This is a genomic window from Enterobacter sp. 237C8, from assembly GCF_034106865.1.
In the GTDB taxonomy this organism is placed as follows: Bacteria; Pseudomonadota; Gammaproteobacteria; order Enterobacterales; family Enterobacteriaceae; genus Enterobacter; species Enterobacter asburiae_B.
Window position 1 is genome coordinate 57,030 of the sequence record NZ_JAWNDF010000012.1, and the last position, 43,894, is coordinate 100,923.

Consider the following 43,894-nt stretch of genomic DNA (forward strand, 5'->3'; position numbering starts at 1 on the left):
GCAGACCACGCAGACTACGACCACCGCAGCGGGTAGCGCCGCCGACCAGGGCGTACCGGCCAGTGGCCAGGGGAAACAGATTACGGTTAAGACCGATGTGCTTGAGCTGACAATCAACACCCGTGGTGGTGATGTTGAGCAGGCGCTGCTGTTGACCTACCCGAAAGAGCTGAAGTCTAACGAACCGTTCCAGTTACTGGAAACCACGCCTGAGTTTATCTACCAGGCGCAGAGCGGCCTGACCGGTCGTGATGGCCCGGATAACCCGGCTAACGGTGCGCGTCCACTGTATAACGTCGAGAGCGACACCTTTGTACTGGCTGATGGTCAGAACGAACTCGCGATCCCGATGACGTACACCGACGCCGCAGGCAACACCTTCACCAAAACCTTCACCCTGAAACGCGGTGAATATGCGGTGAACGTGGGCTACAGCGTACAGAACGCCAGTGCGAAACCGCTGGAGCTGTCGACCTTTGGCCAGCTGAAGCAGTCCATCAATCTGCCGTCTCACCGTGACACCGGAAGCAGCAACTTTGCGCTGCATACCTTCCGTGGCGCGGCGTACTCCACGCCAGACGCGAAGTATGAGAAATACAAATTCGACACCATTGCGGATAACGAAAACCTGAACGTTAGTTCCAAAGGCGGTTGGGTGGCGATGCTGCAACAGTATTTCGCAACGGCCTGGATCCCAAACAACGACGGTACGAATAACTTCTATACCGCGAACCTGGGTAACGGTCTTGCTGCCATCGGCTACAAATCTCAGCCGGTTCTGGTTCAGCCGGGTCAAACCGGTAAGATGGCAAGCACCCTGTGGGTCGGCCCGGAAATTCAGGACAAAATGGCCGCTGTTGCGCCGCACCTGGATCTGACCGTTGATTACGGCTGGTTGTGGTTCATCTCTCAGCCGCTGTTTAAGCTGCTGAAGTTCATCCACAGCTTCCTGGGTAACTGGGGCTTCTCCATCATCGTTATCACCTTCATCGTTCGTGGCATCATGTACCCGCTGACTAAAGCGCAGTACACCTCCATGGCGAAGATGCGTATGCTGCAGCCGAAGATTGCGGCGATGCGTGAGCGTCTGGGCGATGACAAACAGCGTCAGAGCCAGGAAATGATGGCCCTGTATAAAGCAGAGAAAGTAAACCCACTGGGTGGTTGCTTCCCGCTGCTGATTCAGATGCCAATCTTCCTTGCGCTGTACTACATGCTGATGGGTTCCGTTGAGCTGCGCCACGCGCCGTTCGCACTGTGGATCCATGACCTGTCCGCACAGGACCCGTACTACATCCTGCCGATCCTGATGGGCGTGACGATGTTCTTCATCCAGAAGATGTCGCCGACCACCGTGACCGACCCGATGCAGCAGAAGATCATGACCTTTATGCCGGTCATCTTCACCGTGTTCTTCCTGTGGTTCCCGTCAGGTCTGGTGCTGTACTATATCGTCAGCAACCTGGTGACCATCATCCAGCAGCAGCTGATTTACCGTGGTCTGGAAAAACGTGGCCTGCATAGCCGCGAAAAGAAAAAGTCCTGATTCGGTAAGTTAACGCTAAAATAAGGGCGGTCGATTGACCGCCTTTTTTATTTGTATTGAACGAGACCAACCATGAGCCATAACGACACTATCGTCGCCCAGGCAACCCCACCGGGACGCGGTGGTGTAGGCATTCTGCGTATCTCCGGCCTGAAGGCGCGCGAGGTGGCCGAAGCGGTGCTGGGTAAACTGCCAAAGCCGCGCTACGCTGATTACCTGCCGTTCAAAGATACCGACGGCACGCCGCTGGACCAGGGCATTGCGCTGTGGTTCCCTGGCCCGAACTCCTTTACCGGCGAAGACGTGCTGGAGCTGCAGGGCCACGGCGGCCCGGTTATCCTCGACCTGCTGTTAAAACGTATCCTGACCCTGCCTGGCCTGCGCATTGCGAAGCCGGGCGAGTTCTCCGAGCGTGCCTTCCTCAACGACAAGCTCGACCTGGCGCAGGCAGAAGCGATTGCAGACCTGATCGACGCCAGTTCTGAACAGGCGGCCCGCTCCGCCCTGAACTCGCTGCAGGGGGCATTCTCCGCCCGCGTAAATCACCTTGTGGAAGCACTTACTCACCTGCGGATCTACGTGGAAGCGGCTATCGACTTCCCGGATGAGGAGATCGACTTCCTCTCTGACGGTAAAATCGAAGCGCAGCTCAATCAGGTAATGAACGATCTCGACGCCGTTCGCGCCGAAGCGCGTCAGGGCAGTCTGCTGCGTGAAGGGATGAAGGTCGTTATTGCCGGACGTCCTAACGCCGGGAAATCGAGCCTGCTGAACGCCCTGGCGGGCCGTGAAGCGGCGATCGTCACCGACATTGCCGGCACCACCCGCGACGTGCTCCGCGAGCATATCCACATCGACGGGATGCCGCTGCATATCATTGATACCGCCGGCCTGCGCGATGCCAGCGATGAAGTTGAGCGCATCGGTATCGAACGCGCCTGGCAGGAGATCGAACAGGCTGACCGCGTGCTGTTTATGGTGGACGGCACCACGACCGACGCCGTTGACCCGGCAGAGATCTGGCCAGACTTTATCGCCCGTCTGCCGGCGAAACTGCCCATCACCGTGGTGCGTAACAAAGCGGACGTCACCGGCGAAACGCTGGGCATCAGCGATGTGAACGGTCACTCACTGATTCGCCTGTCGGCGCGTACCGGTGAAGGCGTTGACGACCTGCGCAACCATCTCAAGCAGAGCATGGGCTTTGATACCAGCATGGAAGGCGGCTTCCTCGCGCGTCGTCGTCACCTGCAGGCGCTGGAAGAGGCGGCAAACCACCTTGTTCAGGGTAAAGCGCAGCTGATCGGCGCGTGGGCGGGCGAACTGCTGGCGGAAGAGCTGCGTCTGGCGCAGCAGAATCTGAGTGAGATCACCGGGGAGTTTACGTCGGACGATCTGCTGGGACGAATTTTCTCGAGCTTCTGTATCGGTAAGTAAGGCCCGCTCATTGATGGTGATTTCCTCCTGGGAAATCACCATTGTCCAAATGGCAACTCGCCTAATCTCTTTTCACCCCCTATCCTGCATGCTTGCATCTATGGGGGGTTTATGGCGCGTTTTCTGTTTTGTAGTTTCGCATTAGTTCTGCTTTATCCGTCCGGCATTGATATGTATCTGGTGGGATTGCCGCACATCGCCAGCGATCTGGGCGCCAGCGAAGCGCAGCTGCACATCGCGTTTTCGGCCTATCTTGCGGGGATGGCGTCGTCGATGGTCTTCGCCGGGAAGATCGCGGATAAGGCAGGCCGTCAGCCCGTCGCGATAACCGGCGCCATCATTTTTGCCCTGGCCTCTCTTCTCTGCTCACAGGCGCAAAACAGCACCTTGTTCCTGGCCGGACGGTTTATTCAGGGCATTGGAGCCGGTGGCTGCTACGTCGTCGCGTTTGCCATTTTGCGCGACACCTTAAGCGCCCAGCGTCGCGCCAAAGTGCTTTCGATGCTGAACGGTATTACCTGCATCATCCCGGTGCTGGCCCCGGTCGTGGGATATCTGATCATGCTGAAATTCCCGTGGCAGAGCCTGTTCTGGACCATGGCGGCGATGGGCGCGCTGGTGTTTGTCCTGTCCATCGCCGTGCTGAAAGAGACCCACCCGGGCTCGCAGAATACCAGTCATACCGCAGCCATTCACCCAGCCGAGAAGCTGCTTAACCGCTTTTTTCTCAGTCGTCTGGCCGTGACCACGTTAAGCGTGGCGGTGATCCTGACCTATGTAAACGTTTCCCCGGTTTTACTGATGGAAACCATGGGCTTCGATCGGGGTGAGTATTCAACGGTGATGGCATTAACCGCCATGGTCAGTATGGCAGTCTCGTTCTCGACTCCCTTTGCGCTAAATGTTTTCAGCCAGCGCACGTTGATGCTGACCTCACAGGTTTTATTCCTCACGGCTGGCGCGATCCTGGCAACCACCAGCTCGCATGCGGTGATGCTGGCCGGCATTACCCTCATTTGCGCCGGGTTCTCGGTTGGCTTTGGCGTGGCGATGAGTCAGGCGCTTGGCCCCTTCTCGCTGCGGGCAGGCGTGGCAAGCTCGGTGCTGGGGATTGCTCAGGTCTGCGGCTCGTCGCTGTGGATTTGGCTGGCGGCGGTCATTGGGCTTAACGCGCTGAATATGCTGATCGGGGTTCTGATTGGCTGTAGCATACTGTGCATCACCTTACTTATGGTCATCCAGCCCGCGGCGCATTATGAAGAAGCCCATCAGCAGTCTCGATCTTAATCTCCTGCTTTGCCTGCAGCTTTTGCTGCAGGAGCGCAGCGTCACCAAAGCGGCGAAGCGGATGAACGTGACGCCGTCTGCGGTGAGTAAATCGCTGGCCAAGCTGCGTGACTGGTTTGACGACCCGCTGTTTGTCAAAACGCCGTTGGGGCTGCTGCCGACCCCGCTGACGGTAAGCCTCGAGCAGGATTTGGCTGACTGGATGCAAATCGGCAACCAGATCCTCGATAAATTCCACCATGATTCCCCGGGCGGGCTAACGTTCGTGCTGGCCGCCGAAACGCCGTTGATGCTGATCCGCTTTAACGCCCTGCTGGAGCAGGTGAACCAGCGCTATCCGCAGGCTACGGTGAAGATGCGTCACTGGGATTACGACTCGCTGGACGCCATTACGCGTGGAGAGGTGGATCTGGGATTCACCGGACGCGAAACGCACCCGCGCTCGCGTGAATTGCTGAAGCTAATGCCGTGGTTCATCGACTATGAGATCCTGTTCAGCGACCGTCCGTGCGTGTATCTGCGTGAGGATCACCCCGCGCTACAGGACGAATGGAACCTCGAGACCTTCCTGCGCTACCCGCACATCAGCATCTTCTGGGAACGCAGCGAAACCTGGGCACTGGACGAAGTGCTAAAGGAGATGGGTCGGGAGAGAAACATTGCCATGAGCGTGCCGGGTTTTGAGCAGTCGATGTTTATGGCGGCGCAGCCCGGCCATAACTATATCGCCACGGCTCCGCACTACTGCCATCACTACAATCAACTCCACCAGCGGAAGCTGATCGCGCTGCCCATTCCCATTGACGAAGCGCAGGCTGAAAAGCTTACCGTTCCCTTCACGCTGATCTGGCATAAACGAAACAGCCATAATCCGAAAATCCTCTGGCTGCGGGAAACCATCAAGGCGCTGTACGGTGCCAGCGATCCAATTTTTGCCTAAGAAAATGTAAAGTTCGGTCCTGAGGCTTCTCTTACTCCCATTTACTGATTAAAACAGGAGTCAAGTTAAGCGATAATCATGTAACCGTTTAACCGATTACGACCATTATCAAGGAGCGAAAAATGGCTACGCACTTTGCAAGAGGGATACTTACGGAAGGACGTCTCGTATCGGCAAGAATTTCTTCAGCCTGTCACAGTGAAGCACTCACTCTCCCGGAACACCGCAGAACGCGGTTTTTAGCTTCCCGGGCGCTTCTCGCAGAACTGCTGTTTATGCTGTACGGCACCAGCGAGCTGCCGGACATCATTACCCAACCCGAAGGTCGCCCGGTCTTTGCCGACCCGGATCTCCCTCGTTTTTCGATTGCCTACGCGGGCAATATCATTGGCGTCGCGCTGGCCACCGAAGGGGATTGTGGGCTGGATATGGAACTTCAGCGCGCGACGCGCAGCTTCCATGGCGGTAATGCGCATGAAGACTATCCGCTCTCCAGCAATGAGAGGCTGTGGGTACGCAACCAGAACGATCCTGTCGAAGCCCGAGCCCAGCTCATTACCCTGCGCCAGAGCATCCGCAAGCTCTGTGGATGCGCCTCAGACGACGCCAGCCTGCTGCAGCTGCTGCCAGGCTCCGGACGTCTGCGTGCCGCCCAGGCCACGCTGGTAGAGGCGCTCAGTGACGCAGAGGATGTGCTCATTTGGTCCATTGCGGTTACCCCCGCCATCGAACGCATGAAAATCTGGGAATTTGACAGCCAACAGGGATGGCGTAGCCTTCCTGATGTGCCCGAGCGTGCCAACGAGCCCGCCGCACGCCTGATGCGTTTAACCAGTTTACCGGCAGAAAAAGCATTCACCCTTAGCTGATCCAATCAGGGTCATCATGATGAAACAGGAGTAATCATGTCTGATACGTTGAAAGTAGTTACGTTACTGGGAAGCCTGCGCAAAGGTTCATTTAACGGGATGGTTGCCCGCACGCTGCCACAGCTGGCACCGGCAGGAATGGAAATTAGCGCCCTGCCGTCTATTGGCGATATTCCGCTCTATGACGCTGACGTACAGCAGGAAGAGGGTTTCCCGCAAAGCGTTGAGGCGCTGGCAGAGCAGATCCGCCAGGCCGACGGCGTGGTCATCGTGACGCCAGAGTACAACTATTCGGTTCCGGGTGGTCTGAAGAATGCCATCGACTGGCTGTCCCGCTTACCTGAGCAGCCGCTGGCAGGCAAGCCGGTGCTGATCCAGACCAGCTCAATGGGCGCGATTGGCGGCGCGCGCTGCCAGTATCATCTGCGCCAGATCCTGGTGTTCCTGGATGCGATGGTCATGAACAAGCCGGAATTTATGGGTGGTGTGATTCAGAACAAGGTCGACCCACAAACGGGTGAAGTGGTGGATCAGAGCACGCGCGATCATCTGTCTGGCCAGCTGACGGCGTTTGGGGATTATATTAAGCGGGTGAAGGCGTAAGCTTATTGCAGCCTGATGCCCTCACCCTGGCCCTCTCCCACGGGGAGAGGGAACAAACATTAAAGCCCTTTTCGAAGAAAAGGGCTTGCTGTTTATTTGGCGTCAATAAACACAATCTTCAGCACAAACAGCAGCGCCACAACGATGACGCACGGGCTGAGGTCGCGGAAGCGGCCGGTACCGATCTTCATTACGCAGTAAGAGATAAAGCCCAGCGCGATACCTTCGGTAATCGAGAAGCTGAACGGCATCATCACGGCGGTAATAAACGCCGGCACCGCTTCGGTTAAATCATCCCACTTCACGCGTGACAGGCTGGAGGTCATCAGCACACCCACATAGATCAGCGCGCCGGCTGCCGCATACGGAGGAACCATACCCGCCAGCGGAGAGAGGAAGATCACCAGCAGGAACAGAATACCCACAACCACCGCCGTCAGGCCGGTACGGCCGCCCACGGACACGCCGGAAGACGATTCAATGTACGCGGTAACGGACGAGGTTCCGATAAAAGCACCGGTCACAGAGGAGACGCTGTCCACAAACAGCGCTTGCTTCATGCGCGGGAATTTGCCTTTCTCATCCGCCAGACCCGCTTTGTCGGTCACGCCAATCAGCGTGCCGGAGGAGTCAAACAGGTTGACCAGCATGAAGGAGAAAATCACGCCAGCCAGGCCCAGGTTCAGGGAACCCGCCAGATCGACGTGACCAATCACGGTAGAGACGCTCGGTGGCGCGGAGACGATACCGTTATAGTGAACGTCGCCCAGCATCCAGCCCAGCAGGGTGGTGACAACGATGGACACCAGCACCGCCGCGTGAATATTACGGGAAGCCAGGATCGCGATGATAAAGAAGCCCAGCACGCCCAGCAGCACGTTATGAGAGGTCAGGTGACCGATGCTCACCAGCGTATCCGGGTTCGCCACGATAACGCCGGCGTTTTTCAGCCCCATCATACCGATGAACAGACCGATACCGCTGGTGATGCCCACGCGCAGGCTCACAGGAATGTTCGCAATCATCCAGTAACGCACGCGGAAAATGGTCAGCAGCAGCAGGCCAACCGCGCCCCAGAAGATGGCGCCCATGCCAACCTGCCACGGCAGACCCATAGCCTGAACCACCACGAACGCGAAGAACGCATTCAGGCCCATTGCCGGTGCCAGCGCAACAGGCAGGTTAGCGAACACACCCATCAGGATGCTGCCAAGAGCCGCGATCAGACAGGTTGTCACGAAGACGGCGCTGGTATCCATGCCAGCGACGCCCAGAATTTGAGGGTTCACAAAAACGATATAGACCATCGTCAGGAAGGTGGTGAAACCAGCGATCACTTCGGTGCGTGCCGTTGTGCCGTGCTCGCGCAGTTTAAAAACGCGCTCAAGCAGACCCTGACCAGATGTCTGGGTAGTGTGTTGTTGACTCATCATCAATTCCGAACAAGGAGGGAAAATTCGTCGCTATCCTATACCAAAATGCGACAATAGTGGCGGTTACGTGATACTTTTTTCATTGATTTTGCTTATACGGCAACGATTGCGTGCCGGCGAACTGCCGTACGTAAACGTTAAACTTGTTAAAAGGGAAAGGCATGTCCGGAATTGAAGCGGTATTTTTCGACTGCGACGGTACGCTGGTCGACAGTGAGGTCATTTGTTCCCGCGCGTATGTCACCATGTTCCAGGAATTTGGCATTACGCTGGAACTCGAAGAGGTGTTTAAACGCTTTAAGGGCGTAAAGCTCTACGAGATCATCGACATCATTAACGAAGAACACGGTGTGGATCTGGCGAAAGCCGATCTGGAACCGGTGTACCGCGCCGAGGTCGCACGCCTGTTCGACTCCGAGCTGGAGGTTATCTCCGGGGCTAACGCGTTGCTGGATGCGATGACGGTGCCGGTCTGCGTCGTCTCTAACGGCCCGGTCAGCAAAATGCAGCACTCGCTGGGCAAGCTTGAGATGTTGCACCATTTCCCGGAAAAACTGTTCAGCGGCTACGATATCCAGCGCTGGAAGCCAGACCCGGCGCTGATGTTCCATGCGGCAAAAGCGATGAACGTCAACGTAGAGAACTGTATTCTGGTGGATGACTCGTCTGCGGGCGCGCAGTCGGGGATTGATGCGGGGATGGAGGTGTTTTACTTCTGCGCCGACCCGCACAACAAGCCGATCGATCATCCCAATGTCACGACCTTTACCGATCTGGCGCAGCTGCCAGCGCTGTGGAAGGCGCGCGGGTGGGATATTACTCGCTGAGTTTTCCCCTCACCCCGACCCTCTCCCCTGGGGAGAGGGAGAAAACCGAATTGTCCCCTCTCCCTGTGGGAGAGGGTTAGGGTGAGGGTAAAATCACTCTTTCGGATCTTTACCCGCCAGCAGCTTGTCCAGCTCGTCGCCGCCCACGTGACGGAAGTCCTGACCTTTCACGAAGTAGAAGATGTATTCGCAAATGTTCTGGCAGCGGTCGCCGATACGCTCAATAGAGCGCGCGCAGAACAGGGCGGTCAGTACGCTTGGGATCGTACGTGAATCTTCCATCATGTAGGTCATCAGCTGACGCACGATGCCTTCATACTCCTGGTCGACCTTCTTGTCTTCACGGTAGATACGCACCGCTTCGTCCAGGTCCATACGCGCAAAGGCATCCAGCACATCGTGCAGCATCTGCACGGTGTGGCGGCCCAGCGACTCCAGGCTCACCAGCAGCGGCTGGTGCTGTTGAGAGAACTTCTCCAGCGCGGTGCGGCAGATTTTATCCGCAACGTCACCAATACGCTCCAGCTCGGCGATGGTTTTGATGATCGCCATCACCAGACGCAGGTCGCTCGCCGTCGGCTGACGTTTCGCGATAATGCGCACGCAGGCCTCGTCGATAGCGACTTCCATCATGTTGACGTTTTTGTCGCCTTCAATGACGCGCTTCGCCAGCTCGCTGTCCTGGTTGTGCATTGCCGTAATCGCATCAGAAAGCTGCTGCTCGACCATGCCGCCCATGGTCATTACCTGGGTGCGAATGCTTTCCAGCTCTGCGTTGAACTGGCCGGAAATGTGTTTATTAAGATTGAGGTTGTCCATGGTTTCTCCACATGCACTAAGGCAAATCAACCGTAGCGGCCAGTAATATAATCTTCGGTTTGTTTCTTCGCGGGCCTGGTGAACAGCGCGTCCGTATCGCTGAACTCAATCAACTCGCCCAGGTACATAAACGCCGTGTGATCGGAACAACGTGCAGCCTGCTGCATGTTATGGGTCACGATAACCACGGTGTAATCCTGCTTCAGCTCGGTGATCAGCTCTTCAATACGGCCGGTTGAGATCGGGTCCAGCGCTGAACACGGCTCATCCAGCAGCAACACTTCCGGGCGAATAGCAATACCGCGCGCAATGCACAGACGCTGCTGCTGACCACCGGAGAGAGAGTAACCGCTCTGGTGTAACTTATCTTTGGTTTCGTTCCATAATGCGGCCTTGGTCAAAGCCCACTGCACGCGCTCGTCCATATCGGCACGGGAGAGTTTTTCAAACAGACGCACGCCAAACGCGATGTTGTCGTAAATGGACATCGGGAAAGGCGTTGGTTTCTGGAACACCATCCCCACTTTGGCGCGCAGCAGGGCGATATCCTGCGCCTGGGTCAGAATGTTTTCACCGTCCAGGATGATTTCACCCTCAGCGCGCTGCTCCGGATAGAGCGAATACATTTTGTTAAAGGTGCGCAGCAGCGTGGATTTCCCACAGCCGGACGGACCAATAAATGCCGTGACCTGGTTCTTCGCGATATCCAGGTTGATGTTCTTCAGGGCATGGAATTTGCCGTAGTAGAAGTTCAAATCACGAACCTGAATCTTACCCGGGGCAGTATCAACCATACTCATTGACTCATTTCCTCATTCGGCGCCGCGAGCTGCCGCGCCGTAAAAAATTAACCGTGTTTCTTCTTCGCGAAAATGACGCGCGCCAGAATGTTCAGCAACAGTACGCAAAGGGTAATGATCAGCACTCCGGCCCAGGCCAGCTGCTGCCATTCCGCGAATGGGCTCATCGCAAATTTAAAGATCGTCACCGGCAGGTTGGCGATCGGCTGCATCATGTCCGTGCTCCAGAACTGGTTGGAGAGAGACGTAAACAGCAGCGGCGCCGTTTCACCCGCGATACGCGCAACCGCCAGCAGGATACCGGTCATGATCCCGGAAACAGACGCCTTCAGCGTAATTGCAGAGATCATCTTCCATTTCGGCGTACCCAGCGCATAAGCCGCTTCGCGCAGGCTGTCCGGCACCAGTTTCAGCATGTTCTCGGTGGTACGAATAACAATCGGCACCTGCAGCAGCGCCAGGGCAATCACACCCGCCCAGCCCGAGAAGTGTTCCATCTGCGCCACCACCACGGTGTAAACAAACAGACCCACGACGATAGAAGGTGCAGACAGCAGAATGTCGTTGATGAAGCGAATGACTTCGGCCAGCCAGGATTTACGACCGTATTCAGCCAGGTAGATACCCGCCATGATGCCCAGCGGCGTGCCGAAGACCGTCGCCCAGAGGATCAGCAAGCCGCTGCCCGCCAGGGCATTCGCCAGGCCACCACCCGCCGTGTTCGGCGGTGGCGTCATTTCGGTGAAAAGCGACAGTGACATCCCGTCAATCCCGCGAACGACAGTCGAGAAGAGGATCCAGACCAGCCAGAACAGGCCGAACGCCATTGTCGCCATAGAGAGCGACAGGGCAATACGGTTTTTCATGCGGCGTCTGGCCTGCATTTTGCGGCGGGATTCCGCCAGTTCAGCGGTAGCTTGCATTTCGAGAGTTGCCATTAGCGTGCCCCCTCATTTTTAGCGAGGCGCATAATCATCAGCTTGGAAATCGCCAGAACAATAAAGGTGATAACAAACAGAATCAGACCCAGCTCCATCAGCGCCGCCACGTGCAGCCCCGATTCCGCTTCCGCAAATTCATTCGCCAGCGCCGAGGTAATACTGTTACCCGGCATGTAGAGCGACGCGCTGTCGAGCTGGTAGGTGTTACCGATGATAAAGGTGACCGCCATGGTTTCACCCAGCGCACGACCCAGGCCCAGCATCACGCCCCCGATCACCCCATTTTTGGTGAACGGAAGGACAATGCGCCAGATAACTTCCCAGGTGGTGCAGCCGATGCCGTAGGCCGACTCTTTCATCATCACCGGCGTTTGTTCGAAGACATCGCGCATAACCGCCGCAATGTACGGAATAATCATGATGGCGAGGATCACACCTGCCGCCAGAATGCCGATACCGAAAGCCGGGCCAGAGAACAGGGCCCCCACAAACGGAATGGCGGAAAGCACGTTACCGACCGGTTCCTGGAAATACGTTGCGAACAGCGGAGCAAAGATGAACAGGCCCCACATGCCGTAAACGATACTTGGAATAGCCGCCAGCAGTTCGATGGCAATACCCAGCGGGCGTCGCAGCCAGCCCGGTGCCAGCTCCGTCAGGAACAGGGCAATACCAAAGCTCACCGGAACCGCAATCAGCAGGGCGATGAACGAGGTCACCAGCGTGCCGTAAATCGGTACCAGGGCACCGTAGATATCGTTCGGCGCGTCCCACTCTTTGGTCCACAGGAAGGAAAAACCGAATTTCTGGATGCTCGGCCATGAGGAGAAAATCAGAGACACGATAATGCCGCCCAGCAGCAATAGCACAATCAGCGCAGCCAGTTTCACCAGCGCGCTGAAAATCATGTCACCTTTTTTACCCGGAGGGTTAAATGCAGGCTTGGTTGCAGCCATAAATTACTCTTCTGTTTGAGACGTTTTTACGAATATGCCCGGTGGCGCTGACGCTTACCGGGCCTACAGCTTAAACCGTAGGGCGGGTAAGCGCAGCGCCACCCGCCATCTTCGTTAAATATATCCTGTTAGTACAGCGCTTTACCGCTGCTGTCTTTCACGTTGGTTTTCCATGCAGCGCGAATCTGCTCAACCACGTTGTCCGGCAGGGTGGCGTAATCCAGGGCGTTAGCCTGTTTGCCGCCGTTTTTGTACGCCCAGTCGAAGAACTTCAGCACTTCGGCGCCCTGCTCAGGTTTCTTCTGCTCTTTGTGAACCAGGATGAAGGTGGTAGAGGTGATTGGCCATGCACCTTCGCCTTTCTGGTTAGTCAGATCCTGCGCGAAGGATTTGCTCCAGTCAGCGCCTTTCGCCGCGTTAGCAAAGTTCTCTTCGGTTGGGCTAACCGGTTTGCCGTCGGCTGAAACCAGTTTGGTGTAGGACAGGTTGTTCTGCTTAGCGTACGCATACTCTACGTAACCAATTGAGCCAGGCAGACGCTGTACGAACGCGGCGATACCGTCGTTACCCTTACCGCCCAGACCGGTTGGCCAGTTAACGGTAGAGCCGGAGCCGACTTTAGATTTCCACTCTTCGTTCACTTTTGCCAGGTAGCTGGTGAACACGAAAGAGGTACCGGAACCATCCGCGCGGCGAACCACGGCGATGTTCTGAGAAGGCAGCTTCAGGCCTGGGTTGAGTTTAGCGATCGCTTCGTCATCCCATTTTTTGATTTTGCCCAGGTAGATGTCACCCAGCGTTTTGCCGTCCAGCACCAGCTCACCCGACTTCACGCCCGGCAGGTTGATGGCCAGAACCACACCGCCGATCACGGTAGGGAACTGGAACAGGCCTTCCTGAGCCAGCTTGTCATCAGACAGCGGAGCGTCTGATGCGCCGAAATCAACAGTGTTCGCGGTAATTTGTTTAACGCCACCGGAGGAGCCGATACCCTGATAGTTAACCTTGTTACCGGTTTCTTTCTGGTAGGTATCCGCCCATTTGGCATACACCGGCGCAGGGAAGGTTGCACCAGCGCCAGTCAGGCTTGCTTCTGCAAATACAGAGAACGCGCTCAGAGATAAGGTCGCGGCGACAACAGTTGCGACAGTGGTACGCATAACTTTCATAATGTCTCCTGCAAGATTTTCGTAAATCGTTGTTTAGTGGCTACGATGAGCAAAATAGGACAAACAGGTGACAGATAAATGTACGAATTATGACAGTTTTATGACAGCGTAAATTTCACTTAAAAATCAGCAAAAGAAAGCATATTTTTCATCGCGTTAGCCGCTTTTATGACAAGACGTTTTCTGAAATATTTTCTTTATGTGACACTGAAAAAAGTAGCTGAAGATGACAAATTGTCATTATTAAAAACGAGAAAGGATTGATTAAAAACAAGCCGGGCAGGATAAAAAAAGCTCCACCCGAAGGTGGAGCCTGAAGGGATTATTCTACGGTAACCGATTTCGCCAGGTTACGCGGCTGGTCAACGTCGGTGCCTTTGATCAGCGCAACGTGATAGGCCAGAAGCTGCAGCGGAACGGTGTAGAAGATTGGTGCAATCACCTCTTCCACATGCGGCATCTCGATGATATGCATGTTGTCGTTGCTGACAAAACCGGCATCTTTGTCGGCGAAGACGTACAGAACACCGCCGCGGGCGCGCACTTCTTCGATATTAGACTTCAGTTTTTCCAGCAGTTCGTTGTTTGGTGCCACAACGATGACCGGCATATCCGCGTCAATCAGCGCCAGCGGGCCGTGCTTCAGCTCGCCAGCCGCATAGGCTTCAGCGTGAATGTAGGAGATCTCTTTCAGCTTCAGCGCGCCTTCCAGCGCAATCGGATACTGATCGCCACGACCCAGGAACAGGGCGTGATGTTTGTCAGAGAAATCTTCCGCCAGCGCTTCAATGCGTTTGTCCTGAGACAGCATCTGCTCAATACGGCTCGGCAGCGCCTGCAGGCCGTGAACGATGTCGTGCTCAACGGACGCATCTTCACCTTTCAGACGCGCAAGCTTCGCCACCAGCATCAGCAGAACGGTCAGCTGAGTGGTAAACGCTTTGGTGGAGGCCACACCGATTTCTGTGCCCGCTTTGGTCATCAGCGCCAGATCGGACTCACGCACCAGCGATGAGCCAGGAACGTTACAGATAGCCAGAGAGCCCAGGTAACCCAGCTCTTTAGACAGACGCAGAGCTGCCAGCGTATCCGCCGTTTCGCCGGACTGGGAAAGGGTGATCATCAGGCTGTTACGACGCACCGCGGATTTGCGATAGCGGAATTCAGACGCGATTTCCACATCGCACGGCACGCCCGCCAGGGATTCAAACCAGTAGCGAGAAACCATACCGGAGTTGTAGGAGGTGCCGCAGGCCACGATCTGAATATGCTCGACCTTGCCGAGCAGTTCGTTCGCGTTTGCGCCCAGCTCGCTCAGATCCACTTCACCGTGGCTGATGCGCCCGGTCAGCGTATTTTTGATGGCGTTTGGCTGCTCGTAAATCTCTTTCTGCATGTAGTGACGGTAAGCGCCTTTGTCGCCCGCGTCGTACTGCAGATTTGATTCAATCTCCTGACGTTTCACCTGCTCGCCTTTGGTATCAAAGACAGTCACGCTGCGACGGGTCACTTCCGCGATATCACCCTCTTCGAGGAAGATAAAGCGACGGGTAACCGGCAGGAGCGCCAGCTGGTCAGAAGCGATGAAGTTTTCTCCCATGCCCAGACCGATAACCATCGGGCTACCGGAACGCGCTGCCAGCAATGTGGACGGATCGCGGGAATCCATGATCACCGTACCGTACGCACCGCGCAGCTGAGGGATAGCACGCAGCACCGCATCACGCAGTGTACCGCCCTGCTCCAGCTCCCAGTGCACCAGGTGAGCAATCACTTCGGTGTCAGTTTCAGAGACGAAGGTGTAGCCGCGCGCTTTCAGTTCTTCGCGCAGCGGTTCGTGGTTTTCGATAATGCCGTTGTGCACGACCACGATGTGTTCAGACACATGCGGGTGCGCGTTACCTTCAGACGGTTCGCCGTGCGTCGCCCAGCGGGTGTGCGCAATACCGGTACCACCGTGCAGCGGATGTTCTTCCGCGGCCTGGGCCAGCATCTGCACTTTACCGAGACGACGCAGACGGGTCATATGACCTTCTGCATCGACGACAGCCAGACCGGCAGAGTCGTAACCACGGTATTCCAGACGACGTAAACCTTCGAGAAGGATTTCAGCAATATCACGCTGCGCAACTGCGCCAACAATTCCACACATAATTTTAGATTCCGAATTTAGGCATTATGCCTGCGTTGTCGCTGACCTGTATTTTCCCTGCGTCTTTCACGCTGCGGCTGCGTTGGCTTCTCGTACTCGCCACGGTCACTTACTTAAATAAGCTCCCATGGACTCATACGCTTGCCGCCTTGCCACAACGCGAAATCCTTTGGGTAACGCCCTTTCCGGGCACCCCGAGCCTTGTAGAGAGTGGGGTTATTTTTATGGGTACTGCTTGTGGGGGGAGGATTATATTATCCCCTCACCCCGGCCCTCTCCCCAAAGGGGCGAGGGAGAAAAACACCGCACCGAACGATCCCCTCTCCCCTATGGGGAGAGGGTTAGGGTGAGGGGTAAATCCGTTACTTTTTCTTCACCGGGCGTTTCCAGCCCTGCTTGCTGACCTGCGGCACGCGGCTTAACACCAGCTCGTTCTCGGCCACATCGCGCGTAACGGTTGTTCCGGCGGCGATAGTCACCCCGTTACCCACGGTAACAGGCGCCACAAGCTGCGTATCGGAGCCAACGAACACGTCGTCACCGATGATGGTTTTATACTTATTCGCGCCGTCATAGTTACAGGTAATAGTCCCTGCACCAATATTCACGTTATTGCCAATTTCCGCGTCGCCCAGATAGGTCAGATGACCGGCTTTCGAGCCTTTACCCAGACGCGCTTTTTTCATTTCCACGAAGTTACCCACGTGAGCGCCTTCCAGCAGCTCAGCGCCCGGGCGCAGACGCGCAAACGGGCCGATGGTACAGGCCGCATCCAGACGGGCATCTTCCACCACGCTGTACGGGCTGATTTCGCAGTCGTCGCCGATGACGCTGTTTTTAATTACGCAGCCGGCGCCAATTTTGACGCGATTGCCCAGCGTGACGTGACCTTCGAGGATAACGTTCGTATCAATTTCAACGTCACGACCGTGAGATAACGAACCACGCAGATCGAAACGCGCCGGATCGCGCAGCATCACGCCCGCCAGCAGCAGTTTTTCGGCCTGCTCGGACTGATAAACGCGCTCCAGGCGGGAAAGCTGAAGACGGTTATTCACCCCTTCGGTTTCACTGATGCGCGCCGGATGAACCGCCGCAATCTCACGTCCTTCCTGGTACGCCATCGCAATGATGTCGGTGATGTAGAATTCACCCTGCGCGTTGTTGTTGTTGAGCTGAGACAGCCAGCGCTTCATGTCCGCGCCATTGGCAATCAGAATACCGGTGTTGATCTCCTGAATCTGGCGCTGTTCGTCGCTGGCATCTTTATGCTCAACAATACCCGTGACGTTGCCGTTTTCACGGGTGATGCGGCCATAACCGCTTGGATCGTCCAGCACGACGGTCAACAAACCGATACCGCCCTGCGGTTTGGCTTCACGCAGGCGAGTCAGGGTTTCAACGGAGATCAGCGGGACATCGCCGTAGAGCATCAAAATGTCTTCGTCATCCGCAAAGAAAGGCGCAGCCTGCTGCATCGCATGGCCTGTGCCCAGCTGTTCGGCCTGAAGCACCCAGTTGAGCTTGTCATCGCTCAGCGTCTTTTTAAGCAGATCGCCGCCGTGGCCGTAGACCAGGTGGACCTGACCGGCACCCAGTTCGTTCGCTGCATCAATGACATGCTGCACCATTGGCTTTCCTGCAAGCGTGTGGAGCACCTTAGGCAGATCGGAATACATGCGGGTCCCTTTGCCAGCGGCAAGGATCACCACGCTCATCGCACTGTTTGACATACGCATCCTGACGGTAGTTTGAGTGTGAAGTAAAAACGTTTGATGCTTAAAATTCTACATCTTTTTCATCATGAATTAAGGCCGAAAAAAAAAGCCAGCCTGGTATCCAGACTGGCTTTTGTGCTTTTCAAGCCGGTGTTACATCGCTTTTTTGGTCAACTCGATAACGCGCAGTTTCGCGATCGCTTTGGCCAGCTCCGCAGACGCCTGAGCGTAATCCACGTCACCATGAGAGCTGCTAATGTGCTCTTCAGCCTTACGCTTCGATTCCAGGGCTCGCGCTTCGTCGAGATCCTGTCCACGGATAGCGGTATCGGCCAGAACGGTCACACTGCCAGGCTGCACTTCAAGAATGCCGCCGGAGAGATAGATAAACTCTTCGTGACCGAACTGTTTAACGATGCGGATCATACCAGGCTTAATGGCGGTGAGCAGCGGTGCGTGACCCGGGAAAATACCCAGTTCACCTTCACTACCCGTTACCTGGATTTTCTCGACCAGACCAGAGAACATTTGTTGCTCTGCGCTGACGACGTCCAGGTGGTAAGTCATTGCCATATCACCCTCCGATTAAGGCGTTAAAGTTTTTTGGCTTTTTCCACGGCTTCGTCGATGGAACCAACCATGTAGAACGCCTGCTCCGGCAGGTGATCGTATTCGCCTTCCATGATGCCTTTAAAGCCACGGATGGTGTCTTTCAGGGAAACGTATTTACCCGGAGAACCGGTGAATACTTCCGCAACGAAGAACGGCTGGGACAGGAAGCGCTGGATCTTACGCGCACGTGCTACCACCAGTTTGTCTTCTTCAGACAGTTCATCCATACCCAGGATGGCGATGATGTCTTTCAGTTCCTGGTAACGCTGCAGCAGGGACTGTACGCCACGCGCGGTGTCGTAGTGTTCCTGACCAACAACCAGTGGATCCAGCTGACGGCTGGTGGAGTCCAGCGGGTCAACGGCCGGGTAGATACCCAGAGACGCGATCTGACGGCTCAGTACCACGGTTGCATCTAAGTGCGCAAAGGTGGTTGCTGGAGATGGGTCAGTCAAGTCATCCGCAGGTACGTATACCGCCTGAACGGAGGTGATAGAACCGGTTTTGGTAGAGGTGATACGTTCCTGAAGAACACCCATCTCTTCCGCCAGCGTAGGCTGATAACCTACCGCTGAAGGCATACGACCCAGCAGTGCAGATACTTCCGTACCGGCCAGGGTGTAACGATAGATGTTATCAACGAACAGCAGAACGTCACGGCCTTCATCACGGAACTTCTCAGCCATCGTCAGACCGGTCAGCGCAACGCGCAGACGGTTTCCAGGTGGCTCGTTCATCTGGCCGTAAACCAGGGATACTTTGTCCAGAACGTTGGAGTCGGTCATTTCGTGGTAGAAGTCGTTACCCTCACGAGTACGTTCACCTACGCCCGCAAACACGGAGTAACCGGAGTGCTCGATCGCGATGTTACGGATCAGCTCCATCATGTTTACGGTTTTACCAACACCCGCACCACCGAACAGACCGACTTTACCGCCCTTCGCGAACGGACACATCAGGTCGATAACTTTGATACCGGTTTCCAGCAGTTCCTGAGAGCTTGACAGCTCTTCGTAGGAAGGTGCTGCGCGGTGGATAGCCCAACGCTCTTCTTCACCGATGTCGCCTTTCATGTCGATTGGCTGACCCAATACGTTCATGATACGACCCAGTGTTGCTTTACCTACCGGGACTTCGATCGGGTGCTCAAGGTCTTTTACTTCCAGACCACGACGCAGACCGTCGGAAGAACCCATAGCGATGGTACGCACGATACCGCCGCCGAGCTGCTGCTGAACTTCCAGCACCAGGCTCTCGTTACCATTCTGTACCTCAAGCGCGTCGTACACGCGTGGTACGGCGTCCTGAGGGAACTCGACGTCCACCACGGCGCCGATTACCTGGACAATCTTTCCAGTAGCCATCTTGAATCCTCTACGTAATTCGTAAACCTGGTTAAACCGCGGCGGCCCCCGAGACGATCTCGGTGAGTTCCTGAGTAATGCTGGCCTGACGAGCTTTGTTGTAAACCAACTGCAGCTCTTTAATCAGGCTGCCGCCATTATCGGTCGCGGCTTTCATCGCCACCATTCGTGCGGCCTGCTCGCTGGCCAGGTTTTCTACAACGCCCTGATAAACCTGAGATTCAACGTAACGACGCAGCAGGGTATCCAGCAGCGGTTTCGGATCGGGTTCATACAGGTAATCCCAGGCTTTTTGCTTCAGCTCGTCATCTTCTGATGCCGGTAATGGCAGCATCTGAGTGAGCGTTGGAACCTGAGACATGGTGTTAATGAATTTGTTGCTGACAACGTACAGTCTGTCCAGACGGCCTTCATCATAGGCCTGCAACATCACTTTAACCGGGCCGATCAGTTCGGACAGGGACGGGTTATCACCCATACCTGTCACCTGAGCGACAATATTGCCACCAACGGAGTTAAAGAAAGAGACGCCTTTAGAGCCGATCATTGCGATATCGCACTGAACGCCTTTTTCAGACCATGCTTTCATATCCGCCAGCAGTTTTTTGAACAGGTTAATGTTCAAGCCGCCACACAGACCACGGTCGGTCGACACCACCAGGTAGCCCACGCGCTTAACGTCGCGTTCTTCCAGGTAAGGGTGCTTATATTCCAGATTACCGTTCGCAAGGTGACCAATCACTTTGCGCATGGTTTCTGCATAAGGACGGCTGGCCGCCATGCGATCCTGCGATTTACGCATTTTGGAAGCGGCGACCATCTCCATCGCTTTAGTGATCTTTTGCGTGTTCTGGACGCTTGCGATCTTACTACGTATCTCTTTTGCGCCGGCCATGAGCTTCTCCTCAATGCCAGGCGGCTTGTCCTGAGACAAGCCGCCGGACGATTACCAGGATTGGGTTGCTTTGAAGGAATCGAGGATAGCTTTCAGCTTGCCTTCGATTTCGTCGTTATAGCCACCGGTCTGGTTGATCTCTTGCATCAGCGGAGCGTGATCACGGTCGACGTAAGCCAGCAGAGCGGCTTCGAAGCTACCGATTTTCGCCAGTTCCACATCTTCGAGGTAACCGCGTTCAGCCGCGAACAGTACCAGGCCCTGCTGAGCAACAGACATTGGTGCGTACTGTTTCTGCTTCAGCAGCTCGGTCACTTTCTGACCGTGGCTCAGCTGTTTACGGGTTGCTTCGTCCAGATCGGATGCGAACTGAGAGAACGCAGCCAGTTCACGATACTGTGCCAGCGCGGTACGGATACCACCGGACAGTTTCTTGATGATCTTGGTCTGAGCAGCACCACCAACACGGGATACGGAGATACCCGGGTTAACCGCCGGACGAATACCGGAGTTAAACAGGTTGGTTTCCAGGAAGATCTGACCATCGGTAATGGAGATTACGTTAGTCGGAACGAACGCAGAAACGTCACCCGCCTGGGTTTCAATGATCGGCAGAGCGGTCAGAGAGCCCGTTTTACCCTTCACTTCACCTTTGGTGAAGTTCTCGACGTATTCCGCGTTAACGCGGGAAGCACGCTCCAGCAGACGAGAGTGGAGGTAAAATACGTCGCCAGGGAACGCTTCACGTCCAGGTGGACGACGGAGCAGCAGGGAAACCTGACGATAAGCAACAGCCTGTTTAGACAGGTCATCGTATACGATCAGTGCATCTTCACCGCGGTCACGGAAGTATTCGCCCATTGCGCAACCGGCATATGGCGCCAGGTATTGCAGTGCAGCAGATTCAGACGCAGTTGCTACCACAACGATGGTGTTAGACAGTGCGCCGTGCTCTTCCAGTTTACGAACCACGTTAGAAATGGTGGACGCTTTCTGGCCGATAGCCACGTACACACATTTGATGCCGGAGTCACGCTGGTTGATGATGGCGTCGATAGCCATCGCGGTTTTACCGGTCTGACGGTCACCGATGATCAGTTCACGCTGACCACGACCGATTGGGATCATGGCATCAACGGACTTATAACCTGTCTGAACAGGCTGATCTACGGACTGACGGTCGATAACGCCTGGTGCGATAACTTCGATTGGGGAGAAGCCATCGTGCTCAACCGGACCTTTACCGTCGATTGGCGCACCCAGGGTGTTAACAACGCGACCCAGCAGGCCACGGCCAACCGGCACTTCCAGAATACGGCCAGTACACTTAACCTTCATGCCTTCGGCGAGGTCAGCGTATGGACCCATCACAACTGCACCTACGGAGTCGCGCTCCAGGTTCAGTGCGATAGCGTAACGGTTACCCGGCAGGGAAATCATCTCACCCTGCATACAATCGGCCAGGCCGTGGATGCGGATAACACCGTCACTTACAGAAACAATAGTACCTTCGTTGTGAGCTTCACTCACAACACTGAACTGAGCAATGCGCTGCTTGATCAGTTCGCTGATTTCGGTGGAATTCAGTTGCATGCTCCAGTCCCCTTAAGACTGCAAGACGTCTGCAAGGCGTTCAAGACGGCCGCGTACGCTGCCATCAATGACCATATCACCCGAACGGATGATTACGCCTGCCATTACAGACTTATCGATTTTGCAATTCAGCTTAACTTTGCGTGACAGACGTTTTTCCATCGCGGCGGTGATTTTCGCAAGCTGTTCATTACTCAGTTCAGTCGCAGAAGTCACTTCGACTTCAGCGGTTGCTTCACTAAGGGCACGTAAGTGCTCAAACTGCTCGAGAACATCCGGGAGCACACGGAGACGACCATTTTCTGCCATCACCTTAATCAGGTTCTGGCCGTTGGCATCCAGTTGCTCTCCGCACACGGCGATAAACGACGCGGCGAGAGTTTCAGGTGCTAACGCACCGGAAAGCAACTCAGCCATTTGTTCGTTTTTCGTCACCTCAGCGGCAAACGCCAGCATATCCTGCCAGCGATCGACATTTTGGTGTTCGACAGCAAAGTCAAAAGCTGCTTTGGCGTAGGGGCGAGCTACCGTAACAAATTCAGACATCAGCCCCTCCCTCCTTACAGTTCAGCGACAAGTTTGTCCACGATGTCGCTGTTAGCAGCTTCATCCACGGAACGTTCGATGATCTTCTCGGCGCCAGCAACAGCCAGAATCGCAACCTGCTTACGCAGTTCTTCACGAGCACGTTTACGCTCAGCATCAATTTCTGCCTGAGCCTGTGTCACGATCTTAGTACGTTCCTGTTCTGCTTCAGCTTTGGCTTCGTCCAGGATCTGAGAACGGCGTTTGTTAGCCTGTTCAATGATTACCTGAGCTTCAGCTTTCGCTTTTTTCAGCTGGTCTGTCGCGTTGGCCTGTGCAAGGTCCAAATCTTTCTTAGCGCGTTCTGCGGAAGCCAGACCGTCAGCAATTTCTTTCTGACGTTTTTCGATGGCAGCCATTAAAGGCGGCCATACATACTTCATGCAGAACCAGACAAAGAGAATAAACGCGATGGCCTGGCCGAGGATTGTTGCGTTCATGTTCACAGCACAATACCTCTTTAATTTCTGTGGCTTAGGGTTTTAAAACTACTACTACGCGACAGCAAACATCACGTACAGACCCAGACCTACAGCGATCATTGGGATAGCATCCACCAGACCCATAACGATAAAGAACTGAGTACGCAGCAGAGGAATCAGATCAGGTTGACGCGCTGCGCCTTCCAGGAATTTGCCCCCGAGGATGCCGATACCGATCGCAGCACCGATAGCCGCCAGACCCATCATCACAGCGGCAGCCATGTACAGCAGATCCATATTCAGGTTTTCCATGACAGTCTCCAGTTTGTTTCAATTAAAACGTAGTAGTGTTGGTAAAAAATCAGTGCTCTTCAGACGCCATCGACAGATAGACGATCGTCAGAACCATGAAGATAAAGGCTTGCAGCGTAATGATCAGGATGTGGAAAATGGCCCATGGCACATTAAGAATCCACTGTGACCACCACGGCAGAAGACCCGCGATCAGAATGAAAATCAGCTCACCCGCATACATGTTGCCGAACAGTCGCAGACCCAGTGAAACAGGTTTGGACAGCAGGCTAACGCCTTCCAGGATCAGGTTGACCGGAATAAACGCCCAGTGGTTGAACGGCTGCAAGGTAAGCTCTTTCACAAAGCCGCTTACGCCTTTCATTTTGATGCTGTAGAAAAGAATCAGGATAAATACGCCCAGCGCCATCGACAGGGTGATGTTCACGTCCGCAGACGGTACAACACGCAGCGCAGGCAGGCCGAAGATGTGCTCGCCGATGAACGGCAGCAGGTCGATTGGCAGCAGGTCCATCAGGTTCATCAGGAAGACCCAAACGAACACGGTCAGGGCCAGCGGAGCAATCAGCTTGCTCTTACCATGGTACATGTCTTTGACGCTGCCATGGACGAAGCCGATGATCATTTCGATGAATGTCTGGAATTTCCCTGGTACACCGCTGGTCGCTCGTTTAGCAACACCGCGGAACATGGCCAGGAACAGAAGACCCAAAACCACCGAGAAGAACATGGAGTCGATGTTGATCGTCCAGAAGGTGGCCGGGGGGTTATGTGGATCCACCAGCGAGAATGTACGCAGGTCCAGCTGAAGGTTATTCAGATGGTGACCTATGTAATCCTGCGGCGTCATATTTTCTGAAGCCATGATGCCTTTTACCCTTTGTTATTGATTACAGCTGGAGCCAGAACTTGTACCACCAGCACCAAAACCCACGTTGCTATCAGCGGCATGAAGACCACTTTCAAAACCGCCAGCGCCATCACCAGTAGAGCAAAGGTCAGCAACACCTTACACACTTCGCCGAGGGCGAAGGACCAGGCCACGCGGCCTTTGGCAGGTGTATGCGCCTGATGACGCCAGGCAAAAATCATAAACAACACGTTTGGCAGCACAACCGCCAAACCCCCGCACACGGCGGAGATGCCCCAGAAGGGGTCTTTGAGGCTAAACAGCAGTCCACTTGCTATCACAGCCAGAAACTGAATGAACAGAAGCTTACGAGCAACGTTTCTACTCAAGAGCGACACAGACATCACGTTTTTACTCCTGCTCCCTTCGAGGTATGCCGCGTGTCGTATAAAACGTCCTTTAAGGCTCAGAGTCAAGCATCAAAAAGCGGTCAAATTATACGGTGCGCACCCGTGATTTCAAACATTAAGTAGCGAAAAGGTGAATAAATGTTTAAATATTTTTCCCCACCGCTATTTTTTAACTTTCGCTGAAAGCGTCAACCTTCGACCAAAACTGCAAACAGCGCGAAAACGTTGGCGATAAAGCGTGCACGAGATCACAAAACACACATTTGCGATAAGGTTGTATTTATCAAAGGCGCAAATCGCGCAAATTTATCTTTATGAAATTAAACGCAAAATGTCGTAACTATTTTCAAAACAGCCCAGTACACAATAAAAACGTTTTATTGACATTCTTAATAAATAATTAACATTGCGTTCTGGTTACTGCCTTCCACTTTTAGCAGACTTATATTTTCACAGATGACTATCTTCTCGGTGAATAAAAGTCGCCAGGTTAACCATAAGAAAAACCTTAGTGAAAAAGAGGTTAAAAGCCCGACGGTAAATCCTCTGTCTTTGTGCTGTTTTTTAACATGCGAAGAACAGCACAAATTCCACATTTTTTATTAATTTTTTAAAAATTGTTTGGCTTAATTATCACCAGATGACGCTCCCCATCGAGCTGAGGAATGTGTAATTTCTCGATGGATTCAACAGCAAAACCGTCCGGGAGCTGTTCAATTTCATCGCCTGGCAACTGCCCTTTCAGCGCATAAAAGCGGCCATTCTCTGCAGGCAAGTGCTTACACCAGCTCACCATGTCATTGAGTGAAGCAAACGCGCGGCTGATAACCCCGTCAAACGGCGGCTCTGCCGGGAACTCCTCTACCCTGCTCTGCACGGGCGTGATGTTCTCAAGCTTCAGCTCATGCTGTACCTGACGTAAAAAGCGCACGCGCTTGCCGAGGCTGTCCAGTAGCGTGAAGTGGCTCTCAGGGCGAACAATCGACAGCGGAACGCCCGGTAAACCTGGCCCCGTCCCCACGTCGATAAAACGCTCACCTTTCAGCCAGGGGGCAACCACGATGCTATCGAGAATATGGCGTACCAGCATCTCGTTGGGGTCACGTACTGAGGTCAGGTTGTACGCTTTGTTCCATTTGTTCAGCATATCGACATAGGCCACCAGCTGATTTTTCTGGTGATCGGTGAGCGAAATACCTGCCTGATCCAGCAGACGAGAGAGTTTGTTGAGCACGGTGAATACCTGTTGGAAAACTTAGATGGCGGTTGGCGCTTCGCTTACCCGCCCTACGGGTTCATCAGGCCCGGTAAGCGCAGCGCCACCGGGCAATGTTCTGGGCATTACGCGCTGCGGCGCAGCATGCCCTGCTTTTTCAGCCAGACCAGGAGAATGGAAATCGCCGCAGGCGTGACGCCGGAGATACGGGATGCCTGGCCGATCGATACCGGTTTGTGATCGTTCAGCTTGGCGATCACTTCGTTGGAAAGGCCCGTCACCTGGCGGTAGTCCAGCATTTCTGGCAGCAGCGTGTTTTCGTTACGCTGTTGTTTTTCGATCTCATCCTGCTGACGCGCGATGTAACCTTCGTACTTCACCTGGATCTCAACCTGCTCTGCCGCTTCAGCGTCTTCCAGGCCCGGCGCGAACGCGGTCAGTTTGACCAGGTTCTCGTAGGTGACTTCAGGACGGCGCAGCAGATCTTCCCCGCTGGCTTCGCGCGACAGCGGCGCTGTTAAGTGAGCGTTTACTTCGGCAGCGGTTTCCGCCTGCGGATTCACCCAGGTAGTTTTCAGGCGCTGACGTTCCTGTTCAATGCGCTCCAGCTTTTCGTTGAAGCGCGCCCAGCGCTCGTCATCGACAAGACCCAGCTCGCGGCCCATTTCGGTCAGACGCAGGTCGGCGTTATCTTCGCGGAGCATCAGGCGATATTCCGCGCGAGAGGTAAACATACGGTACGGCTCTTTGGTACCCAGCGTGCAGAGATCGTCAACCAGCACGCCCAGATACGCCTGAGAACGGCCTGGTGCCCAGCCCTCTTTCTCAGCAGAGAAGCGCGCGGCGTTCAGACCGGCAAGCAGGCCCTGTGCAGCCGCTTCTTCGTAGCCGGTAGTGCCGTTAATCTGCCCCGCGAAGAACAGACCGTGGATGAATTTGCTTTCCAGGGTTGGCTTCAGGTCGCGCGGATCGAAGAAATCGTACTCAATAGCGTAGCCGGGACGAACGATTTTCGCATTCTCCATCCCCTGCATTGAGCGAACAATTTGCATCTGCACATCGAACGGCAGGCTGGTGGAGATGCCGTTCGGGTAAATTTCGTTTGAGGTCAGCCCTTCCGGCTCCAGGAAGATCTGGTGCTGATTACGATCGGCAAAGCGCATCACTTTGTCTTCGATCGACGGGCAGTAGCGTGGGCCGATCCCTTCGATCACGCCAGCATACATGGGGCTGCGATCGAGGTTATTACGGATCACGTCATGGGTTTTCTCGTTGGTATGCGTGATGTAGCACGGTACCTGCTGAGGATGCTGTGCCGCATTGCCCATGAACGAGAAAACCGGCATGGGGTTATCACCGTGCTGTTGCGCCAGCACGCTGAAATCAATGGTGCGCGCATCAATACGCGGCGGAGTACCGGTTTTCAGGCGGCTGACGCGCAGCGGCAGTTCACGCAGACGGCGAGACAGTGGAATAGACGGCGGATCGCCAGCACGGCCACCGCTGTAGTTATCCAGACCGATATGAATTTTACCGTCCAGGAAGGTGCCCACGGTCAGCACCACGGCTTTCGCGCGGAACTTGAGGCCCATCTGGGTCACGGCGCCCACGACGCGATCGTTCTCAACGATAAGATCTTCAACCGCCTGCTGGAAGATCATCAGGTTCGGCTGGTTCTCCAGGGCGGTACGCACAGCCTGACGGTAAAGCACGCGGTCTGCCTGGGCACGGGTCGCACGCACAGCGGGACCTTTACTCGCGTTTAGTATCCTAAACTGGATGCCAGCATGATCGATCGCTTTCGCCATCAGGCCGCCAAGTGCATCCACTTCTTTTACCAGGTGTCCTTTCCCAATGCCGCCAATCGCCGGATTACAGGACATTTGTCCCAGCGTGTCGATATTGTGTGTCAAAAGCAGGGTCTGCTGACCCATACGCGCTGCGGCCATTGCGGCCTCAGTGCCTGCATGACCCCCGCCAATGATGATGACGTCAAAAGGATCCTGATAAAACATGGTGGTCTGCCTCGCGTAAAGCGGTATGAAAATGGATTGAAGCCCGGGCCGTGGATTCTACTCAACTTTAGTCTTTCGAGAAAGCATTGGGATCCTGGGCTATTAAAAAGAAGATCTTTTTATTTAGAGATCTGTTCTATTGTGATCTCTTATTAGGATCGCGAACCTGTGTGGATAAGTCCGATCTCACAAAGAAGATCATGCAGTTAGAAAGGATCGTTTGCTGTGAATGATCGGTGATCCTGGGCAGTATAAGCTGGGATCAGATCGCGACTTTATGCACAGGTCAAAAACAACACAACAGTTGTTCTTTGGATAACTACGGGTTAATACGAGCTTTTAACCAGAGTTATCCACATCTGTTCGCGCGATCTTTAATCGTTTTTGAGTAAATTTTTCCATTCCGCGAGCCAGATCTCGGCTGGATCCTCCGGAATGTCATGATCGAGGATGTTGATCTTGAGCGTTTCACCCAGCTGTTTTGCTCCACAGGAGGTAACAGCGGCTTCAACTTTCTCTATTGCCCCGCAAAAGGTGTCATATTCACGACTGCCGATCCCCACCGCGCCAAAACGGACGTTTGACAGGTCGGGCTGCTGTTCCAGCAGTTCGTCATATAAAGGTTGCAGGTTATCCGGCAGATCGCCCGCGCCGTGCGTGGAGGTGATCAGCAGCCAGACCCCGTCAGTCGGGAGATCTTCAAGCAACGGACCGTGCAGGGTTTCCGTAGAAAAGCCCGCATCTTCCAGCTTTTCAGCCAGGTGTTCCGCTACGTATTCCGCACCACCAAGGGTGCTGCCGCTGATAAGGGTAATGTCCGCCATTGATCGCTCGCCCAGATAAAGAGACGGCCATTGTACGCTGTGAACGAGCTGGGATCTACCTGTGGAAAATGTGGGAATGAATTTGCCCGATCACGGGCGGATGGTACGCATGATCGGGTTTTGCAGGGAGATCAGCGTCTCGGTGGACTGAATTTCATCGATTGTTTGGATCTTGTTGATAAGTACCTGCTGGAGGGCGTCGATGGATCGGCACATGACTTTAATAAAGATGCTGTAATGTCCGGTGGTGTAATACGCCTCGGTGACTTCATCCAGCGCGTTCAGCTTCGCCAGGGCGGAAGGGTAGTCTTTGGCGCTTTTAAGAATGATGCCGATGAAGCAGCATACGTCGTAACCCAGATGTTTAGGACTGACGTCAATGCGTGCGCCGGTAATGATCCCCGCCTGTTTCATCTTCTCTACGCGAACGTGAATGGTCCCGGGGCTGACGCCAAACTGTTTCGCCAGCTCGGCGTAGGCGGTACGGGAATTGGCCATTAACGCCTCCAGAATGCCGCGGTCGAGATTGTCGATCTGATAATTTTCCATAGCTTTTTCTTATGAAGATTAATGAATCACTCTATTCTAGCGTTTAAATTTATCGAATCAAAAGTGAAGGTGGCTTTTTGTTGATGAGTTATTGAATATGATGCCATTTCTGTTGCTTAATCAATATCAACAGGACGCAGGAGTATAAATAATGAAAACCGCTTACATCGCAAAACAACGCCAGATCAGTTTCGTAAAATCCCATTTTTCCCGCCAGCTGGAAGAGAAGCTTGGCCTTATTGAAGTTCAGGCGCCGATTCTGAGCCGCGTGGGTGACGGGACGCAGGATAACCTCTCTGGATGCGAAAAAGCGGTACAGGTAAAAGTGAAAACACTGCCAGACGCTCAGTTCGAAGTGGTTCATTCACTGGCGAAGTGGAAGCGTCAAACCCTGGGACAGCACGACTTCAGCGCGGGCGAAGGGCTTTACACGCACATGAAAGCCCTTCGTCCCGATGAAGACCGCCTTTCACCGATTCATTCCGTTTACGTTGACCAGTGGGACTGGGAGCGCGTAATGGGTGATGGTGAACGTCACGTCGGCACGCTGAAATCTACCGTTGAAGCGATCTACGCAGGGATCAAAGCGACCGAAGCGGCCGTGAGCAAAGAGTTTGGTCTGGCACCGTTCCTGCCGGATACGATCCACTTTGTTCACAGTCAGGAATTGCTGAGCCGCTTTCCGGATCTCGATGCTAAAGGCCGGGAGCGTGCGATCGCAAAAGAATTAGGTGCAGTATTCCTGATCGGTATCGGCGGCAAGCTGTCTGATGGCAAACGCCACGACGTTCGCGCGCCGGATTATGATGACTGGAGCACTGCGGGTGAGGGCGAATTTGCCGGGCTGAACGGCGATATTCTGGTGTGGAACCCGGTACTGGAAGACGCATTCGAGCTCTCTTCTATGGGGATCCGCGTGGATGCTGACGCGCTGAAGCGCCAGCTGGCGGTCACCGGCGATGAAGATCGTCTCAAACTCGAGTGGCACCAGGCGCTGCTGCGCGGTGAAATGCCTCAGACGATCGGCGGCGGTATCGGCCAGTCCCGTCTGACCATGCTGCTGCTGCAATTACCCCATATCGGTCAGGTTCAGTGTGGCGTCTGGCCGCAGCAGGTACGTGAAAGCGTCGGTTCTCTTCTGTAATTAACGCTGCCAGCGTCTGAGCAGGCGGCTACGCAGCCCGGTATCAAAGCGCCAGATATGATCGAAGATGCGCATGATGCCGGGTTTTCCATGGGCTGACATCGCCACCGCATGAAATCGGTGCTGGTGTACCCGCTGTAACTCCTTTACCTTATTCACTACGTCATCCGGCAGCCGCTGGGCAATAAAATCGGAAATCACCACCGCGTCAGCGTCGTACCAGTCGCCTCCCTGCATACGCTCCACAATGCTGCGAAAGCAGCTGGCCAGATCCGTGCCGCCGCGAAAGCGCTGGCTCAGGAAGCGGATTGCCTGCTCGATACCCTGCTGATTCGTCAGCTCATAGCCCACCACCTCGCTGGAGAAGAGCATGATGAAGCAGCGACGACGATCGGCCAGCGCCACGCGCATCAGTGCCAGACAGAACGCCTTCGCGCACTGCTCGTTAAACCCGCCCATCGAACCGGACGTATCCACGCAAACAATGAATGGCCCGCGCGGCTGTTCATCAAAATCCTGATGGACGACCGGCCGTTGGCTGACTTTCTCGCGCCAGGCTTCGCCGTGCAGTCGGTAGGTGAGAAGCTGTTTTTCCACCAGCCGACGATAGAACTCATGCTCCAGCTCGGTCATCCCCAGCGTGCTCAGTTCCGTGGGCAGCAGGCGTAAAATGTCATCGCTCTGCTGGAGCCCGTCGACCTGCTCCGGCACGGTAGCCGGTTCGCGCACCAGGGTGCGGAAGGTTTCCATCGGGGCATCTTTCTTTGGGACCGACTTTGCCTCCCTTGAGCGACCCAGCTGTTCTGCAAGCTTCATCAGCTCGGGCTGCTGCGCCAGAAAATCGCCGTATTTGACGATCAGCTGATAATCCCCGCGCCGGAGCTGGCCGGCGCTCATATCCCACAGACGCCCTGCGGCGTTTTCATTCTCCACCAGCACCTGTTCTAGCTGGCCGCTCAGCGTCATCCGTTCCTGAACTTCACTGAGCAGCTGTTCACGCTCTTCGTCCAGCAGCTGCTGGTTCAGCGTTGTGGCCTGAACCACCAGGCTGAGGCGCCAGCGCTGTAAGAAAAGGGTATGTAGTGCGGGGGTAAAGGTGGCGTTATCCGTGACCAGCGCCCGGGCCTGGCTGGCAAACGGAGAGTGGACGTTATCGAGCAACGTCAGGGTTTGCGGGAGCTGGACGATAAACTGCGACGTGGAGAGCCGCTGGCACTGCTGATAGCAGGACACCTCTTCCGTTAACTCAGGGGGAACTTCGGTCTCCCTGAACCGCTGACGCAAATTTTCCCGCCAGCGCGGAAGATCGTCCGTCATCGCCTTTTTAAGCTTTGGAAATTTTTCAAAAAACGCCGCCAGCTGCGGCGACGCCAGAAGGGTAATGACCACTTCTTCGATCAACCCCTCCTCGCTGACGGCCAGCATGACGTTAAGCGTATCCAGCGTTAGCATTGACGCGCCTGTTTGATCTGCGCGCTGACGTCCTGCAGGCTGGCTTCGATGCGGCCTAACCAGTCGCTATGAATAAAGAGGCATTTTTGCTGCTCGCTAAAGCGGGTGTGCTGCTGATGCCATTCGGTATCCAGCGCTTCCAGCTGCTGCTTAATCTCTTCGGGGACGCTGTCAGAGGCGGTTCCCGGCAGCGCAAGACGCGATCCCTGGAGGCTGACGTCGCGGATCACCAGGTGCTGGCTGCTGTCCACTTCCATATTCAGCGGCTGCGCGAAACCAATGCCGTTGAGTTTTCCTCGGATCTCTCCGCCCTTATCCAGCCACTGCGCCAGCGCCTCGCGCTCAATCGTAATGTGCACCACCTGCATATCATGCAGTTTAAGCGGCTGCTGGAGCAGCAGCGTTAGCGTTGCGCCGGTCAGATCCGCGGGAAGCTCGTAGTGCGGTTTGCGGGCGAACATGCCCCCAAGGCGATTCACTTTCAGCGCGGTTTTATCGCTTTGCTGCTGCTGGAGCTGGATGCGCCGCTGGGCAATCGCCCCCAGCTGGTTGAGCATTGCCTGCTGTCCCCAGGCGTGTCCGGTCATCAAAACGTCAAGCTGCTGCTGCATCAGGTTCATGCCCTCTGCATCGTGCCAGAGGCAGTCTTTCAGCAGGATCAGATCGATTGGCGCAACGGCATCACGCCCGCTGAACAGGGCGCTGGCCTGCAGCAGGCGGATCGCTTTTTTCCACCGGCGATCGGAGACATAGGGCGCTGAAGGGATGAGATCAAGCTGCTGGCGCAGGAGATAGATCAGCTCGAAGACGGCGTCTGGCAGTTTGATTTTGCCGATATCCTGCTGCCACTGGTGATACTCCTCATCCGTCACCTGCAGCGAAGCGGATACCGGGTTTTCACTTTCATCCTGCTGGCTGACCAGCATGGAGCGGAAGTTGGATTTATCCTGCACTTTGTCCAGCCACAGGCGGATAAGCATACGGTCATATAGCGCTTCCAGACTGCTATCGGCTTCAGGCAGTTCGTTAGAGGCGGCCACCAGCAGGCGCATCGGGATTTTCTCTTCACTGGCGCCGTTACGGAACCGACGTTCGTTTATCGCCGTGAGCAGGGTGTTCAGAATAGCCGGCCCCGCTTTCCAGATCTCATCGAGAAAAACAATCTCAGCCTCCGGAAGATACCCTTCTGTCAGACGCTGATAGCGCCCCTCATCTTTCAATGCCTGAATGGAGAGCGGACCAAAAACTTCTTCTGGGGTGGAAAACCGGGTCATGAGATATTCGAAGGCGCGGGCATTCTGAAAAGCAAATTTCAGCCTGCGGGCAATCAGGCTTTTGGCAATGCCCGGCGGTCCCAGCAAAAACACGCTTTCACCGCTCAACGCCGCCAGTAAGCAGAGGCGGATGGCGTGGCTACGCTCGAAAAGGCCTTTTTCCAGCGCGCTGCTGAGGCGGGAAATTCTTTCTGCTAATAAATGTGAGTGAGCCATAATAGTTTTGCATCCTTTCGCCGTCGTGGCGGCCAATTGAAGCGAGTATAGACGTTTCAGTCAGGGCTGGTAATAGACTGAAGTGCGGCGCAATTTTCTTTGCGCTACATTAATGCGGTTGCATTTAGGGGTACGATTTTGCAATGAATCGTGCATACTGTGCGCTTTTTGTGGGCCAAGGGACCGGGAACACATTTGTTATTTAAACGAAAAGACTAGTCTATGAGCACTGATAATAAGCAATCATTACCCGCAATAACGCTTGCGGCGATCGGGGTTGTCTACGGTGATATCGGCACCAGCCCGCTTTATACGCTTCGTGAATGTCTGTCCGGCCAGTTTGGTTTTGGTGTTGAACGCGATGCCGTGTTTGGCTTCCTGTCCCTCATTTTCTGGCTGCTGATCCTGGTGGTTTCCGTTAAATATCTCTCCTTCGTTATGCGTGCTGATAACGCAGGTGAAGGTGGGATCCTGACCCTGATGTCTCTTGCCGGGCGTAATACCTCGGCCAGGATGACCTCTGTGCTGGTCATTATCGGCCTGATTGGCGGCAGTTTCTTCTACGGGGAAGTGGTGATAACGCCGGCTATCTCGGTGCTGTCGGCGATTGAGGGGCTGGAGATTATCGCTCCGCAGCTCGATTCATGGGTGGTTCCGCTGGCCATTATTGTCCTGACGCTGCTATTCATGATCCAGAAGCACGGTACAGGGCTGGTGGGCAAACTGTTCGCGCCGATTATGCTGGCCTGGTTCCTGATCCTGGCGGCGCTTGGCTTGCGCAGCATTATTGCGAACCCTGAAGTGCTGCATGCGCTGAACCCTTACTGGGCGGTGCATTTCTTCCTCGAATACAAAGTGGTTTCCTTCGTGGCGCTGGGGGCCGTCGTGCTCTCCATCACCGGTGTGGAAGCGTTGTATGCTGACATGGGCCACTTCGGGAAACTGCCTATCCGCGTGGCATGGTTTATTGTGGTGCTGCCGTCGCTGGTGCTGAACTATTTCGGTCAGGGCGCGCTGTTGCTTAAAAACCCGGAAGCGATCAAGAACCCGTTCTTCCTGCTGGCGCCCGACTGGGCGCTGGTGCCGATGCTGATCCTGGCGACGCTGGCGACCGTCATTGCCTCCCAGGCGGTGATTTCCGGCGTGTTTTCTCTGACGCGCCAGGCCGTGCGTCTGGGGTATCTCTCGCCAATGCGCATCATTCATACTTCAGAGATGGAGTCGGGCCAGATCTACATCCCGTTCGTTAACTGGCTCCTCTATTTCGCTGTTGTTATTGTTATCGTCAGCTTCGAGCACTCCAGTAACCTGGCGGCGGCGTACGGTATTGCGGTAACCGGTACGATGGTGCTGACATCGCTTCTCTCCACCACGGTGGCGTACCGAAACTGGCACTGGAATAAATTCCTCGTGGCGATGATTCTGGTGGGCTTCCTGTGTATCGACGTACCGCTGTTCTCAGCGAACCTCGATAAAATTGTCTCCGGTGGCTGGCTGCCGCTGACGCTGGGTCTGGTGATGTTCATCGTCATGACCACATGGAAAAGCGAGCGTTTCCGCCTGCTGCGCCGCATGCACGAGCACGGCAATTCTCTGGAGGCGATGATCGCTTCTCTGGAGAAATCCCCGCCGGTCCGCGTGCCGGGTACTGCGGTATATATGTCACGCGCGCTGAACGTCATTCCGTTCGCGCTGATGCATAACCTCAAGCACAACAAGGTGCTGCACGAGCGGGTGATCCTGCTGACGCTGCGCACCGAAGATGCGCCGTATGTTCACAACGTGCGTCGCGTGCAGATCGAGCAGCTGTCGCCGACCTTCTGGCGCGTGGTGGCAAGCTACGGCTGGCGTGAAACGCCAAACGTGGAAGAGGTGTTCCACCGCTGCGGCCTGGAAGGGCTGAGCTGCCGGATGATGGAGACGTCGTTCTTTATGTCGCACGAGTCGCTGATCATCGGCAAGCGCCCGTGGTATCTGCGCCTGCGCGGCAAGCTGTACCTCATCCTGCAGCGTAACGCCCTGCGCGCGCCTGACCAGTTTGAGATCCCGCCTAACCGCGTGATTGAGCTGGGGACGCAGGTCGAGATCTAATCCCTTCTGAAAATGCCGGGTGGCGCTTCGCTTACCCGGCCTACCAAACCCCCCGCCAACCCACAATAATTGTCTCTGCATTTCACTTAGCGAAACGTTTCGACGTCGATCACAAATCTGTTACGTCATGATGGTTTTCTGAACATTCTTGAGATTAAACTGATGTCAGCGAAACGTTTCGCTAGTGGAGCAAGAAAATGAAGAAAGGCACGGTACTCAACTCAGAAATCTCATCGGTTATTTCCCGTCTTGGGCATACCGATACGCTGGTGGTTTGCGATGCAGGCTTACCGGTTCCGCGCAGCACAACCCGTATCGATATGGCGTTAACGCAGGGTGTACCCTCGTTTATGCAGGTACTGGATGTGGTGACCGCGGAGATGCAGGTTGAGGCAGCCATTCTCGCGGCGGAAATCAAACAACATAATCCGCAACTCCACGAAATGTTGCTCAGCCATATTGAGCAACTGCAACAACACCAGGGAAACACCATAGAAATTCGTTACACGACGCACGAACAGTTCAAACAACAAACCGCAGACAGTCAGGCGGTGATTCGCAGCGGGGAGTGTTCCCCGTATGCGAATATCATTCTCTGTGCTGGCGTCACATTCTGAGGCCATCATGGACGCATTACTGCAACTCAAAGGGATCGATAAGTCGTTCCCGGGCGTAAAAGCCCTCTCCGGCGCGGCGCTGAACGTCTACCCCGGGCGCGTGATGGCGCTGGTGGGCGAAAACGGTGCCGGCAAATCCACCATGATGAAAGTGCTGACCGGTATCTATCAACGCGATGCCGGTTCACTCGTCTGGCTGGGTAAAGAGACTACCTTCAATGGCCCAAAATCTTCTCAGGAAGCGGGTATCGGTATTATTCACCAGGAGCTGAACCTGATACCGCAGCTCACCATTGCGGAAAACATCTTCCTCGGCCGCGAGTTTGTTAACCGGTTCGGCAAAATCGACTGGAAAACGATGTACGCCGAAGCGGACAAGCTGCTGGCGAAGCTGAACCTGCGCTTTAAGAGCGACCGCCTGGTCGGCGATCTGTCCATTGGCGATCAGCAGATGGTGGAAATCGCGAAGGTGCTGAGCTTTGAGTCGAAGGTCATCATTATGGATGAACCTACCGACGCCCTGACCGATACCGAAACCGAATCCCTGTTCCGCGTGATCCGCGAGCTGAAATCGCAGGGACGCGGGATTGTCTATATCTCTCACCGCATGAAAGAGATCTTCGAAATCTGCGATGACGTTACCGTCTTCCGCGACGGGCAGTTTATTGCCGAGCGCGAAGTCGCCACGCTGACCGAAGATACGCTCATCGAAATGATGGTGGGACGCAAGCTCGAAGATCAGTATCCGCATCTGGAGAAAGCGCCGGGTGAGATCCGCCTGAAGGTGGACAACCTCTGCGGTCCGGGTGTGAACGACGTGACCTTTACCCTGCGCCAGGGCGAGATCCTGGGCGTGGCGGGACTGATGGGTGCCGGACGTACCGAGCTGATGAAAGTGTTGTACGGCGCACTGCCGCGCACCAGCGGTTATGTCACCCTCGACGGTCATGAAGTGGTCACCCGTTCTCCGCAGGATGGTCTGGCGAACGGCATCGTTTATATCTCCGAAGACCGCAAGCGCGACGGCCTGGTGCTGGGGATGTCGGTTAAAGAGAACATGTCCCTGACCGCGCTGCGCTATTTCAGCCATAGCGGCGGTAGCCTGAAGCATAAAGATGAGCAGCAGGCGGTCAGCGATTTTATCCGCCTCTTTAACGTCAAAACCCCGTCGATGGAGCAGGCGATTGGCCTGTTGTCCGGCGGTAATCAGCAGAAAGTGGCGATTGCGCGCGGGCTGATGACGCGCCCGAAAGTGCTGATCCTCGATGAGCCAACCCGCGGCGTAGACGTGGGCGCGAAGAAAGAGATCTACCAGCTGATTAACCAGTTCAAGGCCGACGGTCTGAGCATCATTCTGGTCTCTTCCGAGATGCCAGAAGTATTAGGCATGAGCGATCGCATTATCGTCATGCATGAAGGGCATCTCGGCGGTGAATTCACTCGCGAGCAGGCCACCCAGGAAGTTCTGATGGCTGCCGCTGTGGGCAAGCTTAATCGCGTGAATCAGGAGTAAGAAGATGACTACCCAGGCTGTTTCTGGTCGCCGCTATTTCACAAAGGCATGGCTGATGGAACAAAAATCGCTGATTGCCCTGCTGGTGCTGATCGCGATTGTGTCGACCATGAGCCCGAACTTTTTCACCGTTAATAACCTGTTCAACATTCTGCAGCAAACATCGGTGAACGCCATTATGGCGGTCGGCATGACGCTGGTGATTTTGACCTCAGGTATCGATCTGTCCGTCGGTTCCCTGCTGGCGCTCACCGGCGCGATCGCCGCTTCGATTGTCGGCATTGAAGTCAACGCGCTGGTGGCCGTGGCCGCTGCCCTGGCGGCAGGCGCGGCGATTGGTGCCGTAACCGGCGTGATTGTGGCAAAGGGCCGCGTTCAGGCGTTTATCGCCACGCTGGTGATGATGCTGCTGCTGCGCGGTGTGACCATGGTATACACCAACGGTAGCCCGGTTAATACCGGCTTTACCGATAACGCGGATCTGTTTGGCTGGTTCGGTATCGGTCGCCCGCTGGGTGTTCCGACCCCGGTCTGGATCATGGCTATCGTCTTCCTGGCGGCGTGGTACATGCTGCACCACACCCGTCTGGGCCGTTATATTTACGCGCTGGGCGGTAACGAAGCGGCAACGCGCCTGTCCGGTATCAGCGTTAATAAAGTCAAAATTATCGTTTACTCCCTGTGCGGTCTGCTGGCATCGCTGGCAGGTATCATCGAAGTGGCGCGCCTCTCTTCTGCGCAGCCGACGGCGGGTACGGGGTATGAGCTGGATGCTATCGCAGCAGTGGTTCTGGGCGGTACGAGTCTTGCGGGCGGTAAAGGTCGCATTGTTGGGACATTGATCGGCGCACTGATTCTCGGTTTCCTGAATAATGGTTTGAATTTGTTAGGTGTTTCCTCCTATTACCAGATGATCGTTAAGGCAGTGGTAATTTTGCTGGCGGTACTGGTAGACAACAAAAAACAGTAACTGACGACACTACAGGACATCTTAGATATGAACATGAAAAAACTGGCTACCCTGGTTTCTGCTGTCGCGCTGAGCGCAACCGTAAGTGCTAACGCCATGGCGAAAGATACCATCGCGCTGGTTGTCTCTACCCTGAACAACCCGTTCTTCGTCTCCCTGAAGGACGGTGCGCAGAAAGAAGCGGACAAACTGGGCTACAACCTGGTGGTGCTGGATTCACAGAACAACCCGGCGAAAGAGCTGGCTAACGTTCAGGACTTAACCGTTCGCGGCACCAAAATTCTGCTGATCAACCCAACCGATTCTGACGCCGTCGGTAACGCCGTTAAAATGGCAAACCAGGCGAAAATTCCGGTGATTACTCTGGACCGCCAGGCAACGAAAGGCGAAGTTGTTAGCCACATTGCGTCTGATAACGTGCTGGGCGGCAAAATCGCGGGTGATTACATCGCGAAGAAAGCCGGCGAAGGCGCGAAAGTTATCGAACTGCAGGGGATTGCCGGTACGTCCGCAGCCCGCGAGCGTGGTGAAGGCTTCCAGCAGGCTGTGGCTGCGCACAAATTTAACGTGCTGGCGAGCCAGCCAGCCGACTTTGACCGTACTAAAGGTCTGAACGTTATGCAGAACCTGCTGACAGCGCACCCTGACGTGCAGGCGGTATTCGCGCAGAACGACGAAATGGCGCTGGGCGCGCTGCGTGCCCTGCAGACCGCAGGTAAATCTGATGTGATGGTTGTCGGATTTGACGGCACGCCGGATGGTGAAAAAGCAGTAAACGATGGCAAACTGGCTGCGACCATCGCTCAGCTGCCTGAGCAGATTGGCGCCACTGGCGTTGAAACTGCCGACAAAGTGCTGAAGGGCGAAAAAGTTCAGGCTAAATACCCAGTTGACCTGAAGCTGGTCATCAAGCAGTAAAAGGCGAATCAGGCAGTCGCTGGCTGCCTGAGGGACACCAATAAAGAAAAGTGTGGCATACGCCACCGGGTAACACCGGTGGCGCTCTCAGATGGACAACCCAACCATGAAAACCGCAGGCAACCTCGTCGTCCTTGGCAGTATCAATGCCGATCACATTCTTAACCTTGAATCGTTCCCTGCACCGGGCGAAACCGTCACGGGTAACCAGTATCAGGTGGCATTTGGCGGTAAAGGTGCCAACCAGGCCGTCGCTGCCGGTCGCAGCGGGGCGAATATTGCGTTTATCGCCTGCACGGGGGATGACGATACCGGTGAGCGCGTACGCAAACAGCTGGCGAGCGACAACATTAACGTCGCACCGGTCAGCGTTGTTGCAGGGGAATCGACCGGCGTGGCGCTGATTTTCGTCAACGCTGAAGGTGAGAATGTCATCGGTATTCATGCGGGTGCTAACGCTGCGCTGACGACGGAGCGCGTAGAAGCGCAACGTGCCATCATCGCCGGAGCGGAAGCCCTGCTCATGCAACTGGAGTCACCGGTTGAAAGCGTGCTGGCTGCCGCGAAAATTGCGCATGAAAATCATACCACTGTCGTACTTAACCCGGCCCCGGCCCGTGTATTATCAGACGAGCTGCTGGCGCTGGTGGACATCATTACGCCGAACGAAACCGAAGCCGAAAAGCTGACGGGCATCCGCGTAGAAAATGATGACGATGCCGCGCGAGCCGCCCGTGCACTGCATGATAAGGGCATCGGTACCGTGATTATCACCCTTGGTAGCCGTGGGGTGTGGGCAAGCGTCAATGGCGAAGGCCGTCGCGTGCCGGGCTTTAAGGTCAAAGCGATTGATACCATCGCAGCGGGAGATACCTTCAACGGTGCACTGGTCACCGCGCTGCTGGAAGGCAAGAGAATGGATGAGGCTATTCGCTTCGCACACGCTGCTGCCGCGATTGCGGTGACGCGCAAAGGCGCCCAGCCTTCCGTTCCGTGGCGTAAAGAGATCGATGAATTCTTAAGTCAGCAGGGGTAACGCTTGGCCACAATGAAAGATGTCGCCCGCATGGCGGGCGTTTCTACCTCGACGGTCTCCCACGTTATAAACAACGATCGCTTCGTCAGCGAGGCGATTCGTGAGAAAGTCGAAGCTGCGGTAAAAGAACTCAACTATGCGCCGTCTGCGCTGGCGCGCAGCCTTAAGCTCAACCAGACGCGCACCATCGGTATGCTGATCACCGCCAGTACCAACCCCTTTTATTCAGAACTGGTCCGCGGCGTGGAGCGCAGCTGCTTCGAGCGTGGCTACAGCCTGGTGCTGTGCAATACCGAGGGTGACGAGCAGCGCATGAATCGTAACCTGGAAACGCTGATGCAAAAACGCGTCGACGGGCTATTACTGCTCTGCACCGAAACGCACCAGCCCTCGAAAGAGATCATCCAGCGTTATCCTTCGATTCCCACCGTGATGATGGACTGGGCGCCGTTCGACGGAACCAGCGATCTCATTCAGGATAACTCCCTGCTGGGCGGCGATATGGCGACTCAGTACCTGATTGATAAAGGACACACTCGCATTGCCTGTATTACGGGGCCGCTGGATAAAACTCCGGCGCGTTTGCGTCTGGAAGGGTATCTCTCCGCCATGGAACGAGCGGGGCTTGCCATTCCTGATGGCTACCGGATCACAGGCGACTTTGAGTTTAACGGCGGTTTCGAGGCAATGCAGAAACTGCTAACGCAAAAGCCGCGTCCGCAGGCGGTCTTTATTGGTAACGACGCGATGGCGTTTGGTGCCTATCAGGCGTTGTATCAGGCGGGGCTACGCGTGCCGGACGATATGGCGGTGATTGGCTATGACGATATCGAACTGGCCAGCTACATGACGCCGCCGCTGACCACTATTCATCAGCCGAAGGATGAACTGGGCGAGCTGGCCATCGATGTGTTGATCCACCGTATGGCGCAGCCCACGCTGCAACAGCAACGGCTGCAGCTTACTCCTGTTCTGATGGAACGCGGTTCGGTTTAGCTTTCTCTTTGTGACGCTCTTTAATCAGGTTTCGGCCGTCTTTTGGTTTTAACAGCATAAAGACCAGCGCCGATACCACGGTAAGTGCGCCCATGGTGATAAAGGTATAGTGGAACTGCTCAACGGTATTCGCGCTGTCAAAACCCTCATAAAACCTCAGCACCGCTGCACTCACGGCAACCCCTAAACTGATCGACAGCTGTTGCGTTACCGCCAGCACGCTGTTGCCGCTGCTGGCGTTCTCGTCAGTCAGGTCGGCGAGGGTGATGGTGTTCATCGACGTGAACTGCGTCGACATCGCCATGCCCAACACAAACAGCGGCAGGATCAGCATCCAGACGGGTAACGCGGCGGATTGTAGCGAGAACTGCGCAATCATCAGACCGATAAAGACCGTCACGCCGACCAGCGTCTTACGATAGCCAAACCAGCGCAGCACCTGTGTCACGGTTGATTTTGCCAGAATCGAGCCCATTGCCGTGGGCGCCATCATGCAGCCAGCAATCAGGGCCGGGTAGCCGAAACCCACTTGCAGCATCAATGGCATCAGGAACGGTACGCAACCCGTCCCCAGACGAGACGCAATGTTCCCAGCAATCCCTACGGAAAACGTTCGGGTGTTAAAGAGCCCCAGGGAGATTAACGGCGTCGGGTGACGGCGCGCGTGACGTATATAAAGAAGGAATAACAGAATACCGCCGAGGATAACGGAGAGTGCTAACCACGTCGCGACGATCTTCTCGCCAAACAGCTCCATCCCGCTGGAGAATAACACCAGGCTCAGGCCAAACAGGAAAAAGCCGCCCATATCGAAGCTGCGCCTTGGCGTGGTGAAGTTCGGCATATATTTGCGGGCATACAGCAGCCCCGCAACGCCAATTGGAATATTAATCAGGAAGATCCAGTGCCAGCTTGCCCAGGTGACAAACACGCCACCGAGTACCGGGCCAAGAATCGGGCCAACCAGGCCCGGCATGGTGACGAAGTTGAGTACGGGAAGCAGTTCGCTCCTGGGGTAGGCCCGCAGCAAAGCAAGGCGCGCCACCGGCATCATCATCGCGCCGCCAATGCCCTGCAATACGCGGAAGATAACCAGCTCCGTTAAGGATGAGGAGAGCGCACAGGCCAGCGAACCGAGCGTAAAGAGCGTTACGGCCAGCATGAAAACTCTGCGGGTGCCAAAGCGGTCGGCCAGCCAGCCGCTGACCGGAATTAACATTGCGACCGTCAGGGTGTAGCTGATGATGGCGGACTGCATCGCCAGCGGGGAGCGGTTAAGGCTTTGCGCTATAGCGGGAAGCGCTGTGTTGAGGATGGTGGCATCCAGTGCCTGCATAAAAAACGCCATGGCTGCAATCCACGGCAATCCGGCCATGCTGCGCGCTTTTTTCGTTGTCATTTATTTACCTGCTGGTGGGTTGGCGCGGCCAGCAATGCCTGGCACGCACTCAGGGCTCGCTGCCCGTCGCTTTCCTGGATGGCATCAACTATCGCCTGGTGCAAATCCAGTTTTACCGCTTCGTTTTGTGTAATAGAGGTAAAGTAGGTGTGATACACCGAATGAAATAAAGAGGCAAAAGAGGTGAGGAACGGATTGGCGCTCATCATATAGATGTGTTCATGCCAGGCCATATCGACCTCAACCCAGCGTTCGCGGTTGAAGTGTTTTTTCAGGAACACCATCTCTTCCATCAATGCGTTAAGCTGCGCTTTCTGCTCTGCTGTTCCTAGCGTGGCGGCAAGCAGGCATGCCTGAGGTTCAAGGCTGCTGCGCATCACCAGAAAGTGATCGACGACCTGATGAAAGTTATCTTCCGTCATCCACCAGGAGAGCAGCTCCTGATCGAGAAAATTCCAGTTACTCTGTGGCATCACGCGCGTGCCAATGCGAGGGCGTGGAAGCACCATACCTTTTGCCGTTAGGGTTTTCACCGCTTCGCGCACGGCGGTACGGCTCACCCCAAACTGCTCACCCAGCTCCATTTCACCCGGCAGGATGCTACCCGGGGGATATTTACCCGCTAAAATCCGCTGAGCCAGCTTTTCTGCCAGCACGTACGACAGGTTTTTTTGGGCGGCCAGCTGTTGTGCGCTTAATGGCATCGCTTTTATTCCTTAAAGATTCATGCTGATAATTATGCCACCTCGAATGTGATTGTGGTTGCAGATACATCAAATAGAACAATTTGTAGCTTGATTTCACCTCTTTTGGTGAAAAAAAACGCGGATGGAAACTTTTTTTAAATTTCCTCTTGTCACGTCGGAATAACTCCCTATAATGCGCCTCCACTGACACGGAACAACGGCACACACGCCGCCGGGTCAGCAGAGAAAAGCGAAATTAATCACTTGACTCTGAAGCGGGAAAGCGTAATATGCACACCCCGCGCCGCTGCGAAAAGCGAAGCGGCGCTGCTCTTTAACAATTTATCAGACAATCTGTGTGGGCACTCAAAGTGACATGGATTCTTAACGTCGCAAGACGAAAAATGAATACCAAGTCTCTGAGTGAACATACGTAAT

Annotated in this window: 40 protein-coding genes (1 of these 40 running past the window's edge); 15 read left to right on the top strand and 25 right to left on the bottom strand. The window is 55.1% G+C overall.

What is annotated here, in order from left to right; all coding sequences use genetic code 11:
• From yidC to USF70_RS20315, 6 genes are all read left to right on the top strand, one after another.
• Positions 1-1,546: the 3' portion of a membrane protein insertase YidC gene (yidC, locus tag USF70_RS20290; protein ID WP_033144356.1), read on the top strand. 98 nt of this gene lie to the left of the window's left edge; only the last 1,546 of its 1,644 coding nucleotides appear in the window; its start codon lies beyond the left edge, outside the window; its stop codon occupies positions 1,544-1,546.
• 72 nt (positions 1,547-1,618) lie between these two features.
• Positions 1,619-2,983, top strand: coding sequence for a tRNA uridine-5-carboxymethylaminomethyl(34) synthesis GTPase MnmE (gene mnmE / locus USF70_RS20295; RefSeq protein ID WP_023333930.1), 1,365 nt, complete (start codon positions 1,619-1,621; stop codon positions 2,981-2,983).
• 111 nt (positions 2,984-3,094) lie between these two features.
• Positions 3,095-4,270: an MFS transporter gene (locus USF70_RS20300; protein WP_320735963.1), complete on the top strand. Its 1,176-nt coding sequence runs from the start codon at positions 3,095-3,097 to the stop codon at positions 4,268-4,270.
• A complete protein-coding gene (yidZ, locus tag USF70_RS20305) occupies positions 4,239-5,210 on the top strand; it encodes an HTH-type transcriptional regulator YidZ (protein WP_069303444.1) in 972 nt (323 codons plus the stop codon). Before USF70_RS20300 ends, yidZ begins: the two co-directional genes overlap by 32 nt.
• Positions 5,211-5,332: 122 nt before the next feature.
• The gene (locus USF70_RS20310; protein ID WP_320735964.1) at positions 5,333-6,079 is read left to right on the top strand and encodes a phosphopantetheinyl transferase; all 747 of its coding nucleotides are present in this window, start codon (positions 5,333-5,335) and stop codon (positions 6,077-6,079) included.
• A gap of 36 nt (positions 6,080-6,115) precedes the next feature.
• Entirely contained in the window at positions 6,116-6,682 is a 567-nt protein-coding gene (locus USF70_RS20315) for an NADPH-dependent FMN reductase (RefSeq protein WP_023309798.1), read from the top strand.
• Between the two features lie 92 nt (positions 6,683-6,774).
• Here USF70_RS20315 and adeP read toward each other — a convergent pair whose 3' ends face one another.
• A complete protein-coding gene (adeP, locus tag USF70_RS20320) occupies positions 6,775-8,112 on the bottom strand; it encodes an adenine permease AdeP (protein WP_023309797.1) in 1,338 nt (445 codons plus the stop codon).
• A 164-nt stretch (positions 8,113-8,276) separates the two neighbouring features.
• Between adeP and yieH the strand changes: the two genes are divergently transcribed.
• Complete coding sequence (gene yieH, locus USF70_RS20325; protein ID WP_045888256.1) at positions 8,277-8,942, top strand: 6-phosphogluconate phosphatase; 666 nt, start codon at positions 8,277-8,279, stop codon at positions 8,940-8,942.
• Between the two features lie 93 nt (positions 8,943-9,035).
• Here yieH and phoU read toward each other — a convergent pair whose 3' ends face one another.
• The 20 genes from phoU to asnC form a co-directional block, all read right to left on the bottom strand.
• On the bottom strand, positions 9,036-9,761 hold the full coding sequence (gene phoU, locus USF70_RS20330) for a phosphate signaling complex protein PhoU (protein ID WP_008500182.1): 726 nt from the start codon (positions 9,759-9,761) through the stop codon (positions 9,036-9,038).
• A gap of 26 nt (positions 9,762-9,787) precedes the next feature.
• Complete coding sequence (gene pstB, locus USF70_RS20335) at positions 9,788-10,561, bottom strand: phosphate ABC transporter ATP-binding protein PstB (protein ID WP_010426574.1); 774 nt, start codon at positions 10,559-10,561, stop codon at positions 9,788-9,790.
• Between the two features lie 47 nt (positions 10,562-10,608).
• The gene (pstA, locus tag USF70_RS20340) at positions 10,609-11,499 is read right to left on the bottom strand and encodes a phosphate ABC transporter permease PstA (protein WP_023309794.1); all 891 of its coding nucleotides are present in this window, start codon (positions 11,497-11,499) and stop codon (positions 10,609-10,611) included.
• Positions 11,499-12,458, bottom strand: coding sequence for a phosphate ABC transporter permease PstC (gene pstC / locus USF70_RS20345; protein WP_023309793.1), 960 nt, complete (start codon positions 12,456-12,458; stop codon positions 11,499-11,501). The genes pstA and pstC overlap by 1 nt, the downstream gene beginning before the upstream one ends.
• 128 nt (positions 12,459-12,586) lie before the next feature.
• A complete protein-coding gene (pstS, locus tag USF70_RS20350; protein WP_008500186.1) occupies positions 12,587-13,627 on the bottom strand; it encodes a phosphate ABC transporter substrate-binding protein PstS in 1,041 nt (346 codons plus the stop codon).
• A 322-nt stretch (positions 13,628-13,949) separates the two neighbouring features.
• Positions 13,950-15,779: a glutamine--fructose-6-phosphate transaminase (isomerizing) gene (gene glmS, locus USF70_RS20355; protein ID WP_023309792.1), complete on the bottom strand. Its 1,830-nt coding sequence runs from the start codon at positions 15,777-15,779 to the stop codon at positions 13,950-13,952.
• A gap of 362 nt (positions 15,780-16,141) precedes the next feature.
• Positions 16,142-17,512 carry a bifunctional UDP-N-acetylglucosamine diphosphorylase/glucosamine-1-phosphate N-acetyltransferase GlmU gene (gene glmU, locus USF70_RS20360; RefSeq protein ID WP_096150950.1) on the bottom strand — a complete coding sequence of 457 codons (1,371 nt, stop codon included), beginning with the start codon at positions 17,510-17,512 and terminating at the stop codon, positions 16,142-16,144.
• Between the two features lie 138 nt (positions 17,513-17,650).
• Entirely contained in the window at positions 17,651-18,070 is a 420-nt protein-coding gene (locus USF70_RS20365) for a F0F1 ATP synthase subunit epsilon (RefSeq protein ID WP_006177560.1), read from the bottom strand.
• A 20-nt stretch (positions 18,071-18,090) separates the two neighbouring features.
• Entirely contained in the window at positions 18,091-19,473 is a 1,383-nt protein-coding gene (gene atpD, locus USF70_RS20370) for a F0F1 ATP synthase subunit beta (RefSeq protein ID WP_006177559.1), read from the bottom strand.
• A 31-nt stretch (positions 19,474-19,504) separates the two neighbouring features.
• Entirely contained in the window at positions 19,505-20,368 is an 864-nt protein-coding gene (gene atpG / locus USF70_RS20375) for a F0F1 ATP synthase subunit gamma (RefSeq protein WP_008500191.1), read from the bottom strand.
• Positions 20,369-20,419: 51 nt separating this feature from the next.
• Positions 20,420-21,961 carry a F0F1 ATP synthase subunit alpha gene (gene atpA, locus USF70_RS20380; RefSeq protein ID WP_006808751.1) on the bottom strand — a complete coding sequence of 514 codons (1,542 nt, stop codon included), beginning with the start codon at positions 21,959-21,961 and terminating at the stop codon, positions 20,420-20,422.
• A 12-nt stretch (positions 21,962-21,973) separates the two neighbouring features.
• Positions 21,974-22,507, bottom strand: a complete 534-nt coding sequence (atpH, locus tag USF70_RS20385) for a F0F1 ATP synthase subunit delta (protein ID WP_023309790.1) — start codon at positions 22,505-22,507, stop codon at positions 21,974-21,976.
• A gap of 14 nt (positions 22,508-22,521) precedes the next feature.
• The gene (gene atpF / locus USF70_RS20390; protein ID WP_014072436.1) at positions 22,522-22,992 is read right to left on the bottom strand and encodes a F0F1 ATP synthase subunit B; all 471 of its coding nucleotides are present in this window, start codon (positions 22,990-22,992) and stop codon (positions 22,522-22,524) included.
• Between the two features lie 48 nt (positions 22,993-23,040).
• Entirely contained in the window at positions 23,041-23,280 is a 240-nt protein-coding gene (gene atpE / locus USF70_RS20395; RefSeq protein ID WP_000429386.1) for a F0F1 ATP synthase subunit C, read from the bottom strand.
• A gap of 49 nt (positions 23,281-23,329) precedes the next feature.
• Complete coding sequence (atpB, locus tag USF70_RS20400) at positions 23,330-24,145, bottom strand: F0F1 ATP synthase subunit A (RefSeq protein WP_023309789.1); 816 nt, start codon at positions 24,143-24,145, stop codon at positions 23,330-23,332.
• Positions 24,146-24,153: 8 nt separating this feature from the next.
• Entirely contained in the window at positions 24,154-24,534 is a 381-nt protein-coding gene (gene atpI / locus USF70_RS20405; RefSeq protein ID WP_008500194.1) for a F0F1 ATP synthase subunit I, read from the bottom strand.
• A gap of 616 nt (positions 24,535-25,150) precedes the next feature.
• Positions 25,151-25,774, bottom strand: coding sequence for a 16S rRNA (guanine(527)-N(7))-methyltransferase RsmG (gene rsmG / locus USF70_RS20410; protein ID WP_023309787.1), 624 nt, complete (start codon positions 25,772-25,774; stop codon positions 25,151-25,153).
• 107 nt (positions 25,775-25,881) lie between these two features.
• Positions 25,882-27,771 carry a tRNA uridine-5-carboxymethylaminomethyl(34) synthesis enzyme MnmG gene (gene mnmG, locus USF70_RS20415; protein ID WP_014072433.1) on the bottom strand — a complete coding sequence of 630 codons (1,890 nt, stop codon included), beginning with the start codon at positions 27,769-27,771 and terminating at the stop codon, positions 25,882-25,884.
• Between the two features lie 374 nt (positions 27,772-28,145).
• Entirely contained in the window at positions 28,146-28,595 is a 450-nt protein-coding gene (mioC, locus tag USF70_RS20420; protein ID WP_023309786.1) for an FMN-binding protein MioC, read from the bottom strand.
• Between the two features lie 90 nt (positions 28,596-28,685).
• Positions 28,686-29,144 (bottom strand): transcriptional regulator AsnC, encoded by a 459-nt coding sequence (asnC, locus tag USF70_RS20425; protein ID WP_320735965.1) that lies wholly within the window; start codon positions 29,142-29,144, stop codon positions 28,686-28,688.
• Positions 29,145-29,295: 151 nt separating this feature from the next.
• Here asnC and asnA point away from each other — a divergent pair, with 151 nt between their 5' ends.
• Positions 29,296-30,288, top strand: a complete 993-nt coding sequence (asnA, locus tag USF70_RS20430) for an aspartate--ammonia ligase (RefSeq protein WP_047646767.1) — start codon at positions 29,296-29,298, stop codon at positions 30,286-30,288.
• On the opposite strand, the gene viaA is transcribed toward asnA, so the two are convergent.
• Together viaA and ravA are read right to left on the bottom strand one after the other, a co-directional pair.
• Positions 30,289-31,740: an ATPase RavA stimulator ViaA gene (viaA, locus tag USF70_RS20435; protein ID WP_167819533.1), complete on the bottom strand. Its 1,452-nt coding sequence runs from the start codon at positions 31,738-31,740 to the stop codon at positions 30,289-30,291.
• Positions 31,734-33,230, bottom strand: coding sequence for an ATPase RavA (gene ravA / locus USF70_RS20440; protein WP_023309782.1), 1,497 nt, complete (start codon positions 33,228-33,230; stop codon positions 31,734-31,736). Before ravA ends, viaA begins: the two co-directional genes overlap by 7 nt.
• 222 nt (positions 33,231-33,452) lie before the next feature.
• Between ravA and kup the strand changes: the two genes are divergently transcribed.
• The 7 genes from kup to rbsR all read left to right on the top strand — a co-directional run bounded on the left by kup (position 33,453) and on the right by rbsR (position 41,371).
• On the top strand, positions 33,453-35,321 hold the full coding sequence (gene kup, locus USF70_RS20445; RefSeq protein ID WP_023309781.1) for a low affinity potassium transporter Kup: 1,869 nt from the start codon (positions 33,453-33,455) through the stop codon (positions 35,319-35,321).
• Positions 35,322-35,518: 197 nt separating this feature from the next.
• On the top strand, positions 35,519-35,938 hold the full coding sequence (gene rbsD / locus USF70_RS20450; RefSeq protein ID WP_232939040.1) for a D-ribose pyranase: 420 nt from the start codon (positions 35,519-35,521) through the stop codon (positions 35,936-35,938).
• A gap of 7 nt (positions 35,939-35,945) precedes the next feature.
• Entirely contained in the window at positions 35,946-37,451 is a 1,506-nt protein-coding gene (rbsA, locus tag USF70_RS20455; RefSeq protein ID WP_023309779.1) for a ribose ABC transporter ATP-binding protein RbsA, read from the top strand.
• A gap of 4 nt (positions 37,452-37,455) precedes the next feature.
• The gene (rbsC, locus tag USF70_RS20460) at positions 37,456-38,421 is read left to right on the top strand and encodes a ribose ABC transporter permease (protein WP_006808742.1); all 966 of its coding nucleotides are present in this window, start codon (positions 37,456-37,458) and stop codon (positions 38,419-38,421) included.
• 27 nt (positions 38,422-38,448) lie between these two features.
• Positions 38,449-39,339 (top strand): ribose ABC transporter substrate-binding protein RbsB, encoded by an 891-nt coding sequence (gene rbsB / locus USF70_RS20465; protein ID WP_010426610.1) that lies wholly within the window; start codon positions 38,449-38,451, stop codon positions 39,337-39,339.
• 106 nt (positions 39,340-39,445) lie between these two features.
• Positions 39,446-40,375, top strand: a complete 930-nt coding sequence (gene rbsK / locus USF70_RS20470; RefSeq protein WP_064673041.1) for a ribokinase — start codon at positions 39,446-39,448, stop codon at positions 40,373-40,375.
• A gap of 3 nt (positions 40,376-40,378) precedes the next feature.
• Positions 40,379-41,371, top strand: a complete 993-nt coding sequence (rbsR, locus tag USF70_RS20475) for a ribose operon transcriptional repressor RbsR (protein ID WP_073001901.1) — start codon at positions 40,379-40,381, stop codon at positions 41,369-41,371.
• Here the strand turns inward: rbsR and mdtD are convergent.
• Both mdtD and USF70_RS20485 read right to left on the bottom strand, forming a co-directional pair.
• Positions 41,337-42,770 carry a multidrug transporter subunit MdtD gene (mdtD, locus tag USF70_RS20480; RefSeq protein ID WP_033144368.1) on the bottom strand — a complete coding sequence of 478 codons (1,434 nt, stop codon included), beginning with the start codon at positions 42,768-42,770 and terminating at the stop codon, positions 41,337-41,339. The genes rbsR and mdtD overlap by 35 nt on opposite strands.
• Positions 42,767-43,474 carry a FadR/GntR family transcriptional regulator gene (locus USF70_RS20485; RefSeq protein ID WP_320735966.1) on the bottom strand — a complete coding sequence of 236 codons (708 nt, stop codon included), beginning with the start codon at positions 43,472-43,474 and terminating at the stop codon, positions 42,767-42,769. Before USF70_RS20485 ends, mdtD begins: the two co-directional genes overlap by 4 nt.
• Between the last annotated feature and the right edge of the window lie 420 nt (positions 43,475-43,894).

Coding starts and splice junctions, on each gene's coding strand:
- USF70_RS20365 (WP_006177560.1), bottom strand. CDS start 18,070: ATGGCAATGACTTACCACCTGGACGTCGTCAGCGCAGAGCAACAAATG.
- yieH (WP_045888256.1), top strand. CDS start 8,277: ATGTCCGGAATTGAAGCGGTATTTTTCGACTGCGACGGTACGCTGGTC.
- rbsB (WP_010426610.1), top strand. CDS start 38,449: ATGAACATGAAAAAACTGGCTACCCTGGTTTCTGCTGTCGCGCTGAGC.
- atpD (WP_006177559.1), bottom strand. CDS start 19,473: ATGGCTACTGGAAAGATTGTCCAGGTAATCGGCGCCGTGGTGGACGTC.
- asnA (WP_047646767.1), top strand. CDS start 29,296: ATGAAAACCGCTTACATCGCAAAACAACGCCAGATCAGTTTCGTAAAA.
- asnC (WP_320735965.1), bottom strand. CDS start 29,144: ATGGAAAATTATCAGATCGACAATCTCGACCGCGGCATTCTGGAGGCG.
- viaA (WP_167819533.1), bottom strand. CDS start 31,740: ATGCTAACGCTGGATACGCTTAACGTCATGCTGGCCGTCAGCGAGGAG.
- pstA (WP_023309794.1), bottom strand. CDS start 11,499: ATGGCAACTCTCGAAATGCAAGCTACCGCTGAACTGGCGGAATCCCGC.
- pstS (WP_008500186.1), bottom strand. CDS start 13,627: ATGAAAGTTATGCGTACCACTGTCGCAACTGTTGTCGCCGCGACCTTA.
- atpE (WP_000429386.1), bottom strand. CDS start 23,280: ATGGAAAACCTGAATATGGATCTGCTGTACATGGCTGCCGCTGTGATG.
- rbsK (WP_064673041.1), top strand. CDS start 39,446: ATGAAAACCGCAGGCAACCTCGTCGTCCTTGGCAGTATCAATGCCGAT.
- adeP (WP_023309797.1), bottom strand. CDS start 8,112: ATGAGTCAACAACACACTACCCAGACATCTGGTCAGGGTCTGCTTGAG.
- glmS (WP_023309792.1), bottom strand. CDS start 15,779: ATGTGTGGAATTGTTGGCGCAGTTGCGCAGCGTGATATTGCTGAAATC.
- atpG (WP_008500191.1), bottom strand. CDS start 20,368: ATGGCCGGCGCAAAAGAGATACGTAGTAAGATCGCAAGCGTCCAGAAC.
- glmU (WP_096150950.1), bottom strand. CDS start 17,512: ATGTCAAACAGTGCGATGAGCGTGGTGATCCTTGCCGCTGGCAAAGGG.
- pstC (WP_023309793.1), bottom strand. CDS start 12,458: ATGGCTGCAACCAAGCCTGCATTTAACCCTCCGGGTAAAAAAGGTGAC.
- rbsD (WP_232939040.1), top strand. CDS start 35,519: ATGAAGAAAGGCACGGTACTCAACTCAGAAATCTCATCGGTTATTTCC.
- atpA (WP_006808751.1), bottom strand. CDS start 21,961: ATGCAACTGAATTCCACCGAAATCAGCGAACTGATCAAGCAGCGCATT.
- atpH (WP_023309790.1), bottom strand. CDS start 22,507: ATGTCTGAATTTGTTACGGTAGCTCGCCCCTACGCCAAAGCAGCTTTT.
- mnmE (WP_023333930.1), top strand. CDS start 1,619: ATGAGCCATAACGACACTATCGTCGCCCAGGCAACCCCACCGGGACGC.
- mioC (WP_023309786.1), bottom strand. CDS start 28,595: ATGGCGGACATTACCCTTATCAGCGGCAGCACCCTTGGTGGTGCGGAA.
- kup (WP_023309781.1), top strand. CDS start 33,453: ATGAGCACTGATAATAAGCAATCATTACCCGCAATAACGCTTGCGGCG.
- rbsA (WP_023309779.1), top strand. CDS start 35,946: ATGGACGCATTACTGCAACTCAAAGGGATCGATAAGTCGTTCCCGGGC.
- USF70_RS20300 (WP_320735963.1), top strand. CDS start 3,095: ATGGCGCGTTTTCTGTTTTGTAGTTTCGCATTAGTTCTGCTTTATCCG.
- ravA (WP_023309782.1), bottom strand. CDS start 33,230: ATGGCTCACTCACATTTATTAGCAGAAAGAATTTCCCGCCTCAGCAGC.
- pstB (WP_010426574.1), bottom strand. CDS start 10,561: ATGAGTATGGTTGATACTGCCCCGGGTAAGATTCAGGTTCGTGATTTG.
- USF70_RS20310 (WP_320735964.1), top strand. CDS start 5,333: ATGGCTACGCACTTTGCAAGAGGGATACTTACGGAAGGACGTCTCGTA.
- mnmG (WP_014072433.1), bottom strand. CDS start 27,771: ATGTTTTATCAGGATCCTTTTGACGTCATCATCATTGGCGGGGGTCAT.
- yidZ (WP_069303444.1), top strand. CDS start 4,239: ATGAAGAAGCCCATCAGCAGTCTCGATCTTAATCTCCTGCTTTGCCTG.
- phoU (WP_008500182.1), bottom strand. CDS start 9,761: ATGGACAACCTCAATCTTAATAAACACATTTCCGGCCAGTTCAACGCA.
- USF70_RS20485 (WP_320735966.1), bottom strand. CDS start 43,474: ATGCCATTAAGCGCACAACAGCTGGCCGCCCAAAAAAACCTGTCGTAC.
- rbsC (WP_006808742.1), top strand. CDS start 37,456: ATGACTACCCAGGCTGTTTCTGGTCGCCGCTATTTCACAAAGGCATGG.
- USF70_RS20315 (WP_023309798.1), top strand. CDS start 6,116: ATGTCTGATACGTTGAAAGTAGTTACGTTACTGGGAAGCCTGCGCAAA.
- mdtD (WP_033144368.1), bottom strand. CDS start 42,770: ATGACAACGAAAAAAGCGCGCAGCATGGCCGGATTGCCGTGGATTGCA.
- atpB (WP_023309789.1), bottom strand. CDS start 24,145: ATGGCTTCAGAAAATATGACGCCGCAGGATTACATAGGTCACCATCTG.
- atpI (WP_008500194.1), bottom strand. CDS start 24,534: ATGTCTGTGTCGCTCTTGAGTAGAAACGTTGCTCGTAAGCTTCTGTTC.